Origin of the sequence: Azospirillum brasilense, from assembly GCF_008365405.1 — a bacterium.
GTDB lineage: Bacteria > Pseudomonadota > Alphaproteobacteria > Azospirillales > Azospirillaceae > Azospirillum > Azospirillum brasilense_D.
On record NZ_QOKV01000002.1, the window covers coordinates 461,374 to 519,044 of the forward strand.

Here is a 57,671-nt window from a genome sequence, read left to right on the forward strand (position 1 = left end):
TCATCAACGTGACCCGCGAGGTCGCGTGGCTTCCCTGGGCCGTTCAATATTTCTTCCTGATCGGCCTGTCGGTCGGCGGCCTTCTGCTCAGCCTGCCCGGCTACGCCTTCGCTCGACAGGACTGGCGTGCGCTGGGGCGCACCGCGCTGCTGGTGGCGCTGACCTGCGGGCTGGCCGCCCCGGTGGCGCTGCTGTCGGACCTGCATCAGCCGGGCCGCTTCTGGCACTTCTACGTCGTGCTGCGCCCGACCTCCTGGATGTGGTGGGGCTCCGTCTTCATCCCCCTCTACGTCACCGGCCTGCTGGTCTACGGCTGGGCGTGTTTCCGCGAGGAGTTGCAGGCGCATGGCCGGGTGGACAGCCGCTTGGCCACGCTCTACCGGCTGGCGTCGCTGGGCGGCGGGCGCAACGACGCGCTGATCCGCGCCGCCGGCCTCTTCGCCCTGGCCGGCGCGTTCCTCGTCGCCCTCTACACCGGGGCGGAGGTCGCGGTGGTCAAGGCGCGCCCGTTGTGGCACACGCCCTTCCTGCCCGTACAGTTCCTGATGACCGCGCTGGCCGGCGCCGCCGGTCTGGTGCTGGTGCTGAACCGCTTCGCCGCCGGCAACGACCGCGCGGTGGAGGTGCGGGCCAACCGGCTGCTCGCCGGCGTCCTGGGCGGCGTCATGCTGGTCGGCGGGCTGTGGCTGGCGCTCGGCCTGTTCGGGCTGGACGCCACCCACGCGGAGGCGCTGGGCAGCGTCGCCGGGTCTGAGGCGTGGCGAGTCACCGCCGTCTGGGCCGTCGCCGCCACCGCTCTGCCCTTCGTCATCGCCATCGCCAAGCCCGCCGGGACGGGGCTGCTGACCGGGCTGATCGCCCTGCACGGCGCCTGGATGTTCCGCTGGACCGTGTTCATCGGCGGCCAGACGGTGCCGAAGACCGGCGCCGGCTTCTACGACTACGCGCTGCCCGCCGGTCCGGAGGGGCTGCTGGGGATCGTCGGCACGGCGGGACTCTGGCTGTTCCTGCTGATCGCCCTCACCGCCATCCTGCCTTCCCCGCGCCGCCCGGCGCCCGCTCCGGCCCGCGCCCCCCAGGCGCCCGCCGGAACCGTGGCCGCCGCCGAGTGAACGGAGCAACCATCATGTCGATTTCCCGTCGCCTTCTCCTGAAGACCAGCGCCGCGGGCGGCGCGCTCGCCGCCTTCGCGGGTGGCTTCTCCGACACCGGGCGCAAGCTCGTGAAGGGCGCCTGGGCCGGTGACAAGCCCGACCACGCCATCTCCGGCAATGCCCCGGCCCCGGAATTCCGCGTCGATCCGGCGACCGGCTACCTTACCCCGACGTCGGGCCAGATCGTCGCCAACGTCGCCTGCCTCGGCTGCACCACGCTGTGCGGCGTCCGTGTCCGGGTGGATGTGGAGAAGAACACGGTGCTGCGCGTCGCCGGCAACCCCTACAGCCCGCTGTCCACCGATCCCTTCCTGCCCTATGGCACGCCGATCAGGGAGAGCTTCAAGTCGCTGTCGCGGCTCGACGAGAAGGGGCTGAAGGGCCGCTCGACCGCCTGTGGGCGGGGCAACGCGGCGCTGGAGATGCTGACCTCGCCCTTCCGCGTCGCCACGCCGATGAGGCGGGTCGGCCCGCGCGGCTCCGGCCGGTGGGAACCCATCGCCTTCGACCGTCTGGTCGAGGAGATCGCGGAGGGCGGCGACCTGTTCGGCGAAGGCCCGGTGCCCGGCCTGCGGGCCTTGCGCGACCTGAAGACGCCCATCGACCCGGCCGCACCCGAGTTGGGGCCGAAGGTCAATCAGGTGGCCCTGCTGTCGTCGGTCAACGACGGGCGGGAGCCCTTCGTGCGGCGCTTTTTCAACCAGGCGCTGGGGACCATCAACTTCGTCGGCCACGGCTCCTACTGCGGCGGCGCCTACCGCTCCGGTTCGGGGGCGGTGTTCGGCGACGCCAAGAAGATGCCGCACGCCAAGCCGGACCTGCAGAACGCCGAGTTCGTGCTGTTCATCGGCACCGCCCCGTCGAACGCCGGCAACCCGTTCAAGCGGCAGGCCATGCTGCTCGCCAAGGGGCGGACGGACGGCGTCCTGAACTACGTCGTCGTCGATCCGGTGCTGACCAACGCCGACAACCGCGCGGCGGCGGAGCGGTCCAACTGGATTCCCATCCGGCCCGGCACCGACGGCGCCTTGGTCATGGGCATGATGCGCTGGATGTTCGAGAACGGGCGCATCGACGCCAATTACCTGTCCCAGCCCAACGGCAAGGCGGCGGAGGCGGCGGGCGAGGCCGGCTGGTGCAACGCCACCCATCTGGTGATCCAGCAGGCGGGCCACCCGCGCGACGGGCGGATGCTGCGCGCCTCCGACCTCGGCTGGGTGACGCTGGACGAGACGGAGCGCTACGGCGCCAAGGACGCCTTCGTCGTGCTCGACCCCGCCGGCACGCCGGTGGCCCACGACGCGCTGACGGGACCGGCCGCGCTGTTCCATGGCGGGACGGTGACGACCCCGGCGGGCGACGTCGCGGTGAAGACCGGCCTGACCCTGCTGCGCGAGCAGGCGATGCGGCTCGACCTCGCCGGCTACGCCGACGCCTGCGGCATCCCCGCCGACGTCATCGCCGGTCTGGCGCGGGAGTTCACCAGCCACGGCAAGAAGGCCGCCGCCAACACCCACGGCGGCATGATGGCCGGCAACGGCTTCTACAACGCCTTCGGCGTGGTGACGCTGAACACGCTGATCGGCAACCTCAACTGGAAGGGCGGCACCATCTTCGGCGGCGGGCGCTTCCCGGACGAGCAGGACGGCCCGCGCTACAAGCTGGCGAGCTTCCCTGGGCAGGTGAAGCCCTCCGGCACGCCGATCAGCCGCCCCGTCCCCTACGAGAAATCCAGCGAGTTCAAGGCGAAGAAGGAGGCGGGCAAACCCTATCCGGCCAAGGCGCCCTGGTACCCCAACGCCCCGCAGCTCACCACCGAGTATCTGACCAGCGGCGTGGTGGACGGCTACCCGTACCCGCTGAAGGCCCTGTTCCTGTGGAACAGCAACCCGGTCTACGGCATCCCCGGCGTCCGCGCCCAGGTGGAGGCGAAGCTGCGCGACCCCAAGGCGCTGCCGCTGATCGTCGCCATCGACCCCTTCATCAACGAAACCACGGCCTTCGCCGACTACATCATCCCCGACACCGTGCTGTACGAGACCTGGGGCTGGGCGTCCCCCTGGGCGGGTGTGCCGACCAAGACCTCGACGGCGCGCTGGCCGGTGGTGACGCCGCGCACCGAACCGCTGCCGGAGGGCCGGCACGTCCAGATGGAGACCTTCCTGATCGCCCTCGCGAAGCGGCTGGGCCTGCCCGGCTTCGGCCCCGACGCCATTGCCGACATGGAGGGCAACACCCACCCGCTGGAGCGGCCCGAGGACTGGTACCTGCGCGGCGGCGCCAACATCGCGTGGCTGGGCAAGCAGCCGGTGCCCGACGCCTCGGACGAGGACATCGCCCTGTCCGGCGTCGCCCGCGTCTTGCCGGCGCTCCAGGCGGTGCTGAAGGAGGAGGAGTGGCGCAAGGTCGCCTTCATCCTTGCGCGCGGCGGGCGCTACCAGAACCAGGCGGAGGGGTTCGAGGGCGACAAGGCCACACACCGCTTCAAGAACGGATTGCTGGTCTACAACGAGGCGGTCGGCGCGGCGAAGAGCAGCGTCACCGGCAAGCGCTGGACCGGCACCGCCGCCTGGACGCCCCCGGCCTTCGCCGACGGCACGCCGATGCGGCAGGTCCACACGGTGGAGGACTGGCCCTTCCAGCTCATCAGCTCGAAATCGGTGCTGGTCAGCGCCTACACCATCGCGGCCAGCCGCCTGCGCCACCTGCACCCGGAGAACCCGGTCGGCATCAACGCGGAGGACGCGCGGCGACTGGGCATCGCCACCGGCGACCGCATCCGCATCGCCACACCGGGCGGGGCGGAGCTGGCGACCGCCATCGTCCGGCACGGCGTGATGCCCGGCGTTCTGGCCGTCGAGCACGGCTTCGGCCACAAGGAGTTCGGCGCGCGGGCGCACGTCATCGGCGGCCACAGCCAGCCGGTGGTGCCGGAGATCGGGGCGGGGGTGAACATCAACGACCTCGGCCTGCACGACCCGACCCGTCCGGGCGCCTCAGTCTGGGTCGATCCCATCGCCGGAACGGCGGTGCGCCAGGGCCTTCCCGCCAAGCTGGAGCGGGTGGCCGCGGCGGCGTGAGCCATCGGGGGCTGCGGCCCCCCGATGCTTCAGCCCGTCACGCGTCGAGTTCCGGCATCCGCCAGTTCCCGCCGAGATCGGCGTTGCGCAGCAGCAGGAACAGCTCGTCCTGCGAGCGGGTGACGGCGGTGTAGAGCCAGCGCCACCTGTGCTCGCGGAAGGCGGCGGAATCGTCGAGCACGGTGACCGACGGGAACTCCGATCCCTGGGCGGAATGGCAGGTGATCATCCAGGCCCAATCGAACTGCTGCACGTCGCGCTCCACCCGCGGCGCCTTGGTCTCGCCGCTGTAGTGGGCCTGGAACATCCAGGGATGGACCATCAGCTTGCTGCGGGGCTTCACTTCGTCCTCCATATGGACGCCGAGCGACCACAGCCCGTCCTGGCGCCCCCGCCCCTCCGCCGCCGGGCGGGTCAGCGTGCCGATCATGCCGTTGAACAACCCCTCCTCGCGGTCGTTGCGGCGGCAGATCACCCGCTCGCCGGCCTGGGGCATCACCGTGTCGAAGCCGTGGCGGGTGCGGATGCGGCGGGTGAAGTCGGTGCGCACGCGGTGGGTGCCGCAGATGGTCTGGGTGTCCACCCGCAGGGCCAGCGGCTCGGTCACCCGGTTCAGCGGCAGGACATGGGCGTTCCCGGCGGTGCCGAAGCGGCGCGGCAGCTCCTGCCGGCGCAGCAGATGGGCGAGCCGGATCACCGGGCTCTCCCGCGCCGTTCGGTGCGGCTCGACCAGCCGGAAATCCGGCTCGCCCTTGGTCAGCGTGCCCTGGCCAGTCACCGGGGGAAGCTGGTAGTCGTCGGCGATCATCAGGATCTTCTTGCCGGAGCGCAGCAGGTCGCCCGCCACATCGTCCCCGACCATCGAGCCCTCGTCGCAGACGATCAGGTCGGCCTCGGCGAACTTGCCCTCCGACCGGCGGGCGAAGAACAGTTCGCCGGTATCGTCGTCCTGCCGCGGCGCGTAGATCAGCGAATGCAGCGTCGCCGCCCGGTCGATGCCCTTGCGGCGCAGCACCTGCGCCGCCTTGCCGGTGGGCGCGCCGACCACGAAATTCTCCAGGTTGCGGCGGTCCTGGAGGTGGTCCAGCGCGAAGACGGTGGTCTTGGTCTTGCCGGTCCCGGCCTCGCCGGCCAGCCAGAACATCTGGGGGGCCGCAGGGTCGGCGTACCAGGCGTCGATGGCCTGGATCGCCCGGAACTGCTCGTCGGTCGGGGTGTCGGTGGTGCTGGGCATGGAGCGCGGGGGAGGGGGGCTGCTGGGCGGGACACAGTAGCCTGCCCGGCGGCCCGCGGCCAAGCCTTACGGCTCCGAACGAAAAGGCCCGCTGATGAGGCGCCGCAGGCCGGCGAACAGGGTCAGCCCGCCTGACACCACCCCGACATAGACGAACAGCGCGTCGTGCCCAAACCACTCCATGGCCGCCGTCGCCAGCAGCGGTCCGAGGGCCGCCCCCAATGCCCAGGCGAGCAGCAGCGCGCTGGCCAGCGGCACCGTCTCCTCCGCCGTCACATGGTCGTTGGCGTGGGCCACGCAGATCGCGTAGAGCGACAGGGCGGCGCTGCCCCACAGGGTGAACAGCCCCAACAGCACGGTCTGCGGCGCCGCGCCGCCCGGCGGGTTGGCGAAGGCGGCGATCAGGAAGGCGGCGACCATCGCCACCGCGGACACCGCGAAGATCACCAGCCGCCGATCGTGGCGGTCCGACAGCCGGCCGATCGGCCATTGCAGCACCACGCTGCCGACCTGGATGCCCGACATGATCAGCGCGACCCCGGCGGCGGGCAGGGCCAGCCCGGCGAGCCAGGCCGGGCCGATGCCGGTGACCGCGGTGTTGCACAGGCCCACCATCAGACAGCCGGCGAAGGCCACCGGCGCCCGCCGCACATACTGCCAGGGCGAGGGCGCCGGCCCCTTCGGCGCGGCGCTGGCCGGCGGGCGGATCACCGCCACCGGCACCAGCGACAGGCCGTAGCAGCCCGCCGCCAGCACGGTCAGCCAGAGCGCCGAGAGGTCCGGGCTGGCGAGCAGCATCTGGCCGCCGATCACCGCCACCTTGCAGGCGATCATGTAGAGGGAGAAGACGCTGCCCCGCGATCCCGGCGGCGACAGGGTGGCCAGCCCGCTTTCCGCGACAGTGAGCATCCCGACATAGGACACCCCCATCAGCAGCCGCAGCCCCACCCAGGCCTGGGCGTCGGGCAGCAGGTTCAGCAGCAGCGTGGCGGCGGCGGCGAGCAGGCCGAAGGCGGCGAAGGACCACACCCCGCCCACCCGGCGGATCATCCAGGGCGCCGCCCAGCAGCCCAGCACGAAGCCGACCGAATAGGCCGATGCCACCGCCCCGACCACCAGCGGCGGTGCCGCCGCCTCGGCGAGGCGGAGCGGCAGCAGGATTTGCAGGATGCCGTTGGCGACCTGGATGACGCAGACGCCGAGGATCAGCGCGGCCAGCACCATGAGCGGCGAGGCGGGCGCCCGTTGGGTGTGGGGCAAGATGGACGGGGCGTCAGTGGTTGCCGGGCAGGGTGTCCAGCGGGTCGTCGGCCGCCGGCTGCGGACGGGCGCCGGCCAGATGGCCGTCCACCAGCGCGCGCAGGAAGCCGCGGGTGCGCTCCTGGGTCGGGTTGGTGAAGATCTGCTCCGGCGAGCCGGATTCGACGATGCGCCCGTCGGCCATGACCACCACGGTGTCGGCGACCTCGCGGGCGAAGCCCATCTCGTGGGTCACCACCATCATGGTCATGCCTTCCTCGGCCAGCGTCTTCATGACCTGGAGCACCTCGCCGACCAGCTCGGGGTCGAGGGCGGAGGTCGGCTCGTCGAACAGCATCACCTTCGGCTTCATGGCGAGCGCGCGGGCGATGGCGGCGCGCTGCTTCTGCCCGCCCGACAAGGTGGACGGATAGACGTCGGCCTTGTCGTCCAGCCCCACCTTGCGCAGCAGCCCCATGGCCAGCTCCCGCGCCTCGGCCTTCGCCATGCCGCGCACCACGACGGGGGCGCGCATGACGTTTTCCACCGTGGTCATGTGCGGGAACAGGTTGAAGGACTGGAAGACCATGCCGGTCTCGGCGCGCAGCGCGTTCAGCTCCTTGTCAGGCAGCGGCTTGCCGTCGGCGATGATGGTGCGGTGGTTGATGCGGATCTCGCCGCGGTCGGCGGTCTCCAGGCAGTTGCAGCAGCGCAGCAGCGTGCTCTTGCCCGAGCCGGACGGGCCGATGACCACGGTGGTGCGCGACGGCTGGACGGTCAGGCTGACGTCCTTCAGCACCTCGGTGCTGCCGAAGCTCTTGTAGACGTTGCGGATCTCGATCACCGGCTTACCCTCTTTCCACGGTCATGCGCTTTTCGATCTGGCGCAGGATCCAGGTGGCCGCGTTGGTCAGCACGAAATAGATCAGCGCCACCGCGATGTAGACCTCCAGCGCGCGGAAGCTGGTGGAGATGATGCGCTGCCCCTCGCGCATCACGTCGTCGATGGTCAGCAGCGACACCAGCGCCGAGTTCTTGATCAGCGCGATGGTCTCGTTGCCCAGCGGCGGCAGCATGCGGCGGAAGGCCTGCGGCAGCACCACCTCCCACATCGCCTCGCGGTAGGACATGCCGAGCGAGCGGGCGGCCTCCATCTGGCCGCGGTCGATCGACTGGATGGCGCCGCGCACCACCTCCGACACGTAGGAGCCGCTGTAGATGCCGAGCCCGATCACGCCGCACAGCCACGCCGGCAGCAGGATGCCGAACTGTGGCAGGCCGAAGAACAGCAGGAACAGCTGCACCAGCAGCGGCGTGCCGCGGATGAAGGCGACATAGGCCGACGCGATGCCGTACAGCACGCGCCGCGCCGGGTTGAGGCGGATGATGCCGACGAGCAGGCCAAGCACGGCGCTGAGCAGGAAGGCCGCCGCGGTCACCTCGATGGTGACCACGGTGCCCTTCAGCAGCTCCGGCAACCCTCCCCAGACGGGGGCGAAGTCGAGCGTCACGGGAGGGGTCCTCCGTTCACGAAAAAACGATCACTTCTTGGCTTCGAACCACTTGTCGACGAGCTTCTGGTAGGTGCCGTCGGCCTTCAGCTTGGCGATGGCGGCGTTCACCTTGGTCACCAGCTCGGTGTTGTCCTTGCGCATGGCGAAGCCGTAATCCTCGGTGGTGAGCTGGTCGTCCAGCACCTTCACGGTCGGGTGCGTCTGGGCGTAGAGCTTGGCGGCGGGCTTGCCGGTCACCGCGACGTCGGTGCGGCCGGTCTCGACCTGCCCGAACATCTCGGCGTTGGTCTCGACCTCGACGATCTTGGTCTTCGGGAAATGCTCCTTCAGATGGACGACCGACTTGGTGCCGATCTGCACGGCGGCGGTCTTGCCTTCGAGGTCGGCCGGGCCCTTCACGGCGGCGTTGTTCGCCTTGACCATGATGACGAGGCCGCCCGGATAGTAGGTGTCGGAGAAGGCGACGACCTTGCGGCGCTCCTCCGTGATGTACATGGCCGAGGCGATCATGTCGAAGCGGTTGGCCATCAGGCCGGGAATCAGGCCCTTGAAGTCGATGTCCACCCACTCGACGCCCTTGGTGGCGCCCAGCTCCTTGGCGATGGCCTCGACCAGCTCGATGTCGAAGCCGGTCTTCTTGCCGTCCTGCGAGAATTCGAAGGGCGCGAAGGTGGCGTCCACGCCGACGCGGAAGGTGCCGTTCTGCTTGATCGAGGCGATCACCGCGTCCTCGGCGCGCGCCGGGACGGACCCGGCCCCGACCATGGTGACGACCGCGGCGGCGGCGAAGGAGGCGGCGGCGAGAAACTTACCGAAGGACTTCATGGCTTGGAATTTCCCTGTTCATTGCGCCCGCGTCGCCGGGTCCGAAGGCCGGGGAAAGCCCCCTTGCGCAGCGACCGGCTTGGCAGCGCCGTGTTTTGCCTATAAAATATATGTTGCCCAGGGAAAACAGCTGCGTCAACGCCGTTTGTCATACTGGAGCATGACGGACGCCTTATGGCAACGCCGGTGTTGCGGCAGCGTACCGCGACCCCCGCGAGGGCCGTGGGCGCCACAACAGGGATGCAAGAAGTTTTGCTGACAAAACAGATGTCGCAGGGGAGAGAGGGTATGGAGGTCTTCGGGTTTCGCGCCGCGCGCCGTCCGGTGCTGGTCAGCCTGCCCCATGTCGGCACGGCGCTGCCGGACGGATTCGTCGGCCGGCTGGTGCCGGAGGCGCAGGGCCTGCCCGACACCGACTGGAACCTGCCGCGGCTCTACGATTTCCTGGAGGATCTCGGAGTCGGGGTGATCCAGGCGCGTTTCTCGCGCTACGTCGTCGACCTCAACCGCCCCAGCAACGACACGCCGCTCTACAGCGGCGCCACCACGGGCCTGTGCCCGACCACCCTGTTCGACGGGGCGCCGCTGTACCAGCCAGGCGCCGAACCGGACGCGGCGGAGGTGGCCGAGCGGGTCGCCCGCTACTGGGTGCCCTACCACGACGCCATCACCGCGGAGATGACCCGGCTGCGCGACCGGTTCGGGCGGGCGGTGCTGTTCGACGCCCACTCCATCCGCTCCGTCGTGCCGCGGCTGTTCGAGGGTCGGCTGCCCGACCTGAACATCGGCACCAACGACGGGCGCAGCGCCAATCCCGCGCTGAGCGACCGGCTGGTCGCGGTCGGCACGGATGCCGGGGCCGACGGCTTCACCCATGTCCTCAACGGGCGCTTCAAGGGCGGCCACATCACCCGCCATTTCGGGCGCCCGGCCGAGGGCTGGCACGCCGTGCAACTCGAGATGGCCCAGGTGACCTACATGGAGGAGGAGGCGCCCTTCGCCTTCGACGAGAGGCGCGCCGCGCGGATTCGTCCTCATCTGCGGCGGTTCGTCGGGGCCATGGCGGATTGGGCGGAGGAGCGGGCGTGATGGAGGCGGCAATGGACGCCGTGATGGGGGACGGCATGAACGGACTGTTCTGCGAGCGGGCGCTGCTGCCCGACGGTTGGGCCTCGAACGTGGCGCTGCGCTTCGACGCGCGGGGCACGCTGACGGCGGTGGAACGGGACGCGTCCGCCGAAGGCCTGCCCCAGGCCGCCGGGCCGGTGATTCCCGGCATGCCCAACCTGCACAGCCACGCCTTCCAGCGCGCCATGGCCGGTCTGACCGAGCACGCCGGCCCGTCGGAGGACAGCTTCTGGACGTGGCGCGAGGCCATGTACGGCTTCGTCCGCCGTATGACGCCCGAGGCGGCGGAGGCCGTCGCGGCGCTGCTCTACATGGAGATGGCGAAGCAGGGCTACACGGCGGTGGCGGAGTTCCACTACCTGCATCACGACGCCGACGGGCGCCCCTACGCCGACCGGGCGGAGATGTCGCGCCGCATCCTGGCCGCCGCGGATACGGCGGGGATCGGCCTGACCCACCTGCCGGTGCTCTACGCCCACAGCGGCTTCGGCGGCAAGCCGCCGTCCGACGGCCAGAAACGCTTCATCAACGACGTGGACGGGCTGCTGTCCATCGTCTCCGCCATGCAGAAGGCGATGGGCGCGGAGCGGGCGGGCCGCCGCGCCGGCCTCGCCCTGCATTCGCTGCGCGCGGTGACGCCGGAGGAGATGCGCGATGCGCTGGCCGGCCTCGACTCGCTCGATTCCGGCGCGCCGATCCACATCCACATCGCCGAGCAGACGGCGGAGGTGGACGATTGCGTCGCCTGGAGCGGCAAGCGCCCGGTGGAATGGCTTCTGGAGAACGCTCCGGTCGGGCCGCGCTGGTGCCTCGTCCACGCGACCCATTTGACCCCGGCGGAGGTCGACGGGCTGGCGGCGAGCGGGGCGGTGGCCGGTCTCTGCCCGACGACCGAGGCCAATCTGGGTGATGGGCTGTTCCCGGCCATCCCCTTCCTGGCGCGGGATGGGCGGTTCGGCATCGGGTCGGACAGCCACATCAGCGTCTCGGCGGCGGAGGAGTTGCGCGTCCTGGAATACGGCCAGCGGCTGGTGCAGCGGCGGCGCAACGTGCTGCGCATCGGGGATTGCCCGTCCATCGGCGGCGGCCTCTACCGGGCGGCGGTGGCCGGCGGCGCGCAGGCGCTGGGCCAGCCGGTAACGGGCGGCGGCATCCGGGGCGGTATTCAGGTGGGCCAGCCCGCCGACCTCGTCGTGCTTGACGCCGACAACCCGAAACTGCTTTCTCGGACCGACGACAGCCTTCTGGACGCCTATGTCTTCGCCAGCGACGGGCACGCCGTGCGCGACGTGGTCGCGGCGGGGCGGACCGTGGTGCGCGAGGGCCGCCACGTCCGGGAGGACGCCATCCTGGCCGCCTACCGGCGGGCCATCGAGGGGTTGCGCCGGGACACATGAGCGAGACCGATCCGAACACCTACATCGCCCCGGCGCTGCAGCGCGGGCTGGCCATCCTGGAGCTGTTCACCCCGCAGCGCCGGACGCTGTCCCTGACCGACATCGCCAAGGCGCTGGGGATCGGACGGGCATCGGCCTACCGGCTGGTCTTCACGCTGGAGCATCTCGGCTACATCGGGCGGGCGGGGGACGGCAAGTCCTACCGCCTGGCGCCGCGGTCGATGCAGCTCGGCTACCATTACCTGTCGGGGCTGGACGGGATCGAGGTGGCGATCCCCTACATCGACGGGCTGCGCGACAGCACCCAGATCTCCGCCCACATGGCGGTGCGCGACGGGACGGAGGTGGTCTACGTCTACCGCGCGCACTCGCACATGACGCTGTCCAGCAACATCGCGGTCGGCTACCGCCTGCCGGCCCACGCCACCGCGATGGGGCGGATGCTGCTGAGCGGCCTCACCGACGAGGCCGTCGCGCAGCTCTACACCGGCGTGCGGCTGGACCGCTACAGCGACACCACGGCGGTCACGCTGACCTCGCTGATCCAGGAGGTGGCGGAGGACCGCAAGCGCGGCTGGACGATGAACCGCTCCTCCTTCGTGTCGGGGATCGTCGCCATTGCGGCGGCCATCCGCGACCACCGGGGTGAGGTCATCGCGGCCATCAACCTCTCCGGCCCCAGCGCCGTGATGGACCAGCCCGCCACGCTCGACCATTTGCGGACCAAGGTGGTGGAGACGGCCGACGCGATCTCGCACCAGCTCGGCTATCTGCCGCGCGGCTGAAATGGGGAGGGGCGGTCGCGCTTGGCCGCCATCCCCTCTCCCGCCCCGGGAGAGGGTGCCCGCGAGAGCGGGCGGGTGAGGGTCGTCCGAGGCAAGCACCTGCCCGTTGCCGCCACCCTCACCCTTCCCACGCTCCGCGTGGGCCCCTTCCCTCTCCCGGGACGGGAGAGGGGATGCCTTTCCCCGCGGCGTGGAACGCGGCATGCTGGCCGAGCCCTGAGAAACGGACGGGAGAGGCCCCATGTGCGCGCATCGCAACGCCCTGTGGATCGCCCTTGTGGCGGCGGTTGCATGGGGAGGCACCGCCCTCGCCGCAGAATCCGCCGGCCCCTCCTTCTCCTGCGCCAAGGTGGACACGGGCAGCATCGAGCAGATGGTCTGCACCGACGCCGCTCTGTCGGCGCTCGACCGCAAGCTGGCCGAGGTCTATGGCGAAGCCACCGGCAAGGCGGCGAACGAGCATCCCCCGGCACTGAAGGCGGAGCAGCGCGGCTGGATCAAAGGCCGGGACGACTGCTGGAAGGCCGACGACCGCCGCGCCTGCGTGGAGGAGCAATACCGCCTGCGCATTGCCGAGCTTCAGGCCAAGTACCGGCTGGTGCGCGCCATCGGCCCGGTCCGCTTCGCCTGTGACGGACAGGCGGCCAACGAGCTGACCGCCACCTTCTTCGAAACCGACCCGCCGACGATGATCGCCGAGCGCGGCGACGCCGTGTCGCTGATGGTCGGACAGCCGGCGGCGTCCGGCGCCCGCTACCAGGGCCGCAACGAAAGCTTCTGGGAGCATCAGGGCGAAGCGCGGGTGACCTGGGGCTACGGCGCTCCGGAGATGACCTGCCGGAAGGCGCCGTAACCCCTCATGCGGGGTCCTTTACCCGCGCGCCGCGACGCGGGCGAGGACGGCGCAGGCCCCCGGCCCGGTCTCCAGCGTGGCGGCGGTGCCATCCAGACGGGCCGTCCAGCCCGGCGACACCCGCGCCACGCTGTCGCCGGTGCGCAGGATCACCTCGCCGTCCAGCGCATGGACCAGCGCCATGCCACCGGCCGGGATGTCCGCCGCCTTGTCGGCCGGCAGGATGTCGAGCCGGGCGTCGGCCCGCTCGCGGTCGAAGATCAGGTTGAAGTCGCGGATCGGCCCGTCCAGCAGGGCGCAATCCACCACGGCATCGCCGGAGAAGCGGAAGGGGGCGGCGCGGTTGGTCACGGTCGCCGGGACGCCGTCCACGGTCAGCCGCATGCCGGCCCCCTCGACCACGGCGATCAGCCGCTCGTAGCCGGTGAAGGCCGAAAAGGGGCCGGCCTCCGCCACGTCGGCGATGCTGACCCGCCACAGGAAGCGGCCGGGGGCGCCGGGCAGCTCCTGGAGGGCGATTTCAGTGGTCGTTCCGCCGCCGTTCTTCCAGGGCATGCGGCGGTAACGGGCGGGGTCGAGAAGAGAAACAGCCATAAGAATCCTCGCGGGACGGGGGAGGGCGTCCGGCCCAGCCCCCCGTCCCTTGTCCTCGTGATCGTGTGTGCGTCGCCGATGGGCGGTGCGTCAGGCGTCCCCGAGCGACTGGGTCAGGCCCCGGTGCTTGAGAAGCGCCTCGATGCGCGGCTCGCGTCCGCGGAAGGCGGTGTACAGCTCCATCGGGTCGCGGGTGTCGCCCGACGAATAGATCGTCTTCAGCTTCGCCGCAAGGTCCGGATCGAAGGGGTTGCCCGCCTCCAGGAACGCCTCGAACCCGTCGGCGTCGAGCACCTCGGCCCACAGATAGGCGTAGTAGCCCGCGGCGTAGCCGCTGCCGGCGAACAGATGCTGGAAATGGGTCGGGCGGTGGCGCACGGCGATTTCCGCCGGCATGCCGATCTTGTCCAGCACCGACCGCTCGAAGGCGGCCACGTCCGTGTCGGCGGCGTCGCTCCGGGTGTGGAACTCCAGATCGAGCAGCGCCGCGGCAGTGTATTCCACGGTGCCGAAACCCTGGTTGAAGTTGCGGGCGGCGAGCAGGCGGCGCAGCAGGTCCTGCGGGATCGGCTCCCCGGTCCGGTGATGGCGGGCGTAGGTGGACAGCGTTTCCGGAACCGACAGCCAGTGCTCGTAGATCTGCGACGGCAACTCCACGAAGTCGCGGCGGACCGAGGTGCCGGACTGGCTGGGGTAGCGGACGTCGCTGAGGCAGCCGTGCAGGAAATGGCCGAACTCGTGGAACAGCGTCTCGGCGTCGTCGAAGCTGAGCAGCGTCGGCTCACCCTTCGAGAAATTGTTGTTGTTGACGATGATCGGCGACACCGCCCCGTCGAAACTCTCCTGGTCGCGGTAGCTGCTCATCCAGGCGCCGGACCGCTTGGACGACCGGGCGAAGTTGTCGTGCAGGAAGATGCCGACATGCCGTCCGTCCTTTTCCGTCACCTCGTAGACACGGACGTCGGGGTGGTAGACCGGCAGGTCGGGGCGCTCGGTGAAGGTCAGCCCAAACAGCCGCCCGGCGGTGTCGAAGGCCGCGCGGACCATGTTCTCCAGCACGAAGTAGGGCTTCACCTCCGCTTCGTCGATGTCGTACTTGGCCTGCCGCACCTTCTCCGCGTAATAGCGCCAGTCCCAGGGGGCGATGGGCTCGTTCATGCCCTCCGCCCGCGCGCAGTCCTGAAGCTCCGCGCGCTCGGCGGCGGCCTTCTCCTTGGCCGGTCCCCAGACCTGCAGCAGCAGCCGTTCGACGGCGGAGGTGTCCTTCGCCATGCTGTCGTCCAGCTTGAAGTCGGCGTAGCTGGCGTAGCCCAGCAGCTTCGCCTGCTCGGTGCGCAGCGCGACGATCTCCCGGATCAGCGGGCGGTTGTCGTGCTCGCCCTCATGCTCGCCGCGGCGAATCCAGGCTTCGTAGGCCACCTGACGCAGGTCGCGGCGGGCCGAGAAGGTCAGGAACGGCTCGACCGAGGAGCGGGCCAGCGTGATGACGTATTTACCCTCCTGCCCGCGCTCCTTGGCGGCCTGGGCGGCGGCGTTGCGCGCGAAGTCCGGCAGGCCGGCGAGGTCGCTCTCCTCCAGCACGAGCTGCCAGTCCTTCTCGTCGTGCAGCACGTTCTGGCCAAACAGCGTGTGCAGGGTCGCCAGCCGCTCGGTGATCGCGGTCATCCGCGCCTTGGCGTCCGGCGGCAGCAGCGCGCCGCTGCGCACGAAACCGAGATGCTGGCGCTCCAGCAGGCGCAGCTGGTCGGGGGCGAGGTCCAGCGTATTGCGCCGCTCGTAGAGGTCGGCGACGCGGGCGAACAGCGCCGGGTCCAGCGCGATGCGCATGGAGTGCTGGGCGAATTTCGGCGCGTAGTCGCGGGCGATGGTCTCCAGCGCGTCGGTGGTGTTGCTGGAGTTCAGGTTCCAGAACACGCCGCCGACCCGGTTCAGGAAGCGCCCGCCACGCTCCATCGCCTCGATGGTGTTGGCGAAGGTGGGGGTGTCGGGGTTTCCAGTGATCGCCGCGATCTCCGCGATGCTCTCCGCCATGCCATGGTCGAAGGCGGGCGGAAAATGCTCGGCCTGGATGCGGTCGAAGGGCGGCAGGCCGAAGGGCGTGGTCCAGGTTTCGAAGAACGGGTTGCTCATCAAGGCCCCTTGCTGACCGGAAACGGAAGACATGCCGAACATGGTGCCGCAACCGGCCCTCCGCCACAACACGCCGGTCGCCGCAGGGCGCTTTTGAAAATCCCTCTCCCGCCCCGGGAGAGGGAAGGGTGAGGGTGCCGCCAACGATCGGCGCTTGATCCTCGGACGCCCCTCACCCGCCCGCTTGCGCGGGCACCCTCTCCCGGGGCGGGAGAGGGAAAAAGCCAAAAATTAGGACAATAAGCCTTCAATCTCACGGTTGGACGACATTGATCCGGTGCCATATCCAACCAAGACATAAAAAGGCTTCAAATCTCTCCTAAAGTTTGTTAGCCTCTTGTCAGTGGCGGCCAGGAATTGCTCTCTTGAACGCGCTTCAGGAGCGCCATTCCGTGTGCGCACTTCCCTACAACCCCAGTCTGTTTCAGAGGTGACATCGGTATGCACGCATAGATAAATCTGTTTTCTTGTTCATATAGCCTTCAATTTCATGAGTCTTCGCTGTTTCTGCGTTTTCTCATGTAGTTTTACTTTCCCTGTGGTTGGCGGGAGGCAGTCGCGACGCGGCTGTCAAAATTGCTGGCGTACGGACGAAAGTCCTTGCCTTGCGTGCCTCTCCACCCCCGGCACGCCCCTGCTTCCCCCTGCTTCCAATGAAGGCTGCAAGACGGACCGGTCCCGTTCGGGCTCCGGAACCACACGCATTTTGCCAAGAGCGGAGGCATCAGCGGATGACCGCGAAAATCGCCGTAAACGGCGTCACCCGGATTTTCGGGCGCCACCCCCGTCAGGCGCTCGACCTGCTGAAGGCGGGTCTTTCCAAGGAAGAGATCTTTAAAAGAACCGGACAGACCATTGGCGTCCTCGACGCCACATTCGAGGTCGAGGCCGGTGAAATCTTCGTCATCATGGGCCTGTCGGGCTCCGGCAAATCGACGCTGGTCCGCATGCTCAACCGGCTGATCGACCCGACCGCGGGCGAGATCCGGATCGACGGGCGGGACATCACCAAGCTGTCGCGCGCCGAGCTGACCGAACTGCGGCGGCGCGACCTGGGCATGGTGTTCCAGTCCTTCGCCCTGCTGCCGCACCTGCGGGTGTGGGAGAACGCCGCCTTCGGGCTGGAGATCGCCGGGGAAAGCCTGAAGGCGCGGCGCGACAAGGCGCAGCAGGCGCTGGACGCGGTCGGCCTCGGCGCCTACGCGGAAAGCTTCCCGCGGGAGCTGTCGGGCGGCATGCAGCAGCGCGTCGGCCTGGCCCGCGCGCTCGCCAACGAGCCGTCCGTCCTGCTGATGGACGAAGCCTTCTCGGCCCTCGACCCGCTGATCCGGACGGAGATGCAGGACGAGCTGCTGCGCCTTCAGGCCGAACGGCAGCGCACCATCGTCTTCATCAGCCACGATCTGGACGAGGCGATCCGCATCGGCGACCGGCTGGCGATCATGGAAGGCGGCCAGATCATCCAGGTCGGGCGCCCGGACGAAATTCTGAAACAGCCGGCCAACGATTACGTCCGCTCCTTCTTCCGCAACATCGACGTCACCAAGATCCTGACGGCGGGCGACATCGCCCGGCGCGATCAGGTGACGCTGATCCGCCACACCGGCGAGGGCCCGCGCGCCGCCGTCCGCCAGCTGCGCGAGCGCGACCGCGAGTTCGGCTATGTGCAGGACGGGCGCCGCCGCTTCCACGGCGTGGTGTCGGTGGAGACCCTGGTCTCCGCCATCGAGCGGCACAACGGCTCCGCCACGCTGGACGAGGCGCTGCTGCCGGGCATCGAGCCGCTTCCCGTCGACCTGCCCATGGACGAGGTGCTGCCGCGCATCGCGTCGGCCCCGTGCCCGCTGCCGGTGGTGGACGGGCAGGGCGCCTATGTCGGGGCGATCTCCAAGACCGCCTATCTGGAAACCCTTGGACGGACGCGCTGACCATGGAATTCAAGCTTCCCATCGGCGATTGGGCCGACGCCGCCGTGATGTTCCTGCTGGACCACGCGCAATGGCTGTTCGACGGCATCGACCTCGTGGTCGGCGCGGTCGCCGACGGCGTGCAGGCCGCCCTGACCTCGCTGCCCGGCGTGGGGCTGGCCGCCATCGTGGTGCTGATCGGGCTGTGGCGGAACGGCTGGCGCTTCGCGCTGTTCGCCGCGGCCGCCCTGTTCGTCGTCGCCGGGCTGGGCATGTGGCACCAGACGGTGGACACGCTGGCGCTGGTGCTGACGGCGACCGCCATCGCCCTGACCATCGGCGTTCCGCTGGGCATCGTCGCCGCGCGCAACGACCGGGTGGAAACGGTGGTGCGCCCGGCGCTCGACCTGATGCAGACCATGCCGGCCTTCGTCTATCTGATCCCGGCGGCCATGCTGTTCGGGCTGGGCCGCGTGCCGGGGATCATCGCGACGATCATCTTCGCCATGCCGCCGGTCGTCCGCCTGACCAGCCTGGGCATCCGGCAGGTCCCGCACGAGCTGGTCGAGGCCGGCCTCGCCTTCGGCTGCACGCCGCGCCAGCTCCTGTTCAAGGTGCAGATGCCGACCGCGCTGCCGTCGATCATGGCGGGCATCAACCAGACCATCATGCTGTCGCTGTCGATGGTCGTCATCGCCTCGATGATCGGGGCGGGCGGCGTCGGCAACGAGGTGCTGCGCGGCATCCAGCGGCTGGACATCGGCCTCGGCGTCGAGGGCGGGCTGGCCGTGGTGATCCTGGCGATCCTGCTCGACCGCATCACCCAGAGTTTCGGAACCCCGGACGCGGGGGGACGCTCCCCCCGGTCCGCCTTGCGCTCCCTGCTGAGCCGCCGCCGCGCGGCGCAGCCGAAGGACGACGCACACCTGTCTCCCACGCACGGAGTCACGGAAGCGGGATGAACCGCCATCCCCAAGACCATACAAAACAAAGGATTTTTTGCATGAGACGCACGTTTCTGAAGATGATGGCCCTCGGCGTCGCCGCCGTGATCGGCAGCACCGCCCTGTCCTCCGCCGGTTTCGCCGCGGAGGATAAGAAGCCGGTCCGCATCGGCTGGACCGCCTGGTCCGACGCCGAGGCGGTGACCAAGCTCGCGCAGCGCCTCATCCAGGAACGGCTGGATCAGCCGGTCGAGCTGGTGCTGGCCGACATCGGCCTGCAGTATCAGGGGCTGGCCAAGGGCGACCTCGACTTCATGATGATGTCCTGGCTGCCGACCACCCACGCCTCCTACCTGGACAAGGTGGGCAAGGACATCGTGCCGCTGGGCATGCTCTACACCCGCGCCCGCCTGGGCTGGGCCGTGCCGGACTATGTGCCGGAGGATCAGGTGAAGACCATCGCCGACCTCGCCAAGCCGGAAATCCGGGAAAAGCTGAAGGGCAAGATCCAGGGCATCGACCCCGGTTCGGGCCTGATGCAGGCGTCGGAGAAGGCGCTGAAGGACTACGGTCTGAACGACTACGAGCTGGTGTCGGCCAGCGGCGCCGCGATGACCGCCGCCCTCGGCCGCGCCGTGAAGCGTGACGAGTGGGTCGCCGTCACCGCCTGGAGCCCGCATTGGATGTTCGCGAAGTGGAAGCTGCGCTACCTGGAGGACCCGAAGGGCTCGCTGGGCGGGCTGGAGCGGGTCCACGTCATGGCCCGCAAGAGCTTCTACCAGGATCACCCCAAGGTCGCCGAGTTCCTGACTCGCATGTATCTGCCGCTGGAGGATCTGGAGGCGATCATGCTGGAGGCCGACGGCACCTCCTATGAGAAGGCGATCGACACCTACATCGCCAACAACAAGCAGCGCGTGGACTATTGGGTGACCGGCGAGATGCCCGCCTCCTGACGAGGCCGGGACAGGCCCGAGGCACTGCCCTTACCCTCACAAGGGTCCGGACAATGCCTCGACGCTGTCCTTCAGCACGCCTTCCAGGCTTCCGGCCAGGGCCAGGGCCTCGTCTGGTGGCGCCCTTTCCAGCGCCAGCGCGAGGTCGCCCAGCCGCTTCGCCCCCATGTTCCAGGACAGCCCCTTGAGCGTGTGGGCGGCGCGGCGGTGCTCGTCACCGGCGGCCAGGGCGGTGCTGATCTGCGCCACCTGCTCCCGCGCGGTGCGGGAAAAGCCCTCCAAGGCCTCGGACCAGAACTCCGGACCGAGCGCGTCGGCCACGCTGTCCACCTGTTCACGGTCCAGCAACTCCGCCACCGGAGCGCTTTCCCGAACCGCCTCGTCAACCGGCTCGTCAACCGCCTTGTCAGCCGAACTGTCGATGACCGCGCGGATCGCCGCGTCGAGCGCCGCCGGACGCAAGGGCTTCGGCACGAACCCGTTCATGCCCGACGCCATGCATTCCGGAAGCGAACTGCCCGAGGCGTGGGCGGTCAGCGCGATCACCGGCACCCCGTTGCGCGGCGCCGGCAAGGCGCGGATCAGGCGGGTGGCGGTCAGCCCGTCCATGCCCGGCATCTGAACATCCATCAGGACAACGTCGAAGGGCTCCTCCGACCGCTCCACGGTCCGCACCGCCTCGTCCCCGTCCGCGGCGGTGACCACGCTGTGCCCGCCGCGCACCAGCAGGCCGCGCACGATGTCCCGGTTCACCGCGTTGTCGTCCACCGCCAGAACCCGCAAAGGGGGCAGGGGGGCGGATGGCGGTGGCTCCGCGGCGTGGCGCAGCGTCGCCGGATCGCCCGGCGCACAGGCGACCGAGAATTGGAACAGGCTTCCCATGCCCGGCGCGCTGGAGACGGAAATCGTCCCGCCGAGCAGCCCGCACAGTTCCTTGCAGATCGCCAGCCCCAGACCGGTGCCGCCGTAGCGGCGGGTGATGGAGCTGTCGGCCTGGGTGAAGCGGTCGAACAGCGACGGGATGGATTCGGCGGCGATGCCGATGCCGCTGTCCTCCACCTCGAATTCCAGAAGGAAGCGCCCGTCCGGCAGGTCGGTGCCGCGGCGGGCGCGCACGGCCACATGGCCGCTACCGGTGAACTTCACCGCGTTGCCGACCAGATTGAACAGGATCTGCCGCAGGCGGGCCGGATCGGTGACCACCGCCTCCGGCACGCCGGGCAGCATGTGGCAGGACAGGGTCAGCCCCTTGTCCGTCGCCGACGGATTGAACACCGCCATCACCGCCTCCGCGAGGTCGGCGGGCGCGCAGGTCTCCTCCTCGATGGCGATCCGCCCGGCCTCCAGCTTTGAGAAGTCCAGGATGTCGTCGAGCAGCCGCAGCAGGCTTTCCGCCGAACGGCGGGCGACGCCGGCCAGACGCCGCTCCTCCGGTTTCAGCCCGTCGTCGTCCAGCAGGGTCAGCGTGCCCAGGACGCCGTTCATCGGCGTGCGGATCTCGTGGCTGATGGTCGCCAGAAACTCGCTCTTCATCCGGTTGGCGTGTTCGGCGCTGTCGCGGGCGCGGCGCAGGTCGGCCTCGATCTGCTTGGCCTTGGACAGGTCGTGGAAGACGCCGATGAAATGCTCCCGCCCACCGGCCCGCCAGCTCGACAGGGCGATCTCGGTGGGCACCAGCGTGCCGTCGGCGCGCCGGACCGGGACCTCGCGGATCATGCCGCTCGGGCTGTCCCGGCCACTGGACTGGTAATCCCGGAACAGGCGGTCATGGTTGCCGGCCTGCCCGTCCGGCATCAGGGCGGTGACGCTCCGCCCGATCATCTCCGCCTCGTGGAAACCGAAGAGGGCCTCCGCCGCCGGGTTGAAGCCGGTGATCACGGCGTTCTGGTCGGTGACGACGATGGGCTGCCCGACCGCGGCGAACATGGCGCGGTAGCGCCGCTCGCTGTCGCTCAGCGACCGTTCCGCCCGCCGGCGTTCCGTCACGTCGGAGCCGGAGCCGCGGTAACCGGCGAAGGCGCCCTGGTCGTCGAAGACGGGCTTGCCGCTGAGCGACCAGATGCGGGTGTCGCCGTCCGGTCCGCGGACCGCGAATTCGAAATCGCGGAAGGGCTGCCGGTCCTCCACGGTGCGGCGGTGTTCCTCCCAATGGACACCGTCGCCGGCTTCGCGCTGGGCGATGTCCTCGCAGCGCCGACCGTGGTACAGCTCCGGATCGCGGATTGAGCCGGCGTAGGCGCCGGACACGCCGGCAAAGCACAGATCGGCGTCCATCTCCCAGAACCAGTCGGACGCCGTCTCCGCGATGTCGCGCAGCTTCGTCTTGCTGGCGCGCAGATGCCGCGCCGCCTCGTCCAGTGTGGCATGGGATCGCTCCTGGGCGCGGCTCTGCCACGTCACCAGGGCGGCCAGGACGAGCAGTAGCGCGGTGGTCAGGCCGGCCCCGACGGAGTAGGCGCGCTGCCGCGCCCAGGTTTCGGCCATGAACTCCGCCTCGCCGAAGCCCGCGCTGACGATCAGCGGGTAGTGCGGAAGGCTGCGGAAGCTGGTCAGGCGGGCCACCCCGTCGACGGGACTGACCGAACGGAGGAAGCCTTGCGTTTTTTCCTGCGCCTGCCGGAGGATCGGCGACATGCCGAGAGCCAATCCGATGATGCGGTCGTCCATGACGCTGCGTGCGCGCAGAACGCCGTCGCGGCCGATGATCGAGATGACGCCGTCATGGCCGACATCCAGATTGTCGAAGGTACGCCCGAAATAGAAGGGGTCGAGCGAGGCGACGATCATCCCGCCGAACCCGCCGTCCGGGGCGTCGACCTTGCGGCTGAGCTGGATCGACCATTTGCCCGACGCCCGCCCGAAGACGGGCCGGCTGATGAATAGCCCCTGGACCGTTCCTTCCTTGTGCACGCGGAAATGCTCGCGGTCGGCAAGATTCACCTTGGCCGGGGCGTTGTCCACGCTGGTCTGGATCAGGTCGCCCTTGCCGTCCGCATAGGCGAGTTGGAGCAGCAGGTCGGAATCCAGCGTCGCGTTCCGCATCACGTCGCGCAGCAGCGGGCTCTGGCTGCCCAGCCGGTACAGATCGTAGCCGATGAAGGACAGGATGCGGTCGGTCCCGGCGATGGCCCGCGTGGTCTGTTCCGCGATGATGTGCGCCAGATTCCCGGTGTCGCGCTCGGCCCGCTGCAGCGCGTCACGCTGGTCGCGCTCCGTCAGGTAAAGGGCCGCGGTCCAGGCCGCCGCGGTCAGCAGGAGCGTGGCCATCCACACCCCGGAAACCAGCGCCCTGGATCGGAACGCGTAGGCCCGGTGGCCGTGCTCGGGCAAGGAAAGGGAAGTGGGCGTGTCCGGCATCGCGTCCTTCCGTCTAGCGGAACGCGGCGCCGTCCGCCCCGGTGAAATCCGGGTCGGGATGGGCGTCGTGAATGGCGAGGATCGACGTCCAGGCGCGCAGGAAGGCGTCGACGCAGACCGGGTCGAAATGGCTGCCGCTGCGCTCGACGATGTAGGCCTTCGCGGTGTCGAGCGGCCAGGGCCGCTTGTAGGGGCGGGCGGTGGTCAGCGCGTCGAAGACGTCGGCGATGGAGACGATGCGGCAGGCCAGCGGAATCTCCTCCCCCCGCAGGCCCTTGGGATAACCGGTGCCGTCGTACTTCTCGTGATGGCCCAGCGCGATTTCCGCGGCCTCGCAAATGAGCGGGTGCTCGCTTCCCTGCAGCACGGCGTGGCCGATCGCCGGATGCTCGCGCATCACCCGCATTTCAACGTCGGTCAGGCGGCCGGGCTTCAACAGGATGGCGTCGGGAATGCCGATCTTGCCGATGTCGTGCATCGGCGCGGCCTCGGCCAGCCGGGCGCAATCGTCGGGATCCAGCCCGAGGCTTCCGGCGATGACGCGCGAGTAGTTCGCCATCCGCTCGATGTGCAGGCCGGTCTCCGGGTCGCGGTACTCGGCGGCCCGGGCGAGGCGGGCCACCAGCTCCTGCGCCTGCCGGCGGAGCTGGAAGGTCGCCTCCTCCACCCGGCTGCGCAGCACGGTGGCCTGATCGCGCATCATCCGCTGGCCCAGCCGCAGGCGCAGCAGGTTCTGCGCCCGGGCGAGCAGCTCCGGCACGACGATGGGCTTGGTCAGGAAATCGGTACAGCCGCTTTCGAGGGCGGCCACCCGCAGCTTCACCGACGTGTCGGCGGTGATCATCACCACTGGAACGTCGGCGAGATGCCTCTGGGCGCGGATGCGCTCCAGCACGACCATGCCGTCGAGATCCGGCATGACATGGTCGATCAGGATCAGGTCGGGCGTGTTGACGGCCAGCCAGTCCAGAGCCTCCAGCGGGCTGCCCATGCCGATGGGCTCCGCGTCGTCGATCCGCCGGATGACTGCGCTGGTGATGAACAGCGTGGACGGATCGTCATCGACGATTACAACCTGCATTTTTACGCCCGCCCCAGACCACCACTTCGTGTATCATTCGGAAATGATACACGGCAAAATCTTAAAGATTCTTGCTAAAATTGGCGATATGCGGGCGAGAAGGTCGCGGCTGGACTGTCCGGCCGCGTGCAGGGAGCCTACCGCGTCGGACGCGCCTCAGCGGGCGGCGGTCAGACCGCCGTTGGCCGCAGCGCCCGGACGGTTGAAGGCCGCGGCCAAACGGCGGAACAGGCTGCGCAGATAGGCGGCCCGCAGGGCTTCCGCCTGGCGGCGGATGTTGCGCAGTTCCGTGGACGACAAGGGGTTCGCAAAGCTGTCGGCGTTCATGGCTGTCCTCATGGCGGCCTCGAAGGCCGCGGTTCGATGGGAATGTCTCTGGCGGTGCCGCTCGGGCGCCGGGGTCGGCGGCTGGCCGTGGAAGGGGCCTGCGCGATGCCGGCGGAGGGGCGGTGCTGCCTGCCTGGATATAATGGCACCGCCGTCGCGAAAGCCAACGCGCCGATAACGCATGGCTTCCATTACTATGATGCAGCGCACAACATGGAAGAAAACGGCGCATCATCTTTCAGCAACACAAGTCTTCGCAGCGCTGTTAAAAGAGTTCATCGCAGCGCTATGACGATGGGGACTTCCGCAGCGCTGCGAAGCGTGGATCTTCTGCCTTTCCAGCGTGCCGGGAAGACACCAGGCCGGAGGCGTCCCTCGGAGGGCGGCTTGACCACACTCCGCCACCACGGCAGAGTTAAAGCCCGACCGTGGAAGGGGATTCCGCATGCTCCGCCCAGCGCTGCTCACCCTTGGCCTTCTTGCACTGCCGATCGCCGCCACTGCGGCGAGCTTTCCGTGCTCCAAGGCCACCACCCCGACGGAAAAGGCGATCTGCGCCGATCCGGCGCTCTCCGCGTTGGACGAAAAGCTGGCCGCAACCTACCGCGCGGCCCTGGAGCGCCTGTCGGGCGCCAGCCCGGAGGAGGGCGCCGCCGGAGCCGCGGTGAAAGCCGACCAGCGGGCATGGCTGCGCGACCGCGACTCCTGCCGTGCCGACGCGGCTTGCCTGCGCCGCGCCTATGATGGACGTTTGGCCGTCCTGTCCTTCCGCAGCGATCCGGCCACCCCGTCGCCCGCTGGACGCTATGTGGGCCGCTTCGACCATGAGGGCTTCATCAGCGTTGCCGCCATCGCCCTGCGCAACGGGACGGTCGCCGTCAGCGTCAGCGGCGCCGAGCCCACGGCCGGACGCTGGGTGTGCGACTTTTCCGGCATCGGGCGGCTGGACGACCAAGAACGGCTGATCGTCGGCACCCCCGACGCGGAGGGCGGCGGCCTGATTCTGGTCGCCGCCAAGGACGGCGGGGTCGTCATCCCCGACCTGGAGCCCAACCGGGCCGCCAGCGGCTACTGGTGCGGCCACAACGGCAGCTTCATCTGGACCTACCGGCGCGCTCCCTGATCCGCGCCGCCTTGCGAAGCGCGTGCCTCGGCACCATTCCGAAGATGCATTGCGCACAATTCAATAACGCATAATCAAATGCATTGTGCGCAATTCGATTTTGCGCGATGGTTCTCCTCGACAACAAGCGGCAACCCGCTTCCCCGATCGAAACGATCCATCTGTTCAAAGGAGTTCACGCAATGAAGATCCTCTACACGACCAAGGCGACGGCCACCGGCGGGCGTGACGGCAAGGCGGAGACCGACGACGGCCTGCTGTCGGTGGCGCTGGCCGCTCCGAAGGAACTGGGCGGCAAGGGCGGCGCCACCAACCCCGAGCAGCTGTTCGCCGCCGGCTATTCCGCCTGCTTCCTCGGCGCCATGAAGTTCGTGGGCAACCGCGACAAGATCACCGTTCCGGCGGACGTGACGGTGAGCGCCCAGGTCGGCATCGGCCCGCGCGACGACGGCGAGGGATTCGGCATCGCGGTGGACCTCACCGTGTCGCTGCCCGGCCTGGACAAGGCGGCGGCCGAGGATCTGGTGGCCCGCGCCCACAAGGTCTGCCCCTACAGCCACGCGACCAAGGGCAACATCGCGGTGAACACCGCCATCGCGTAACGGGCGTATAACAGGGTTTCATGCTTGCGGGCGTGTTGCGTGCCATATCCCCATGCGCTATGGGGTCGCGCGCAACAGGCCCGCGACGTGTCCCTGGCTGGGAACCCCCGAACGATGAGCACCGAGAACGACAACCCGCTGCTTCTGGCCAATCAGGCCTGCTTCGCCCTCTATTCGGCGAATCTGGCGATGACGCGGGTGTACCGCCCGCTGCTGGAAGCGCTGGAGCTGACCTACCCGCAGTATCTGGTCATGCTCCTCCTCTGGGAACAGGACGGCCAGACCATGAAGGCGCTGGGGGAGCGGCTGCTGCTCGACAGCGGCACGCTGACCCCGCTGCTGAAGCGGCTGGAAGGGCAGGGGCTGGTCACCCGCGGGCGCGACCCGGCGGACGAGCGGCTGGTGCGCATCCACCTGACACCCCAAGGGACCGCTCTGCGGGAGCGTGCGACGGCGCTGCCGGAGCGCATCGCGGCGGCGGCCAACTGCCCGCTCCCCGACCTAGCCGGCCTGCGCGACGCGCTCCTGAGCTTGCGCGACTCGCTGAACGACGCCGCCGACCGGGACTGAGGCCGGCGGCGGGGGATCGGTCAGCCGGCCTCGGCCATCGGCAGACGCGGCGTTTCCTCGGTCAGCCGCTTGGCGCGGCGGGCGCGGGTCTCCACGGTCGCCGCAGGGGTGACCGGCACGAAGTCCGTGGGCCGGCGGTCGTCGCCGGTGATCGCCCGCATGGCCGCCACGTTGGCGCTCTCCACCGCCTGCGCTTTGCGCACCTGGGCCAGGAACTTGGCGCTGGGCAGCATTACGTAGGTGATCCCCTCGATGCGGGCGCCCACCTTGTCGTAGAGCTTCTCCGCGCTGGTCAGGATTCCTTCCTCGACCAGCGCGTCCACCGCGGCGGTCACCGCGCGCAGCGTGTCGCGGCGGCGGCTCCACACATTCATGCCGCTGTTCTTGATGATCTCGTCCGCCGACAGGGTCATCGCCTTGGCGCCCAGATCACCCGGCACCTCCGCCCCCGAATAGTCGTACTCGGCGCTGAGACGGTTGTAGAGCCAGCGGGAAACCGGGCTTTTCAGCCGCATCAGCCATTGGTAGCTGACCGGTTTGAACTCCAGGTTCCGGATGGCCGAGGAAACCAGCGGGTTGAACTGCAGGTGGGTTTCCTCGTCGCCCCCCTCGTCGCCGATCAGGTCGGGACGGGAGCGGATGGCCAGCACCGGGAAGGCCGTGGACTCCAGCAGGTTGGCCCCGCGGCCCTTCTTCACCCCCTCCGCCGGCTTGCCGATGATGATGCGCGAGCGCGCCAGGATGGTCAGCGCTTCGCGAATGTCGCGGATCGACAGGGTGTGGCCGACCGCCTTCAGCTCGCGCTGGATCTCGTAGAGGGTGAAGCGCATCTGGACCTTGTCGCGGTTCTCGCCGCCCAGCGACAGGCGCGAGCGGTCCATGGCGAGGCGGCGCACCACATGCTCCACCACCTGCTCGCGCTCGGCGGGAAAGACCTCGTATTCGATCTCGGTCTGGCCGTCGGCTTGGGCGGGCCCGTCGTCGCGGTTGGTCATGTCGCGGCTGACTTGGTCGCGGTTGACCATCTTGGTCAGACGGGCGGGCTGGATGGTCAGATGGAAGGTGCTGCCGTGATAGGTGAACTCGCGCTTGATCGACGCGACGAAATTGCCCTTCGCCGGCGCGGTCTCCGCGGACCGTCCGCCGTCGCGCGAGGCGAAGACGTAGCGCGGCGCCAGATCGTACAGCGCGATCAGGTGCGACTGGGAGCGGTCCTCCAGCTCGAACAGAACCAGTTGCAGCGCGCCGGGTGTCGCGATCTTGCTCATCCAATCCCTCCTTGCCCGGCTATGACCATGCGGCGGCGGGCGGGCGCTGACAACCGCTTCGTGACGGGCGACCTCCTTCGGTATGGAGCCTTTGCCCGCGTCTATGGAGCGATAACCCGCAGGTATGGAGCAACAGCCCGCGCTTTTCCGGCACGGCGCTGAGATCCTTCGACTCTGCGGGCGACTCCACCATCCGATGCGAATCGCTTCGCATCGGCGGGGGCGAGGGTGCGGGCTATCACTCCATGACCGCGAGTCTGCCCGCGAGTCGGAACTCCAAGGGTCGGACCGGCAAAGCGCGAGCAAAAGCTCCATACGGTGCTCGCCGCCGGATGACCAGCCAGGACGGGTGAACACGGCAGAGCGCGAGCTATCGCTCCATGTCCGCGGGTAATCACTCCATGGTGAAGAGTGTGGAGGGGGATGTGCCTCCGCCGAAACGCGGGCTGTTGCTCCATACTCCAGCGTCAGCCGCGGCCTATGGCTCCAATAGCTGGGCCTCCAGAGGCGCGGGCTATCGCTCCAAGGGCGCGGGCTTCCACTCCAGGATTCCGATTCGGTGATGAAGCGCGGGCAATCGCTCCATGACGGCGGGCAATGGCTCCAGGAGCGCGGGCCAGGGCTTCAATGGCGCGGGTTACCGCTCCATGCCCGGCTATAGAGTGATTGCCCGCGGTTTGAAGAACCGTGCGCCGCTGGGAATCCTGATCCGCAAAGCCACCGGCCCGCCTTCCGTGCGGAGCCGGTCCCGACAGCCTTGCGGAGACCGCAGCATGACACCCCGCGACGACACACCGATGGACGCCCCACCAGATGACGGCCCGCCCGCCGACACCGGGCGATGGGGCCGGATTCCGGCTTGGTGGCTCGGCCACCCCGCCATCGACGCCGACGGTTTGGCCGTTTTGGCGGCGCTGGCGACCTACGCCAACGCCCGCGGCGAGTGCTGGCCGTCCCAGGCGACTCTCGCCACCGCGCTGAAGCGCAGCCGCAGCACGGTGAACCGCATCCTCGGCCATCTCGCCGAATCCGGGGTGATCGGGAGGGAGTCCCGCCGCTCCGCCTCGGGCGGACGCTTGTCCTGCCTGTACCGGCTGCGGCTGGTCCCCGGCGAAGGAGCGATACCCGCAGCCGATGCGGAGACTGGACGGACCGGAAAGCCCCCTGTGCAGACGCCGGTCAAGGATGTCGCTCCCGCCGACTCCCCTTGTGCGCCGGTGCGACAGAAACAGCCGGAATCTGAACAGACTCTGGACTCACACGCTTCGCGCGGGCTCGCGCAGGCCGTGCCGGACGGTTGGATGCCCGACGCCGAGGAGCGCGCCTGGGCGGAAAGCCGCTTCGCCGAGGTCGATCTGAACCGACACGCCGAAGGATTCCGGCTGCGCTGCCAAGCCCACGGCTACCGCTATCGCGATGCTGGGGCCGCCTGGAAAGCTTGGCTGGCGCAGGACGCCGCCGCCGGCAAGGCGCCGCTGCTCCGATCGCCAAGCCGCTCGGCCACCGCAAGGGCGGCAACCGCCACGCCGGTTCCCGAACAGAAGCTCGGCGCCTGGATGGCCGCCGCGGCGAAGCTCAACGCCACTCATGGCGCTGTTCATGGCGCCACCCCGCAAGCCCACCCGAACGTCTGGAGGTGAGGAAACACCATGACCGCACAACCGCGATCCGTCCCGCCCGGGGGGGTGAACCCTTCGGTCGTGACCCATTTGCCGTCCCGTCCGCCGCTTCCCTTCGATCCCGCCGCCCCTGCCCATGAGCGCGGTCTGGCGCTGGCGTCGGCGCTGCCGGTGCCGCTCCGGACCATCCTCGCCTCCGGACGGGTGGAGCGCCGGCCGCGCTTCGGCGACCGCGGTTTCGACGGGGTGACGGAGGACTGGAGCCCGCCCGACGGAGTGACCGGCCAACAGGCCCTGATGGCGCGGCGCGCGCTCGACGAGCTGACCGGCTCCATCCTGGCTCCGGCGACGCCGGACCATCTGCTGGCCCGCATCCTGGCCCTGCTCAGCCACTATCCGGCCAAGGGAACCGCGCCGGAGGTGGAGCATCTGGTCGCGCTCGACTGGGCGGAGGATCTCGGCGAGTTCCCGGCCTGGGCGGTCGACGCGGCGGCGCGGACCTGGCGTCGGACGCAGAAATGGCGCCCGTCCATCGCGGAGATGCGGGCGCTGTGCGAGGAGGCCTGCGCGCCGGAATGGGCGCTGGCGCGACGCCTGTCGGTGATCGCGGCGGCGGGAAGCGCGCCCGGAGACGGGGCGGGCGAGGGGACGGGCCACGGCCGCGCCGGACGGCTGCGCGCGCTGGCCGGGGGAGCGGTCCGGCGGATGGGATGAGCCGACCGCCCGGCTGCACCGCCTACGGCGTCCGCTCCTCGCGGATCGCCCGTTCGAAGGCGGCCAGCATCTCCACCCCCTCGGCACCGAACCGCCGCTCGATGGCCTCCCGCACTGCGGGTTGGGAGACCTTGCGAAACGCCTCCGCCTCGCGCGGGGTCAGCGTGTGGACCTCCATGCGCTGCGCCAGCGGCGGCAGGCCGCGATCCGAGGATTCGATCAGGCGGCTGAGGCCGCGGCTGGCGACGACGCCCAATCGGGCGCCGTTCATCACGGCCGCGCGGTCGCTGGGGGCGAGGTCGTCCAGGAACTTGGCGTTCATCACCCAGACATAGGGGAGGAACAGGTGGTTGCTCAGCGTCAGATGGCGCTGCACCTCGTCGAAGCGGGCGAAGCGGACGATCGGCACCGGATTCATCTGGCCGTCCACCGCGCCGGTGCCCAGCGCGTTGTAGAGGTCCGACCAGGCGACGTTGACCGGCGTGCCGCCCAGGCTGCCGATCATGGTGCGGTGCGTCTCCAGATCCATGGTGCGGATCTTCAGCCCCTTCATGTCCTCCGGCAGACGGATCGGACGCTTGGAGTTGGTGATGGTGAACAGCCCGCCCGGATCGCCGAAGCCCAGCACGGCGAGGCCCGCCTTGCGCCGGATCTCCTCGGCCAGCCGGTGGCCGAAGGGGCCGTCGAAGACGTCGTAGGCGTTGGCGACCGAGGAATAGGCGAAGGGCAGGTCGATGACCGCCAGCATCGGGTAGAGCGGCGCCACCCCGCCGACCGAGGAGATGGCCGACTGGATGGTCCCCTGGCGGACCAGCTTCACCGCGTCGCCGTCGCGGCCCATCTGGCCTTCGGGAAAGATCTCCACGCGCACGCGCTTCTCGGTCGCCACTTCCACATGGTTCTTGAAGACGATCGCCATCGCCCCGGCGGTGTTGTCGAAGGCGTCGTTGCGGTTGGGGTGGGCCAGCTTGATGACCGTCTCGGCGGACACTCCGGCGGCGGCGAGCGCCAGCGCCAGTACCGTGCAGGCGGCCAACAGCCGCGCCGTCCATCTGCGTTTCATCGCGTCCTCTTCTGGCTACTTGGTCTTGAAATGCTCGGCGGGGTCCCAGCCGTCGCCGGGCGGGTCGGCGATCAGCCGCTCGCAGCGCGCGACGTAGAGCCGGGCCAGCGCCGCCACCTCCGGCTCGTCGGCCAGGGGCCGCAGCAGGTCGAGCGCGGCCGACCAGCGCCGGCCGCGGTAGAGCGAGACGGCGACGTGCCACTGGCGGCACAGGTCGTGGGTCTCCGGCGAACGGGCGAAGGCCGAATGCGGGTCGAGCGCGCCGACCAGCTCGAACAGCTCGATCGGCGCCGACAGGCCCGAGGGCACGGCCAGATCGACGGGCCGGAACAGGAAGCGCCCGCGCACCGCGTGCTCGACCGCCCCGGTGACCAGGATGCTGGTGCCGTAGACCTTGTTCAGCCCCTCGATCCGCGAGGCGAGGTTCACATGGGAGCCGAGCGCGGTGTACTGCATGCGGTCGGAGGAGCCGACGTTGCCCACCACCACCTCGCCCAGATGCAGGCCGAAGCGGGTCGGCATCGGCGGCATGCCGGCGGCGAGGCAGGCGTCGTTGATGGCGCGGTTGACCGACAGGCAGCCGAGTGCCGCGAGGCAGGCGTGCTCCGCATGGTCCGGGTCGGGTCGCGGCGCGTTCCAGAAGGCCATGATGGCGTCGCCGATGAACTTGTCCACGGTGCCGCCATGGCCGTGGATGCAGGCGGTCATCCGCTCGAAATAGGTGGTCAGCCGGTCCAGCACCTGCTGCGGCGGCATGGCTTCGCTGGTCGCGGTGAAGCCGGCGATGTCGCTGAACAGGATGCTGAGGGGGCGCGTCTCGCCGCCCAGCTCGCCGCCGTCGCCGGTCACGATGATGTCGCGCACCAGCGCCTTGGGGACATAGGCGCCGAAGCGGCGCAGGCCGCCCTTCATGGCCTCCACGGCGCCGGCCAGCTCCGCCAGCTCCTGCACGCGGGTGCGGACGGCGAAGCGGCCGTTGAGGTCGAAATGGCGGATGCGCTTGGTCTCCGACACGATGTCCTGCATCGGGCGGGTCAGCCGGTGCGACAGCCAGAGCAGCAGCAGGACCGACACCGCCAGCAGCCCGGCGCCGATCACGACGATGCGGTAGGTGGCGCGGCGCAGCGAGCCGACGAACTCGTCCACCTCCACCGCCACGCCGACGGTCCAGCCGCCGCCGATCCCGTCGGTCAGGGTCGCGAACTCGACGATGTAGTCGCGGCCCATCGGCCCCAACGGTGCGATGAAGCGGTCGCCGGCGCCGTCGCGGCGGCGCTCCACCGCTTCGGCCACCACCGGGTCGGGGAAGGATGCGGTGGTGTGGAGCGCCGCCGCAGCACCGTCGCCGCCGACCAGCAGGTCGGCCCGGTTGTGGCAGATCACCCGCCCGTCGCCGTCGATCACGAACACCGCCCCGGACGGTCCGATGCGCAGGGCGTCCAGCCGGGCCGCCAGCCGGTCCAGCGAGACGTCGGCCCCGATGGTGCCGATGGGCACCCCGTCGTCGGTGGCCATCCGGTAGGAGACGGTGACCACCGGGCGCCGGGTCGCCGGCAGGACGAAGGCGTCGGACATCACCGCCGACCCGGCCTTCTGCGCCGCCACGTACCACGGGGCGACGCGCGGATCCTCCGTCGCCTCCACCCGCTCCACGCCGGTGACCTGCCCCCAGGAGCGCAGATAGAAGTAGGAGTCGGTGAACCGGCCCGAACTGGAATCCTGCATGCGCAGGGCGAGCGCGCTGCCCGGCGGCGGTGCGGCGGGGCCGAAACGCCCGCCGTCGGGGGCCAGCCGGGCCATCTGGAAGAAGGCGCCGTCCCCGGCGAATCCGACATAGAGCGAGGCGAGCTGCGGCAGGCTGGCCAAGGCGTCGGAGAAGTAGCGCAGCGATTCGATGCGGCGCAGCCCGTTCCGGTCGATCCGCCCGAACCCGGCCATCGCCTCGGCGACGCGGGCCACCGGGCTGACCAGCCCGTTCAGGTCGTTGGTGACCGTCTGGGTGGTGCGCGCGATGGACTGCGACGCCACCTCCAGCGCGCTGCGGGAGTTCTCGTGGTAGAGGTAGCTGAGCATCACCGCGATCAGCGGCACCGTCGTCAGCAGGAAGGCCAGCGCGATTCCCGCGCGCAGGCGTATCCGGTACGGCGTTTGGAACATCGGGCGGTCTCCGGTGGGCCAAAGGGGCGGGGCAACGGTGACAAGAGGGCCTCAGCCGCCGGCCGGGGCGGACAGGTCGCGCACGAAGAGGAGGCGGTCGTGCCCGTCGTGCTTGGGCTTGCGCGCGAAGACGCGCATGCCGACCGACAGCATTCCGCACACGCTGGCCGTGTTCTCGGGCCGCACGGTGGCGAACCAGTAGCGGTGCCGCTCCGGCGGCAGGACCTCCTGGGCGGCGGTTTCGATCAGGCGCCGGTGCAGGCCCTGCCCGCGCCGGTCGGGATGAACCAGGATTCCGGTGAAGTGCAGCGCGCGGTCGAGGTCACCCTCCGGAAGGCCGTAGTCGCGGCCGAGATTGTGGGCGGCCCGGCCGGGAAACTGGACGGCCAGGAAGGCGGCGAGCGCGCGGTCGGTCAGCGCGCCGAGCACCGCCCCATGGCCCCTTTGCGGCCCGGCCAGCATCTCCGACAGCTCGGCCTTGCCGAGCGGGTGCATCAGCGGGCCGCAGGCCTCCCGCTGCAACTCCAGGACGGCGTCCAGCGCGTCCGGCGCCAGCAGGGCGAAGCGCAGCCCGGTCATTGCCGGCCCCTCGTCCGCTGGCGCGCCGTGCGGTGCGGGACGGTCCGCCGCCAGGTCAGCAGGGCGAAGAGCAGCAAGCTGCCGGCCAGCAGCGCGCCGATCATTCCCACCCCCTCCGGTCCGGCGCCCAGCGGGACGGCGGCGGCCAGCGTGCCGAACAGCAGCGGCCCGGCGGCCTGTCCCAGCTTGCGGGTGTTGACGTGCAGGGCCAGAACGGAATCGCGCCGCCGCGCCTCGCGCGCCGCCAGAAGCTCGGCGTGGCGGATTTGGGCGGACAGGCCGAAGCTCTCGGCGAGGCCGATCAGGAACACCGTGGCGATGGCCGTCCACAGCGACGCCTGGAGGCCGAACAGGGCCAGCGCCCCGGCGATCATCGCCGCGGACAGCAGAGTCACCCCCGGAATCGGCAGGTGCCGCGCCGCCATGCGGGTCAGCAGCGGCCCGGCCAGCACGACGCACAGGCCGTGCAGCAGGTAGGCGCGGCCCACCGTCGCCGACGACAGGCCGAGATCCGCGATGAACAGCGGCAGATAGAAGGGCAGGAACATCGCCGCCACCGCGGTGGGCAGGGAGACCAGCGCCAGGAACAGCGGCACCCTGATGCGCCGGTGCTGTGGGTGAACCGTCCCGCACGGCGTGGGAACCGCCGCGGGCGCGCAATGCGCGCCCGGCGGGACGGTTCCGGGCAGGCGGGGAACGCCGAACGCGGTGTAGAGCAGCCCGGCGACCGGGATCACCGCCCCCCCGGCGAACACCGTCACCGGCCCGTAGGTGGTGGAGAGCAGGGCGCCCGATACGGCCCCGCAATTCACCCCGGCGTACATACCGGCGAACAGCCCGGATTGCAGAGCGGAGCTGTCGGACACCCCCCGCAGCCGCCCGATCAGGGCGTTCGCGGCGACCAGACCGGCCATGCCGCCCGCCCCGCTCAGCCCGCGGGCCAGGACGAACAGCAGCGGGTCGGCGGCCAGCGCCGCCAGCGCGGCCAGCGCCATTCCCACCGCGGCCATCACGAAGCCGGCCAGCGAAACCGCCCGCCAGCCGAATCGCCCGGTCAGCCGTCCGGCGGCCAGCGCCGCGGCGACCCCGCAGAGCATTTCCGCGGTCAGGGGCGCCGCGGCCATCTGGGATGGCGACAGCAGGGGAAAGGGGTCCCCGCCGAAGCTGGTCATCAGCAGCGGGACGAAGGACACCGGCAGGAAGGCGCCGAAATACATCAGGAAGGCCGAGAAGCGGATGGAGCCGGCGAAGTCGCCGGTCTCACCCACCACAGAGCGCCCTTCTTCCGAACGATGGACCATCCGCGTCCGCCCACCGAGCACGCGGTCCATCTCGAACATGAACAGCAGCGAGGTGACGAGGATGGTCGCCATGTCCAGCCCGAACTCGGTCAGTTGCGCGGCCACCCGGTCGCCGTCGACCACGGCCACCAGCTCGCGCGCCTCGCCGCCGCGGTCCTGGGCGAGCGGCCATCGCAGCGTCACGTCCGGCATGTCCGACAGGAAGGGAGCGCCGCTCACCATGTGGCGGTCGTCGTGCGCCGGCGGGTTTGCGTCGGGCATGGCCAGTTCGATGGATTGCAGGGTGGGCATGCTGGCGCGGATGCGTTCGAAATAGCCGTCGACCCCGGCCAGCGACCCGTAGTCGAGCCCGCGGCGGACCACCGATTCGACGTCGTTGCGGATCATCCGCGCGACGATCTGGGTCGCCTGTTCGGCGGCCTCCAGATGGGCGGTGGAGATCAGCGTGTAGCATTCCGCCGCCGCCGCGGTCTGGGCGGCCAGCATCGCGCCGAGCGCCAGCAGCCGGCGCAGGCGTTCCAGCCGGACCCGGCGCCCTTCCGACGCGCGGCGCAGCCCGAAGGCCATGGCAAGGCCGGTCAGGCCGAGGAAGCCGACCGTCCCCAGCCCCGTCCACAGGAGCTGCGGCAGGGTACGGTCGCGGAATTCCTCGACGCGGTCGTCCACTCTCGCGCTGTCGGATTGCACGATGAGAAAGCCGGCGGGGGCGTCGGGCTTCCGGCCGTCCCGCTCGGCCTCGCCGGGATTGCGGATCGGCAGATAGAGGGTGTAGGTCCCGTTGTCGGCATCGTGCCGGAACCAATGGGGACGCCGCGCCAGCTCAGCACGGGCGCGGCGCAGGGCGGCCTCCGCCATCGGCTCCACGGGCCGCCCCCTGGCGATGGCGACGACGCGCCCGTCCGCCACCGCCACCCCGATTCCCCGCGCCCAGGGCAGATTGGCGGCGAGTTGGTCGAGGATCGCCTCCAGCCCATAGAAGTCGTCCAATGGCTTGCCGTAGCCCAGCGCGTCCTGGACGTTCTCGACGGTCTTGCCGCCGACCACCGCGAAGGCGGCCATCAGCGTGCCCGCGTGGTTCTGACGGAAGGAACCGAGATTGATGCTCAGGCTGAAGGCCAGCGTCACCCCCACCAGCAGAACGGACACAAGGAAGGCGCGGAGGGGGCCGGAGCGGCCGGACGGGGCGCCGGGTGAGGCCATGGCTAGAGCACTCCGTGCAGTGAATCCGCCGCCAGAAGCGCCGGGAAGGGGATGCGGTAGCCGATGGCCGCCGCGGTCGCCGCGTTCCAGGCGATGGACGGGGTGTCGAAATAGACCTGCGGCAGGTGGCGCAGCGGCTCGCCGGCCATGACGCGGGCGAGGGTGGCGGCGCCGAAATGGCCGATGCCCGCCATGTCGGCGCGGGCGATGCTCATCAGCGCGCCGCGCTCCACCTCCTCGGGGCCGAGCTGCGAGAAGGTCGGGATGCGCCGTTTCAGAAAGGGCCGGGCCAGCGAGGTGAAACGGTCCAGCGGCCAGCGCCCGTAGGTGATGTAGACGGCTTCCGCCTCGCGCGACAGCGCGTCCCAGGCGGCGGTCAGATCGATCTCGTAGCGGTACTGGTCGAGATGGTCGATGGGTGCGCGGACGTGCCGCTCCACCAGCTCGAATCCGATCCGTCCGGCGGCGGCCTCGATGTCGGGCAGCGAGGCGATGGCGCGGCCGGTGGGGCTGTCGTCGTAGGCGATGCCCAGCCGCCGGAACTGGAAAGTCTTGTGAAAGATGGACAGCTGGCGCTGGAACCGTCGCGGGTCGAGATGCGCCCACACATGGTCGCGCCCCGTGTCGGCCTCCGACTCGACGATTCCGGCGGCGATCGGGTTGGTGCAGGAGAAGGCAAGGACCGGCGCACAATGCGCGTCGGTCGCCAGGGCGACGCCGGCGACCGTCCCCATGACGATCATCAGGTCGATGTCGCGCGTCTGGTGCAGACGCGTCACCAGCGCGGCGGCGCCGTCGGGCGTCAGGTTGGTGGCGTGGGCGTCGGCGACGAAGTCCAGGACCGGGCTGCCGGCGCGCGCGGCCAGCCAGGACCACAGGGCGGCGGTGTCGGTCTGGCCCGGACGGTAGGGCATGCCGGTCAGCGCGCCGGTCCAGCCCATCCTTTCCAGCTCGCCCAGGATGGCGGCGAGCGTCGCGGCGTAATTGCCGTAGGGCATGGATTCGGCGTAGCCGACGCGCCAGCGCCGCGGCACGTCCCGGACCGACGGGAGCGGGCGGGGGGCGGCTGGGACCGCCGGCGACGGGCAGAGGGCGCCAAGTCCGGCGGCCGCCGCACCGGCCATCCAGCCGCGGCGGGTCATCGCCGCGGCTGGATGGCCGGCGGTGGATCGGCCGGCGGTGGATGGGACATGTGGGCTCATTCCGTCTGGTCCTCCCTCCCGGCGCTCGACCGGTAGCGGCGGACGACCCGCGGCCCCAGAAGGGGGACCGCGCTGGGGCGCAGCCCGGACCGCGCCGCGATGTCCTCCGCGGTGATCCGGTGATCGCCCTGCCGCCCGATCAGCACCGCCTCGTCCCCCGCCTGGACACCGGGAATATCCGTCAGGTCGGCCAGCAGGCTGCTCATGAAGGGGCGGCCCAGGACCGGCGCCGGGCGGCCCCGGATCAGCAGGAGGCCGCCGACCAGCCGGTGCAGGTGGTGGCCGTCGGCGAAGCCGAAGGGCAGCACCGCCACCGGCGTGCGCCGGGGGGCGGCGCTGGCGGCGGCGTAATCGGCGACGTCGCCCGGTTCCAGCGCCGTGACGCGGGTGACGCGGGCCTTGACGCTCATCACCGGGGCCAGGGGGAGGGGCGGGTTTCCGTCGGCCATGCGGATGCCGAACAGGGCGGCGCCGCACCGCACCGCCGTGCAGCCGATGCGCGCCGCGGCCCCGGTCAGCAGGGGTCGACCGAGAGCCACGCTGCTGAGCGCGTGGACCAGCGGCGGCAGCAGCCCGGCGGCCCGCGCCGTCTCGACCGCCTCGCCGAACCGCTCCAACTCCGCCAGGCCGCCGTCCTCGTAAGGCCCATAGGCGCCGGACAGGTGGGTGTAGAGCCCTTCCAGCCGCAGCGTCGGCGCGGCGGAAACCGCGGCCAGCAGGTCGGTCAGGTCCGCCCGCGGCGCCCCGAATCCGGCGAATCCGGTGTTCACCCGGACATGCACGTCAACCGTCCGGCCGGCGCGGTTGGCGGCGGTGGCGAGCGCCCGCGCCTCCGCCGTGCTGGTGACGGTGGCGCCCAGCCGGTGCAGGGCGGGCAACCGGAGCTGGCTTTGCAACGGCGGGTCGATCACCAGGATGGGGGCCGTAACTCCGGCCCGCCGCAGCGTGATGCCCTCGCCCATGTCGGCGACCACCAGCCCGTCGATCCCGAACCGCTGGAGCGCCCGTCCGACCGGCCCGGCGCCGTGGCCGTAGGCGTCCGCCTTCACCACCCCGAAGACGGCCTGACCGGGTGGAAGGCCGCGGCGCAGCCGTTCCAGGTTTCGGCCGAGGGCGTGCAGATCGATGTCCGCCCAGGCGGTGGTGCTGCCCCGCCGGCCCGTCCGCGTTCCCGTCATGCAAGGAACTTCGCTCTGATGTCGGTCGAGGATTCCCTGCCGATCTTGTCGAAGTGCTGATCGAGAAACTCGTCGGCCTTATGGCGGCCCGTTTCGAACATGTACATCAGGAAGTCCCAGTCGGCGTTCAGCTTGCTGGTGACGCCCAGCTTCTCCACGACCTCTTCGGCGTCGACGGTGTGGATGTGCATCTTCTTGTGCTTCTCGGGGCTGAGTTCCCCGGAGTCGATCAGCTTGGAGACGAAGTCGACGACGCGCAGCTCGCGCATCATGCTGGAGTTGAAGCTGAGCGTGTTGACGCGGTCCATGATCTCGCGGGCGGTGCGCGGCGGCACCGGCACGCGGACCGGGTTGATCTGGATGATCAGGATGTCGCGGCTGTCGCACTGCTCGATCAGCGGGAACAGCGGCGGATTGCCGGAATAGCCGCCGTCCCAGTAAAAGGCGTTGCCGACCTGGACCGCCTGGAACAGGAAGGGCAGGCAAGCCGAGGCGAGCACCGCGTCCACCGAGATGTCCTTGGGACCGAACACCTTCAGCCGGCCGGCGCAGACGTCGGTCGCCGCGATGAAGGTCTTGCAGGCCGGCGCCTTGCGCAGCCGCTTGAAGTCCACCACGTCCGACAGCACGTCGCGCAGCGGATTCTGGTTCATCGGGTTCAGCTCGTACGGCGACATCATGCGCGACAGCGCGTCGAACATCTGCCAGAGCGGGGAGAAGTCCATGTTCCCCTTGCTGAACATCTTGTCGAGCGGGGTCGGCTGGAGCGGCCCCTTCTTGGCTTCGTCGGAGATGCGGCGCCAAAATTCGCGCAGCTTGCTCCGCGCGCCCTCGGGACCGCCGATGGTCAGGCCATAGGCGGTGACGGCGCAGTTCATGGCGCCGGCGCTGGTGCCGACGATGCCGTCGATGGTCAGGCGCCCGTCCTCCAGGATGCGGTCGATCACGCCCCAGGTGAAGGAGCCGTGGGCGCCGCCCCCCTGGAGCGCCAAGTTGATCGGTTTGGCGCTCTTCCGGTTGGCGGGTTGGACGGCGGGGGCGGGCATGGTCTGGTCGGGCATGAATGGCTCCGGTCGTTGGCGTCCTGGTGAGGACGGCGGAATGGGACGGGTCGTGCTCGGGTGTGCGGCGCTGGTCAAAGCGCCGGTTTCATCGCCTTGGAAGGGGCCTTGGGCGGGCGTGTTCTGGTCAGCACGCCGTGTTTGGTGGCGCGCCGCGCCTGGGGGGTGTCGGGCGGCGGTTTCGCCAGCAGGTCGCGGTGATCGGGAACGGCGCTGCGCAGATAGCTGCGGATCTGCTGAATCCATTTGCGCGCCAGCTCTTCGGAAATGGACAGCTCCGCCGCGATGTCCGCGTAGGGCTGTTCCTCGATGAAGCGCATGCGGGCGGCCTGGCGCATTCGCTCGTCCCGGATGCCGTCGAGCGATTCCAGGACCTTGACGAGCAGAGCGCGGTCGGCGTTGGTGCGTTCCGGGTCCATGGCGTCCCGTCCGCTGGAAACGTCGGCGATGGAGGCAATCTCGACGAGGGAGCCGACCAGGACGGGATGGCGCTGGTGGGCGCGATGCCGGTCGATGAAATGGTTGATGGCGGTGCGTCGCAACCAAGTGCGCGTTTTGATGATGGAGCGTGCGTAGAGGGGCAGGACGTCCGACAGATTGATGCAGAGCCCGCTCAGGCAGTCGTGAATTTCCTGCCTGTTTCCTTTGCACAACCGGTGGTATGTCCAAAACAGGTCGGTGTAATGGCGGCACCAGAAGACCCAGAAGGCGGTCTGGTCTCCGGTCGCGATGCGTTCCAGAAGGCCGGAATCCTCCAACTGGTGGAGATCTTCCCCGGTGCGGGAGAGGAGCCGCGGCGATCCGGCCATGGACAGCGAGGGCCAGGGGCGCTTCGCTTCCCGCCGCCGATCCAACGCTGTTCCGGTGGGGATGTCCCCTAAAGGTTGCGCTCTTTGCTGCATATGACGTCCCTTGCGCGTTTTGCTCAAGGGACGCTCGCCAAGTTCTATGCGTGAACGAACTGGATATACTTTTTTTCGAAATACCTATGTATTTCGCACGAGCTCATCTAAAAAAAAACCTATCCGACCACAACCGCACTATGTCCTGATAATCAAGCCATGGCTATGCACGCGCAGGCGGGTGCGTCGATTCTATGGGTACGCAGCGAAGGATCGGTGTGGGGATAGTAACGCCGTGCGGCACCGGGCCGCTCAAGGCTTTAAGGATAAAGATGGATTAACCAACGGGATCGAATTCTTGATCGCCGTTCCGGTAATGTTTCCAGATTTCTATATTTCAGAAGATGGGTGCCGCTGCGTGCGGGGCCGTCCGAAACTTCTGCCGGATGGCAGGAGTGGAGGGGCTCGAACCCCCAACCCCCGGTTTTGGAGACCGGTGCTCTACCAATTGAGCTACACTCCTGTCGCCGCTTTGCAGCGGGAAGCCGCTTTTAGGCGATTTCAGGGCGCCGCACCAGCGGAAAATTGCTGCAATCGGGTTTGAAGCGCTCTTTCACCGGGAGCATGACGGAGAATGGGGCAGGGGGCGGCACCGTGAACGTGGCCGGGCCGTTGTCAGCCTCGGCCCACACGATATGGAAAGAAAAAATTTACCAAACAAAGCCACTTCTTGCCACGCCGCGTATACTTCTGCTCACCAAGCTGCAGAATTGAACCATCTTTAAAAGTATCGATTTCAATTTTTTAAAAGATGACTTCACAGAAGACATCGTTGATGCGTGAAGAGCGGCGGTTTGTAACGGCTTCGCATCATGGGCCGGCAAAGCCGTAGCCCTGCAGAATTGCTTGGCCGGCCGGGGACAGAATGCTTTGGACGAACGCTTCCGCCCGTGCGCGGTCCGTGCCGTTCAGCACGGCCAGCCCATAGTCTGCGCCCACCGCCATCGCCGCAGGCAGGGCGACGATCCTCAACGCTGGATTTTCCAGCGCCGCGAGCCGTGCGTTGGTGCGGTAGGTCAGGAACAGGTCGGCCTTGCGCCGTTTCATCAGCCATGCGTAGGGGTTGCGGCCTTCCGGCGGTTTCTCGCTGTTCGGCCCGCCGGTGAGTCGCAGCGCCTTCGCATCCAGCGCCGCGAAGCTGCCGGGGCGCAGGGCCTCGGCCTTGCGGAAGACGTCCCAGACATAATCGCCGGCGGGATCCGCCTGCGGCGTCGAGGTGCCCAGCCGGATGCCCGGGTCGAGCAGCCGGTCGAGCAGCGTGTCCTCCGAAACCTCCACCTCCGGCTGGGCAATGGCGCAGAGTTGGTTGCGCGCGAAGGGGTGGACGGTCGTCGCTCGTCCGGCGTCGGCCAGCGCGCGGGGATGCGCCATGTTGGCGGAGGCGAACAGGCCGCTTTCCCCACTCTGCAACAGCCGCGCCTTCAGCAGACCGGAAGGGGCAAAGACGGTGGCGACCCGGATGCCCACCCGCGTTTCGAACGCCTGCGCCAGTTCGCTCAGCGCGGCCTTCAGACTGCCGGCGGCAAACAGATGCACCGCACCGTCCAACCGCGCCACCGACTTGTCCATGAAGGTCATTGTCCGCACCGCTTGTGTCCAAACGCCTTTTTCTTATGCATAGAGCACGGAACATACTTGGAAACGTGTGAGGAACAACGCACGCCGCCACCGCGGGCCCAGCAGCCGGAATGAACTGCGTGTGGCGTGTTCCTCCGCTCGCCACAATCTAAGATGTATAATGGCCAAGCGCCATGCAGCGGCCTCCCCAGCGAACCATCCAAAATCGATAACCGTGTCGGCCATGAGCCGTCCGGGATTGCGCGCATTCCCGTGAAGGAGCGTGCGCAAACGCCACGGTCGGCGCGGTGTCCCGGTATGCGCACCGCTCCGGCACCGCTCATGACGGAGATATGAATGTTACAAATTCCGACAAACTAGGACTAACACCATCTCCAAAATCGTATGATAGAAATAGCTACCTCAGATGGAGATCCGACGGGGTCTTCGTTAATCAAAAGTTAGCAACGACCATCGCGCGAAGGTATCGGTCCTATGAACTCGTCCACCAAAGCCGCCTCTTCCATCTCCGTCCTTAGTAAAGATGTGGATAAGAGAAAAGCGTCATGGTGGGCTTGCTTCGTGGCAAGCGCCATTCTCGCGGGTGTGGCTGCTCCCGCGCTCGCGCAACAGCTGCCGGCGCAGCTCCCCTCGGGCGCGGAACCGCGTCCGGAGGCGCCACGCCCGGTGATGCCGCTGCCCTCGGTGCCGGGCGGGGCGGTGACCGTGCCGAAGGCGCCCGCGGCGGAGGCGCCGGCGGGGGCCGAGAGTTACCGCCTGACGTTGCGGGATGTCACGATCGAAGGCGCCACCGCCTACAGCCAGGACAGCCTCAGGACCACCTACCAGGACCTGCTGGGCCGCGAGGTGTCGGTGGCGGACCTGTTCAAGATCGCCAACGACATCGAGTTCCGCTACCGCAACGACGGCTTCATCACCAGCCGGGTCATCGTTCCGGCCCAGACGATCGAGGACGGCACCTTCCGCCTCCAGGTGGTCGAGGGCTTCGTGTCCGACATCACCTATCCCGACGACATCGGCCCGGCCCTGGCCGCGGTGAAGCGGCTGGTGGAGCCGCTGCGCGGCGTCAAGCCGATCAACGTCGCCGAGGTCGAGCGCCGCCTTCTCCTGGCGAACGACCTCGCCGGCCTGAGCGTGCGCGCCAGCCTGGAGCCGGCCCCGGACACGCTCGGCGCCTCGGTGGTGGTGGTGAAGACGGACCGCAAGGCGATGGACGCCCTGGTGTCGTTCAGCAACCGCAACACGCCCTATCTCGGCACCGCCCAGACCACCGCGACGGCGGCGTTGAACTCCTTCGGGCCGAACGCCGACACGGTGAACCTCAGCGGGCGCGTGTCCTCCCCGGCGTCGCGGGCCTGGTCGGTCGGTGCCGGCTACCAGGCGCTGGTGACCGGCGACGGGCTGACCTTCTCCGCCACCGGCTCCTATTCCAAGTCGCGCCCCGGCCTGACGCTGGACCCGCTGGACGTGGAAAGCTGGGTGGCGGCGGGCGTGGGGACGCTCAGCTACCCGGTGATCCGCTCGCGCCTGGAGAACCTCCGCGCCGTCGGCGAGTTCGAATACCGCGACGTGAACACCGACATTTCCGGCGACCGCTTCAACCGCGACCGTCTGCGCATCCTGCGCGGCGGTTTCAGCTATGACCGGACCGACGGCTGGGACGGCATCACCGCGGTGCGCGGCCTCGTGCACCAGGGGCTGGACATTCTCGACGCGACGAAGCTCGGCTCCGCCTACGCCTCGCGCGAGCGCGGGCGCAGCGACTTCACCAAGCTCACCGCCGACATCACCCGCGTGCAGCAGCTGCCGGCCAACTTCAGCATCCTGGCGACGGCCACCATGCAGGCCGCGGGCACGCCGCTGCTGGCCAGCGAGCAGATCGCGCTGGGCGGCCCGAGCTACGGCCGCGCCTTCGACGAGGGCGAGATCTCCGGCGACAGCGGTTGGGCCGGGTCGCTGGAGCTGCGCTACACGCCGGCGCTGCCGGACAACGCCTTCGCGCAGGCCGTCCAGATCTATGGCTTCGTCGACGGCGGCGAGGTGTGGAACCGCTCCAGCCTGGAGCAGAACAGCCGGAATTCGCTGGTCTCCGTGGGCGGCGGCGTGCGCGCCGGCCTCGTGGAGCGGCTTTTCGCGACGCTTGAGATCGATAAACCGCTGACCCGCCGCGTCGCGACCGAGGGCGACAAGGACATGCGGGTCTTCTTCAACATCACTGCGCAATACTGATAGGGCCGGGGGATACAGGACATGGGCAAGGGCAACGTCACCACCACCTCCGGCTTCACCGAGATTCCCGGCGCGCGCCGTCACCGGCAGACGCTGCGCCAGCGGCTGCTGCTGTCGTCCGCGACGGAGGCGCCCCAGCGCGGCGGCGGCACCCGGCGCCAGCGCCGTGCGGCGAAGGCCAAGGGGGGCATCGACTTCGCCCGGCTGGCGCTGCGCAGCGTGATCGGTGTGGCGCTGTCCACCCTGTTCGCCGGCGCCGCCTACGCCAATCCGCTGGAAGGCACCGTCACCGCGGGTGCCGCCACCATCCAGTCGGCGACCCCCAAGTCGATGGAGATCCTGCAGTCCACCGACAAGGCCATCATCAACTGGAAGTCCTTCAGCATCGACGCCGGTGAGAAGGTCACCTTCCAGCAGCCTTCGGCGTCCAGCGTCACGCTGAACCGGGTCACCGGCGCCGACCCGTCCAAGATCATGGGCAGCCTGTCGGCCAACGGCACGGTCATGCTGGTCAACCCCAACGGCGTGGTGATCGGCGCCGGGGCGAAGGTGGACGTCGGCGGGCTGGTGGCGACCACCGCCAACATCTCCGACGCCAACTTCATGGCGGGCAAGTACCAGTTCGACCAAGCCTCCACCAAGCCGAACGCGATGGTGGTGAACGAGGGCGACATCACCGTCAAGGACAGCGGTCTGGCCGCCCTGGTGGCCCCGCACGTCCGCAACTCCGGCGTCATCCGGGCGAAGCTGGGCAAGGTCGCGCTGGGTGGTGCCGAGACCTTCACGCTCGACTTCCACGGCGACGGCCTGATCAGCTTCGACGCCAGCTCCGCCGTCAAGACGGTGGCGAAGGACGCGGACGGCAAGCCGGTCGCGGCGCTGGTCGTCAATTCCGGCGAGATCGCCGCCGAGGGCGGCAGCGTCACCCTGTCGGCGCGCGCCGTGAAGGGCGTGATCGACAACGTCATCAACACCGACGGCGTCATCAAGGCCACCTCGGTCGGCAGCGCCAACGGCAAGATCGTCCTGTCGGGCGGTGACAACGGCAAGGTCGTCATCGGCGGCACCGTCGACGCCAGCGGGCGCGGCGAGGGGCAGACCGGCGGCACCGTCGTCGCCACCGGCGCCGAGATCGCCGTGAAGAAGAACGCCCGCGTCGACGCCTCCGGCAGCAAGGGCGGCGGCGAGGTCGCCATCGGCAGCCAGAAGGGCCGTTCCGGCACCTGGTCGGACAAGGTGACGGTCGAAGCCGGCGCCACCCTGTCCGCCGACGCCGTGAAGTCCGGCAAGGGCGGCAGCGTGACGGTGCTGTCGCAGAAAAGCACAAAGCACGCCGGTAAGATCTCCGCCCGCGGCGGTGCCGACGGCGGCGACGGCGGCTTCGCCGAGGTGTCCAGCCACAAGGACATCACGCTGACCGGCGGCGTGGACCTGTCCGCGCCGAAGGGGGCGGCGGGCACCTTCCTGCTCGACCCGGAAAGCCTGCGCATCGTCAGCTCCGCCGGAGGCAGCCAGGACGGCGCCGCCGGCGACGGCACGATCGGCGTCAACGATCCCAACCTGGGCAGCGGCGATTCCGTCAACACGGTGTCGAAGCAGGTGCTGGAAGGCATCGCCGGCAACGCGAACATCGTGCTGGAGGCGTCGGGCCTCATCACGGTTGAGACCAGTCTGGATCTCCAGACCATTGCGGGCCACAGCTTCACCCTGCGTTCGCTGACCAGCAACGGCATTGCCTTCACCGACGCCAGCTACGAGATCCGCACCAACGGCGGCGACATCGTGCTGGAAGCCAACGGCATGGCCAGCAGCCTGACCAACATCGGCAAGCTGACGACCCGCGGCGGCGCGGTTCGGCTGACGGCCACCAACAATGTCCAGCTCGCCAACCTGATCGACACCACGCCGGTCTCGGGAAGCGCCGGGGCGGTCTCCGTCAACGCCCAGAGCGGGTCGCTGACCGCGTTGGACGCCGGCCGGATCGTCGGTGGCCCGGTCACCCTGACCGCCGGCAGCGCCATCGGCGCCAGCGGTGCTGCGGTGTCGACCAGCAGCACCCAACTCTCCCTGGTCACCGGCGGCAACCTGTACGTCACCAACGACCAGACGCTGACCGACCTCTCCGTCACCAGCACGCACCGGACGGTCGGGGCCGACAGCCAGTTCTTCCTGGCCTCCAACGGCCTGATCTTCACCGTCACCGATTCGTCCGGCAGCACCGCGCTCGACGCGATCAGCCAGGTCGGCGGCCTGAACAGCTTCGCCTTCCGCGGTGATCGCAACATCCAGGTCGGCACGGTCAACGCCGGAGCGGGGTCGGTCGCGCTGACCAGCACCGCCGGCAACATCACCGGCACCAGCGCGGGCCTGCTGACCGGCGGCGCTCTGACGCTGACGGCCCGCGGCTCCTCGGGCAGCAACGGCGCCATCGGCACGTCGTCGCAGGTGCTGAACACCGCCGGCGCCAGCCTGACCGCGACGGCCGGCAGCGGCGGCATCAACCTGTCGAACACCGGCGCGCTGGCCCTGGCCAACCTGACCAGCGGCGGCGCCACCACCGTCGCGGCCACCGGCAACCTGACGGTCGGCGCGGTGGCCAGCGGCAGCAACACGCTGACCCTGACCAGCAGCGGCGGCAGCATCCTGAACGATGCCGACGCCTCGACCACCATCAGCTCCTACAGCCTGGTCCTGAACGCCGCCGGCAGCATCGGCACCAGCGGCACGGCCCTGACCGCCGGCTCCTACAACATCGACGCCACCTCCGGCGCGGGCGGCGTCTTTCTGACGACGTCGGGCTCGGCGGTGCTGGGCTCCATCGTCTCGACCAACGGCGACGTCGCGATCACCACCGGCGGCACAACCACCATCGGAACGATCACCAGCGCCAACGGGACCAGCAGCATCGCCGTCACGGCGAACGGCGCGGTGTCCGACATCACCGCGACCACGGTCAATGCCGGGGCCAACGGCAACGTCACCCTGACGACCGCCAACGGCAGCATCTCCGACCTGTCCGGCACGATCACCGGCGACAACGTCACCCTCGCCGCCGGAGGCAGCACCTCCACCGTGACGGTGAACACCGCGGCGAAGCGGCTGACGGTCACCAACAACGCGGGCAACATCACGGTCATGCAGACCGGCGCCGTGACGGTGGACAACATCACCTCCACCGGCTCGTCGGTCTCGCTCACCGTCAGCGGCGGCGCCGCCACGCTGGGGACGATCAAGACGACCACCGGCGCGATCTCCGTGACGACGACCGGCGGCGCCATCCTGGGCAAGGACGCCAACAACCGGCTGTCCGCCAACAGCATCACCTTGAGCACGGACGGCGCCATCGGGAGCTTCGGCACCCATCTGCGCACCTCCACGGGGGCGCTGACGCTGAGCAACGTCGGGGATCTGTATCTCGACAACAGCGGCGTGATCCTGACCGGCCTGTCGATCACCAACCGCCATGTCGGCGGAGCGGCCAACGCGCTGCAACTCACCTCAGAGTATTTCAACTTCGCGGTCGGCGACAACGGCACCGCGACCATCCTGGAGGCGGTCGGCAGCCCGAAGCTGAAAACCCTCAGCTTCAACAGCGACATCGACCTGATCGTCGGCGATCTGGCCACGGTGGGGACGGGCGGCACGGTCACGCTGACCTCCACCACCGGCAGCATTCGCGACGACGGCAGCCTGAACACGCGGATCGATGCCGACACCGTGACGCTGAGCGCCGCGACGGGCAACCTGGGCAACGTCTCCGCTCCGCTGGCGCTCAACGCCACGAAGCTGACGCTGACCACCGGCGGCGACCTGCACGTCACCAACCTGTCCGACATGGCGGAGCTGACCCTCACCAGCACCCATGCCGACACGACGGTGGTGAACAGCTACTCGATCACCGCGCCGAACTTCGCCTTCGGCCTGACCGACGACGCCACCAACGGCTACCTGCTGAGCACGCTGGTGGACACTACCGGCCTGCTCTTCTCCTTCAAGGGCGACCGCGACATCCGGCTGGGTCGGGTCGATCTGACCTACAAGAACGGCGTCCTTCCCGACAACGGGACGCCCTCGCCCAGCGAAACCTACAGCATCTTCAACGCCGAGACGACGAACGGCTCCATCCTGGACGACGGGTCGAAGACCACGGTGGTGCTGGCCGGTTCGGTCAACCTGAAGGCCAGCAAGGCGATCGGCAGCGGCTCGGGCACCGAGTATCTGGACATCGTCACCCCGGTCCTCAACGCCAGCGCGGCGGACGGCGGCATCTACATCACCCTGCCGACCTCGACGGGCGTCAACAACCAGAAGAACCAGATCACGCTGGGGGGCAAATTCTTCAGCGCCGCGGACAATCCCATCGTGGTGACGGCGACCTGGGGCGACATCGTCCTGGGCGGCAGCTTCACCTCCAGCAGCAGCACCGACATCACGATCACGGCGACCAACGGGTCGATCCTGAACTCGAACAGCGCCACCTTGCGCGGCGGTTCCTCGGGCACGGTGACCCTGACCGCCGGGAAGAACATCGGCTCGTCGGACAAGGCGGTGAGCGTGAACGCCGGCACGGTCGCGGCCACCGCCGGCGGATCGATGTGGCTCGGCCTGGGCACCGGCCCGACCGAACTGAACAGCCTGACGGCCGGCGGCGACATCACCGTCACGAAGTCCAACGGCGTCATGACCGTCGGGTCGGTCAACGCCAACAACGGCACCGGAACGGTCACGCTGACGAACACCAGCGGCAGCATCCAGGACGATTCGGACAACACGACGCTCATCGCCGCCGGCAAGGTGGTCCTGAGCGCCAATGGAAGCGTCGGCGGCACCAACGCGCTGAATCTGGCGACGGCGAACCTGTCGATCACGACGGGCGGCTCCATCGGCATCACCAACACGATGGCGCTGACCGACCTCACCCTGACGCGCGGCTCCTACTCCGGCGGCACCATCGGGATCACCACGGTCAACGGACAGGTCTTCACCCTGTCGGACGGCTCGTCACAGTCCACGATCCAGACCGTCACCAGCAGCACGGCGCTGAATTTCGCCTTCAATTCGTCGCGCGCGGTCAAGGTCGGCACCGTCAACGTCGGAACGGGCGGCAGCGTCACCATCGTCTCGTCCAACGGCGTCACCAACACCGGCAACGGCAGCAAGATCACCGCCGGCAAGGTATCGATTGAGGCGGGGACCTCCTCCTCCATCGGTGATTCGACCCTCTACGGGGCCATCAGTCTCGACACCGGCGACCTGTCGGTGACCGCCGGGCGCGACATCTACGTCGACAACAACGGGCGCGCCTTCAACAGCCTGGCGATCACCAGCACGAACGCCACCACGGTCACCGCGACCAAAAGCACCTTCTCGATCGGCAGCACCGGGTCCCAGATCTACTCGCTGGCCGACAGCGGCACCACGCATTCGATCGACGTCACCGGGGCGAGCGGCAGCAACTTCAGCTTCACCGGCAAGAAGCACATCTCGGTTTCCGAGATCGTCGCCACCGGCGGATCGGTCAGCCTGACGACCGCGGGCGGCGGGGTGAACTCGACGATCACGCTGTCCGGCGGCGGTTCCATCCTGGCGTCCGCCGTCACCCTGTCGGCCAACGGCACCGGCACCGACGGCGGCTCCATCGGGTCCAGCACGCGGGCGATGAAGGTCGGCGCCTCGTCGCTGACCCTGGTGACGAACGGCAACCTCTACATCAACAACAACAACACCCCGCTGACCGCGCTGGACGTCACGGTCACGCACAAGTCGAACTCCGATACCGGCACCTACCAGTTCAGCAACCTCGGTTCCGGCCGCAGCTTCGCGGTGTCCGAGAGCAGCGGCGTTCAGACCCTGACGCTGGCGACCGGCGCCGGCAGCATGGATCTGCGCTACAGCGCGGACCGCAGCATCGTGGCCGGCACCATGGACGCCGGGACCGACTCGACCGGCTCCGTGACGCTGGTCACCACCGGAGCGAGTTCCGGCGGGCCGTCCATCAACGGATCGGGGACGATCACGGCGGGGAAGGTCGCGCTGGTCGCCACGGGCAGCAACAGCAACGTCGGCGGCACCTCCGCGGTGCAGACCAGCACGAAGAAGCTGGCCGTCACGTCGGGCGGCAATGTTTCGGTCAACAACGGCCAGAACGTCACGCTGTCCGAACTGACGCTGGATTTCCGGCACCAGAAGTCCCCCAACGCCGCGAACACCTACAGCATCATTTCGAAGGACCTGACCGCCAGCTTCAGCGATTCGACGGCGTCATCCGGCCTGACGGTGACGAACGTCACGCAGACCCAGGGCGGGTTGAAGCTGGCGATCACCAACGACAAGGCTATGCAGGTCACCAAGATCGACGTCGGCACCACCGGCACGGTCGATCTGACGGTCACCGGCGGCAACTCCATCAATGCGACGGGCAGCGGCACCGCGGTCACCGCCGGCAGCCTGACGATGAAGGCCTCGTCCGCCGGCAGCAGCACAAAGCTCGAAACCAAGATCGGCACGCTGACGGCCGACCTGACCGGCTCGCTGAGCCTCAGCAATTCGGGCGACCTGACGCTGAAGGGCGTTTCGGCCAGCTCGGCGGACATCACCGTGACCAACAACGGGTCGCTCCTCCAGAGCGGAACCACGCTGCTGCGCGCGGACGATGTGACGCTGAAGGTCGAAGGCGGCTCCATCGGGGCGTCCGGCGCGTCGCTGCTGACCGAGACGCGGACCCTGAAGGTCACCGCCGGGCGCAACGTCCGTCTGACGAACAGCACCGACCTGTATGCCCTCGACCTCGAGGTCAAGCACGCCCTCGCCGGGACGCAGAACGTCTACGACATCCGGGCGGAGGGGCTGACCTTCGCGCTGACCGACACCAACAGCGGCAGCCAGTACACCCTGTCCAGCGTCGTGGACAGCAGCGGCCTCGACTTCTCGTTCAAGAGCGACAACAGCGTCGCCCTGGGGACGATCAACGGCGGCCTGTCCCGCAAGGTGTCCATCGAGACCACCGGCACCGGCAAGGACATCCTCAGCACCGGCAGCTCGATGGTGACCGCCGGCACGGTCACCCTCACCTCGACCGGGACCATCGGTCAGGCGGGGGCGTCGTCCAACCACATCGCGACGATGGCCGACACGCTGGTGCTGAGCACGGCGACCGACGCCTTCGTGGACAACGGCCGGGACCTGACCGCGCTGTCGCTGACCAGCTCGCGGACGACCGGTGCCGGCACCTATCAGATCACCGCGCCGCAGCTCGTCTTCACCATGACGGACGACGGCACCACCACCACGCTGAGCGAACTGACCGACAGCACCGGTCTCGCCTTCAAGCTGGACACCAAGCACGCGCTGTCCATCGGCACGCTGAACGTGCAGAACTGGGGCACGGTCGACCTGACCAGCGCCGGGAACATCCTGGGCGCCGCCTCGGCGAACGTGGGCAACCCGGCCAACCGCATCACCGCGGGCACCGCGACCCTGAGCAGCGGCGGCGGCGCCATCGGCTCCTCCAGCAACAAGATCCACCTGTCGGCGTCGTCCGCGACCTTCAACGTGAAGGGCGATCTCTACGTCGAATCCGACACCCGCATCGGCGCGCTCAAGATCAAGAGCACCTCGTCCAGCATCGACAACCGCACCTACAACCTGACCTCGGTCAGCACGACGGGCACAGCCATCGCGCTGATCGGCGCCGAGAGCAGCACCCAGACGGCGCTGGCCTCGCTGACCGACGCCAGCGGGGTGCGCTTCACCTTCGACAGCCACCGCAAGTTGGTCGTCGGCGGCCTGGACGTCGGCAAGACCGGCACGATCGCCCTGATCGCGGACCCCGGCATCGTCGGGAACGGCCACTCGGTCGTCAAGATCAACGCCGGCGTCGCGACCTTGACGTCCTCCTCCAACGTGGTCGGCGCGAACGGGGGTGAATTCATCAGCATCACCACCGGCAACCTGACGGTGAACGCCAACAATGGCGCCGTGATCAACCTGCAGGGTTCGACGGTCATCGACTCCATGAGCCTGGCCGGTGCGCTGACCCTGAACAACTCCATCGGCGATATCGCGCTCGGCACGATCTCCATGGGCGGCGCCAACGCGGTCATCAACAACCAGGGCGGCTCGATCCTCAGCGGCTCGATCAGCGGCGCCAATCTGGTGAACCTGACGGCGACCGGGTCGATCGGCAGCGACAGCGCCATCTCGACGTCGGCCGGTTCCGGCGGCACCACGACGCTGACCGCCAGCGCCGCCGGCAGCATCGCGGTATCGGAAGGCAGGGCCCTGACCGTCCAGTCGGTGGTGAGCACCGGCGGCGGTGCGATCAAGCTGTCGACCGGTTCCTCGGGGACCGGCCTCCTGACCGTCGGCACCGTCACCACGACCGGGACGGTGACGCTGACCAGCAGCGACGGCAACATCCGCGCCAACAGCGGCAATCTGGTGACCGGCGGCAGCGTCGAGTTGTCCGCGATCAAGGGCGGCATCGCCGACACGGGCTCGACGCTGAACGTCGCGACGACCGATCTGACGATCAAAACGGCCGGCACCTTCAACGTCGCCGACACGCTCGACCTCGCCAAGCTGACCATCGACCGCACGCCGTCCACCGGCACCGCCACGTCCGGCACGATGAGCCTGACGGCCACCAACCTGAACTGGAGCGTCACGGACAGCGGTGGCACCACCACCTTCACCACGCTGACCGACAGCACCGGCCTGGACTTCACCTTCAAGGCGCCGGGGGCGATCGCCATCGGTACGGTGGACACTGGGGCGTCGAGCACGGTCAGCCTGACGGCCACGGGCAACAGCGCGACCGCCGGCAACATCACGGCGGTGAACAACTCATCGACCATCACCGCGGGTTCCCTGAAGCTGGACGCGCAGAAGAAGACCAACGAGCAGGGCAACAGCAGCGCCATCGGCAGCAACGCCACGGCGCTGGGCATGAACGTGTCCAGCCTGACCGCCAGCAGCGGCTCCGGCGGGCTGTTCGTGAAGAACGCGGCGGGGCTGAACCTCAGCTCCATCACCACGGGCGGCGCCCTGACGGTGATCGCGGCGGCCGGCGACCTGACCGTCTCCAACCTCTCCTACGACAGCAGCAAGGCGCTGACCCTGACGGCGACGGCCGGCCGGATCCTCAACGGCGGCTCCAGCCTGAGCCTCGGCACCGGCAGCGCCACGCTGACGGCGGGGGCCGGCATCGGCACGGCGGACGCGGCGTTCAAGGTCACGACGTCCAGCACCGGGGCGCTGACCACCAACGTCACGGGCGCGGGCGGCCTCTATCTCGACATCGCCGGGTCTCTGACGGGCGGGCTGAGCGCCGCCGTCCAGAACGGCCCGGTGGTGGTGTCGGGCAGCGGCAACATCACGCTGACCAACGTCGCCATCGCCACCGACGCGTCGGGCAACAGCATCACCGTGACCTCGACCGGCGGGTCCATCACCGCCGGGACGGTGACGGCGGGCGCCAACAACGGCTCGGTCACGCTGAGCGCCACCAGCGGCGGCGGCAAGATCCTGGCCGCCAACGGCGGTTCCACGGTCACCGCCAAGACCGTCGCGCTGAACGGGGCCGGCGGCATCGGCACCTCCTCCGCCCGCGTCGGCGTGGGCGGCGCCCAACTGCAGGTGAACGGTGGGGCGGGCGACATCTATCTGAGCACGACCGGCGCCTCCTCGCTCGCCTACGCCGCGACGACCGGCGGCAAGATCGACGTGCAGGCGGGCGACCGCCTCCAGGTGGTCAACGCCAGCACCGGCGGCGGGGCGATCACGATCTCCTCCACCGCCGTGGACGCCGACATCATCGCCGGCAGCATCAACGCCGGCACCGGCGCGGTCACCCTCAGCTCCACCGGGGGCGGGGTGTATGACGACGGTCTTGCCGAGACGCGGATCGTCGGCGGTTCGGTCTCGCTGACCGGCGGCAAGGGCGTCGGCACCTCCAGCCGTTCGGTCCAGACCACCACCGGCGGCCTGACCCTGGCGAGCGCCACCGGAAGCATCTATCTGACCGACGCCACCACCAGCGGCGTCACCGTCACCTCGGCCACCGCCTCCGGCGGCTCGGTCACCATCGCGTCCGCCGGCACGATGACGGTTCAGTCGGTGTCGGCCAACACCACCAACGGAGCGGTCGCGCTGACCGCCGCCGGCTCCATCCTGGGCAGCGGCAACGGCACCCATGTGACCGGCCACTCGGCCAGCCTGACCGCCAACGGCGGCAGCATCGGCGCGGTCACCGACGTCGCCACCGGCGCCGGCACGCCGATCAAGATGAACGTGTCGAGCCTGACCGGCCTGACCGCCACCGGCACCACGCCGGTCATCTCGGTCGACAACATCAACAGCGCCGCCCTGACGCTGGGCAACAACCTCGTCACCCTGGGGGCGGGCGGGTCCGCCTACATCCGCACGGCGGGCAACCTGGACGCCAGCGCCGGCCTGTCGATGACCAGCGGCAACCTGCTGCTGCAGTCCGGCGGGGTGCTGACCCTGCCGACCGCGGCGATCAACCTCGGCACGGGCGCGCTGACCCTGAAGGGCGCCACCGACGTGGTGGCCACGGGGGCCTCGCCGCGGTCGCTGTCGATCACCGCGGGCTCGCTGACCTTCGCCAGCGGCTCCAACGGCGGCGACACCACCCTCAACACCACGGTCGGCACCATCGACGCCAGCCTGACCGGCTCCGGCAAGAATCTGACCGTCAACAACACCGGCACGCTGACGGCGGCGACCCTCGGCGCCAACGGCACTGTCACCGCCACCAGCAGCACCGGCATGACCGCGACCTCGGTGACCGGCGTCGGCACGGTCAGCCTGACCGCGACGACGGGCGACCTGACGGTCGGTACGGTCAACGCCGGGGCGAGCGGCGTCATCAACCTGTCGGCGGCGGGCGGCAGCCTGCTGACCGGCAACGGCACCAGCCTGACCGGCGGCACGCTGAACCTGACCTCCAACACCGGGATCGGGACCAGCACCACCGCCTTCACCAGCACCATCGCCAACATCTCGGCGATGGTGACCGGGACGGGCGGAATCTATCTGGCCGGCACCAGCTTCAACCTGGGCAATCTCGCCACCACCGACGGCGACATCTTCGTCACCGCCAGCGGCGCCATCACCGACAGCAACGCCACCACCGGCATCAACGCCGGGAACAGCGGCAACATCTCCCTGATCTCCACGGGGGGTGCGGTGTCCTTGACCAGGGCGGTGTACAGCGTCGGTTCGGACGCCACCCGGGCCAGCGTGACGGTGCAGGGCACCACCATCGGCCTGGGCCTTGTGAGCACCACGGGCACGCAGACCTACACCGGCAACACCACGCTCGGCGGCACGCTGACCGGCAAGTCGGTGACCGTCACCGGGAACTTGGCCCTGTCGGGCGGCAACCGTATGGTGACCACGACCGGCGGAGCCCTGTCGGTGAGCGGCACGCTGAACGGCGGCGGCTACGGGGCGACCCTGCTCGCCGGGCAGGGCGCAGTGACGCTGGGCGGGTCGGCCAGCAATCTGGCCTATCTGACGATCACCGGGGGGACCATCGGCCTGCGCGACGTGACGACGACGGGCGCGCAGGCCTACACCGGCGCGGCCAGCCTCCAGGGCGCCTACGCCACCGGAAACGGCGCCTTCACGGCGACCGGTGCGACGACGCTGGCGGGCGCCACCACGGTGAACTCCGGCAGCGGAAACGTGCTGTTCAGCGGCACGGTGAACGGGGCCAACTCTCTCGTGATCACCAGCAGCGGCGTGACCCAGTTCACCGGCACGGTGGGCGGCACGACGGCGCTGACGAGCCTGACCATCGACGCCGGCGGGACGGCCAGCGTGAAGTCGGTTTCGACCACGGGCGGCCAGACCTACAGCGGCACGGTGACGCTGGATGGCACCTACACCACGGGCGCGGTCTTCTCGGCCATCGGCGCGGTGACGCTGGGCGGCAATACAACGGTGGACGGCACGTCGAGCGTTGTGTTCATGAACACGGTGGACGGCGCCTATACCCTGGCGGTCAACAACAAGGGCATGGCGCAGTTCAACGGCGCCGTGGGTGGCACGACGGCGCTGATGAGCCTGACCACGGACGCCGGCGGCTCCAGCAGCCTGAAGTCGGTGACGACCAACGGTGCCCAGACCTACAACGACGCTGTGACGCTGAACGGCACCTACACCACCGGCAGCGGCGCCTTCACCGCCAACGGTGCGGCGACGCTGGCCGGCGGCACGACGGTCAACGGCGGGTCGAGCGTGCTGTTCGCCGGCACGGTGGACGGTGCCCAGGCCCTGGTCATCAACAGCAAGGCCGCGACGCAGTTCACCGGCACGGTGGGCGGCACGACGGCTCTGGCCAGCCTGACCACCGACGCCGGCGGCACCAGCAGCCTGCGCAACGTCACCACCACGGGCGCCCAGACCTACAACGACGCGGTCACCCTGAACGGCATCTACACCACCGGCAGCGGCGCCTTCACCGCCAACGGTGCGGCGACACTGGCCGGCGACACGACGGTGAACGGCGGGTCGAGCGTGCTGTTCGCCGGCACGGTGGACGGCGCCTACGCCCTGGCGGTCAACAACAAGAGCACGACGCAGTTCACCGGCACGGTGGGCGGCACGACGGCGCTCGCCAGCCTGACCACCGACGCCACCGGCACCAGCAGCCTGCGCAGCGTCACCACCACGGGCGCCCAGACCTACAACGACGCGGTGACCCTGAACGGCACCTACACGGGTGGTACGGTCACCGCCAACGCGGCGACCACGCTGGCCGGCGCGACGACGGTGAACGCCGGGACGGCCACCT

The 57,671-nt window shown here is 69.3% G+C and carries 36 protein-coding genes and 1 tRNA gene (2 of these 37 only partly in view); 16 read left to right on the forward strand and 21 right to left on the reverse strand.

What is annotated here, in order from left to right; translation table 11 throughout:
* Both nrfD and DS837_RS06375 read left to right on the forward strand, forming a co-directional pair.
* Positions 1–1,112, forward strand: partial view of an NrfD/PsrC family molybdoenzyme membrane anchor subunit gene (gene nrfD / locus DS837_RS06370; protein WP_149163950.1) — the 3' portion only. It extends 22 nt beyond the left edge of the window; only the last 1,112 of its 1,134 coding nucleotides appear in the window; its start codon lies off the left edge, out of view; it ends in the stop codon at positions 1,110–1,112.
* 14 nt (positions 1,113–1,126) lie between these two features.
* The gene (locus DS837_RS06375) at positions 1,127–4,234 is read left to right on the forward strand and encodes a molybdopterin dinucleotide binding domain-containing protein (protein ID WP_149163951.1); all 3,108 of its coding nucleotides are present in this window, start codon (positions 1,127–1,129) and stop codon (positions 4,232–4,234) included.
* Between the two features lie 37 nt (positions 4,235–4,271).
* Here the strand turns inward: DS837_RS06375 and DS837_RS06380 are convergent, their stop codons facing one another.
* The 5 genes from DS837_RS06380 to DS837_RS06400 form a co-directional block, all read right to left on the reverse strand.
* On the reverse strand, positions 4,272–5,468 hold the full coding sequence (locus tag DS837_RS06380; protein WP_149163952.1) for an ATP-dependent DNA helicase: 1,197 nt from the start codon (positions 5,466–5,468) through the stop codon (positions 4,272–4,274).
* Positions 5,469–5,534: 66 nt separating this feature from the next.
* Entirely contained in the window at positions 5,535–6,728 is a 1,194-nt protein-coding gene (locus tag DS837_RS06385; RefSeq protein WP_149163953.1) for an MFS transporter, read from the reverse strand.
* Between the two features lie 13 nt (positions 6,729–6,741).
* Complete coding sequence (locus DS837_RS06390; protein ID WP_149163954.1) at positions 6,742–7,551, reverse strand: amino acid ABC transporter ATP-binding protein; 810 nt, start codon at positions 7,549–7,551, stop codon at positions 6,742–6,744.
* 4 nt (positions 7,552–7,555) lie between these two features.
* Entirely contained in the window at positions 7,556–8,218 is a 663-nt protein-coding gene (locus DS837_RS06395; protein WP_035679436.1) for an amino acid ABC transporter permease, read from the reverse strand.
* Between the two features lie 30 nt (positions 8,219–8,248).
* Positions 8,249–9,046 carry a transporter substrate-binding domain-containing protein gene (locus tag DS837_RS06400; RefSeq protein ID WP_149163955.1) on the reverse strand — a complete coding sequence of 266 codons (798 nt, stop codon included), beginning with the start codon at positions 9,044–9,046 and terminating at the stop codon, positions 8,249–8,251.
* A 288-nt stretch (positions 9,047–9,334) separates the two neighbouring features.
* Between DS837_RS06400 and hutG the strand changes: the two genes are divergently transcribed.
* The 4 genes from hutG (at position 9,335) to DS837_RS06425 (ending at position 13,209) form a co-directional block, all read left to right on the forward strand.
* Positions 9,335–10,135 (forward strand): N-formylglutamate deformylase, encoded by an 801-nt coding sequence (gene hutG / locus DS837_RS06410; RefSeq protein WP_149163957.1) that lies wholly within the window; start codon positions 9,335–9,337, stop codon positions 10,133–10,135.
* Complete coding sequence (locus DS837_RS06415; RefSeq protein WP_282187559.1) at positions 10,135–11,571, forward strand: formimidoylglutamate deiminase; 1,437 nt, start codon at positions 10,135–10,137, stop codon at positions 11,569–11,571. The genes hutG and DS837_RS06415 overlap by 1 nt, the downstream gene beginning before the upstream one ends.
* Positions 11,568–12,356, forward strand: coding sequence for an IclR family transcriptional regulator (locus tag DS837_RS06420; protein WP_149163959.1), 789 nt, complete (start codon positions 11,568–11,570; stop codon positions 12,354–12,356). The genes DS837_RS06415 and DS837_RS06420 overlap by 4 nt, the downstream gene beginning before the upstream one ends.
* A 241-nt stretch (positions 12,357–12,597) precedes the next feature.
* On the forward strand, positions 12,598–13,209 hold the full coding sequence (locus DS837_RS06425; protein ID WP_149163960.1) for an MliC family protein: 612 nt from the start codon (positions 12,598–12,600) through the stop codon (positions 13,207–13,209).
* Positions 13,210–13,227: 18 nt separating this feature from the next.
* Here the strand turns inward: DS837_RS06425 and DS837_RS06430 are convergent, their stop codons facing one another.
* Positions 13,228–13,803: a HutD/Ves family protein gene (locus DS837_RS06430; RefSeq protein WP_211102112.1), complete on the reverse strand. Its 576-nt coding sequence runs from the start codon at positions 13,801–13,803 to the stop codon at positions 13,228–13,230.
* 90 nt (positions 13,804–13,893) lie between these two features.
* The gene (locus DS837_RS06435; protein ID WP_149163961.1) at positions 13,894–15,933 is read right to left on the reverse strand and encodes a M3 family metallopeptidase; all 2,040 of its coding nucleotides are present in this window, start codon (positions 15,931–15,933) and stop codon (positions 13,894–13,896) included.
* A gap of 731 nt (positions 15,934–16,664) precedes the next feature.
* Here DS837_RS06435 and proV point away from each other — a divergent pair.
* From proV to DS837_RS06450, 3 genes are read left to right on the forward strand one after another with little or no spacing between them, the layout of a single operon-like run.
* Positions 16,665–17,861, forward strand: a complete 1,197-nt coding sequence (gene proV / locus DS837_RS06440) for a glycine betaine/L-proline ABC transporter ATP-binding protein ProV (RefSeq protein WP_149163962.1) — start codon at positions 16,665–16,667, stop codon at positions 17,859–17,861.
* A 2-nt stretch (positions 17,862–17,863) separates the two neighbouring features.
* Positions 17,864–18,802: an ABC transporter permease gene (locus DS837_RS06445; RefSeq protein ID WP_149163963.1), complete on the forward strand. Its 939-nt coding sequence runs from the start codon at positions 17,864–17,866 to the stop codon at positions 18,800–18,802.
* A 41-nt stretch (positions 18,803–18,843) separates the two neighbouring features.
* Complete coding sequence (locus tag DS837_RS06450) at positions 18,844–19,740, forward strand: glycine betaine ABC transporter substrate-binding protein (protein WP_247889798.1); 897 nt, start codon at positions 18,844–18,846, stop codon at positions 19,738–19,740.
* A gap of 36 nt (positions 19,741–19,776) precedes the next feature.
* Here DS837_RS06450 and DS837_RS06455 read toward each other — a convergent pair whose 3' ends face one another.
* The 3 genes from DS837_RS06455 to DS837_RS06465 all read right to left on the reverse strand — a co-directional run bounded on the left by DS837_RS06455 (position 19,777) and on the right by DS837_RS06465 (position 24,517).
* Positions 19,777–23,007 carry a PAS domain S-box protein gene (locus tag DS837_RS06455; protein WP_247889799.1) on the reverse strand — a complete coding sequence of 1,077 codons (3,231 nt, stop codon included), beginning with the start codon at positions 23,005–23,007 and terminating at the stop codon, positions 19,777–19,779.
* 103 nt (positions 23,008–23,110) lie between these two features.
* Positions 23,111–24,178 (reverse strand): HD domain-containing phosphohydrolase, encoded by a 1,068-nt coding sequence (locus tag DS837_RS06460; protein ID WP_149163965.1) that lies wholly within the window; start codon positions 24,176–24,178, stop codon positions 23,111–23,113.
* 156 nt (positions 24,179–24,334) lie between these two features.
* Positions 24,335–24,517 carry a hypothetical protein gene (locus DS837_RS06465; protein WP_149163966.1) on the reverse strand — a complete coding sequence of 61 codons (183 nt, stop codon included), beginning with the start codon at positions 24,515–24,517 and terminating at the stop codon, positions 24,335–24,337.
* 433 nt (positions 24,518–24,950) lie between these two features.
* Between DS837_RS06465 and DS837_RS06470 the strand changes: the two genes are divergently transcribed.
* The 3 genes from DS837_RS06470 to DS837_RS06480 all read left to right on the forward strand — a co-directional run bounded on the left by DS837_RS06470 (position 24,951) and on the right by DS837_RS06480 (position 26,800).
* The gene (locus DS837_RS06470; protein WP_149163967.1) at positions 24,951–25,628 is read left to right on the forward strand and encodes a lysozyme inhibitor LprI family protein; all 678 of its coding nucleotides are present in this window, start codon (positions 24,951–24,953) and stop codon (positions 25,626–25,628) included.
* A gap of 182 nt (positions 25,629–25,810) precedes the next feature.
* Positions 25,811–26,230: an organic hydroperoxide resistance protein gene (locus tag DS837_RS06475; RefSeq protein ID WP_149163968.1), complete on the forward strand. Its 420-nt coding sequence runs from the start codon at positions 25,811–25,813 to the stop codon at positions 26,228–26,230.
* 114 nt (positions 26,231–26,344) lie between these two features.
* The gene (locus DS837_RS06480) at positions 26,345–26,800 is read left to right on the forward strand and encodes a MarR family winged helix-turn-helix transcriptional regulator (protein WP_149163969.1); all 456 of its coding nucleotides are present in this window, start codon (positions 26,345–26,347) and stop codon (positions 26,798–26,800) included.
* A 20-nt stretch (positions 26,801–26,820) separates the two neighbouring features.
* Here DS837_RS06480 and DS837_RS06485 read toward each other — a convergent pair whose 3' ends face one another.
* Complete coding sequence (locus DS837_RS06485) at positions 26,821–28,068, reverse strand: plasmid replication protein (protein ID WP_149163970.1); 1,248 nt, start codon at positions 28,066–28,068, stop codon at positions 26,821–26,823.
* 773 nt (positions 28,069–28,841) lie between these two features.
* On the opposite strand from DS837_RS06485, the gene DS837_RS06490 reads away from it, so the two are divergent.
* On the forward strand, positions 28,842–29,708 hold the full coding sequence (locus DS837_RS06490) for a helix-turn-helix domain-containing protein (RefSeq protein WP_247889800.1): 867 nt from the start codon (positions 28,842–28,844) through the stop codon (positions 29,706–29,708).
* 60 nt (positions 29,709–29,768) lie between these two features.
* Positions 29,769–30,401, forward strand: a complete 633-nt coding sequence (locus tag DS837_RS06495) for a hypothetical protein (RefSeq protein WP_345772111.1) — start codon at positions 29,769–29,771, stop codon at positions 30,399–30,401.
* 22 nt (positions 30,402–30,423) lie between these two features.
* Here DS837_RS06495 and DS837_RS06500 read toward each other — a convergent pair whose 3' ends face one another.
* The 10 genes from DS837_RS06500 to DS837_RS06545 form a co-directional block, all read right to left on the reverse strand.
* A complete protein-coding gene (locus DS837_RS06500; protein ID WP_149163973.1) occupies positions 30,424–31,464 on the reverse strand; it encodes a TRAP transporter substrate-binding protein in 1,041 nt (346 codons plus the stop codon).
* A gap of 15 nt (positions 31,465–31,479) precedes the next feature.
* Positions 31,480–33,621, reverse strand: coding sequence for an adenylate/guanylate cyclase domain-containing protein (locus tag DS837_RS06505; RefSeq protein WP_149163974.1), 2,142 nt, complete (start codon positions 33,619–33,621; stop codon positions 31,480–31,482).
* A 51-nt stretch (positions 33,622–33,672) separates the two neighbouring features.
* Positions 33,673–34,200, reverse strand: a complete 528-nt coding sequence (locus tag DS837_RS06510; RefSeq protein WP_149163975.1) for a GNAT family N-acetyltransferase — start codon at positions 34,198–34,200, stop codon at positions 33,673–33,675.
* Entirely contained in the window at positions 34,197–36,701 is a 2,505-nt protein-coding gene (locus tag DS837_RS06515; RefSeq protein WP_149163976.1) for an MFS transporter, read from the reverse strand. The genes DS837_RS06510 and DS837_RS06515 overlap by 4 nt, the downstream gene beginning before the upstream one ends.
* 2 nt (positions 36,702–36,703) lie before the next feature.
* Positions 36,704–37,903 carry an ABC transporter substrate binding protein gene (locus DS837_RS06520; RefSeq protein ID WP_149163977.1) on the reverse strand — a complete coding sequence of 400 codons (1,200 nt, stop codon included), beginning with the start codon at positions 37,901–37,903 and terminating at the stop codon, positions 36,704–36,706.
* Positions 37,900–39,081 (reverse strand): alanine racemase, encoded by a 1,182-nt coding sequence (gene alr, locus DS837_RS06525; RefSeq protein ID WP_149163978.1) that lies wholly within the window; start codon positions 39,079–39,081, stop codon positions 37,900–37,902. Before alr ends, DS837_RS06520 begins: the two co-directional genes overlap by 4 nt.
* Positions 39,078–40,142, reverse strand: coding sequence for a patatin-like phospholipase family protein (locus DS837_RS06530; RefSeq protein ID WP_149163979.1), 1,065 nt, complete (start codon positions 40,140–40,142; stop codon positions 39,078–39,080). The genes alr and DS837_RS06530 overlap by 4 nt, the downstream gene beginning before the upstream one ends.
* Positions 40,143–40,216: 74 nt before the next feature.
* Positions 40,217–40,951, reverse strand: coding sequence for an RNA polymerase sigma factor (locus DS837_RS06535; protein WP_149163980.1), 735 nt, complete (start codon positions 40,949–40,951; stop codon positions 40,217–40,219).
* 480 nt (positions 40,952–41,431) lie between these two features.
* A tRNA-Trp gene (locus DS837_RS06540) sits at positions 41,432–41,507 on the reverse strand.
* Positions 41,508–41,854: 347 nt separating this feature from the next.
* Entirely contained in the window at positions 41,855–42,622 is a 768-nt protein-coding gene (locus tag DS837_RS06545; protein WP_149163981.1) for a molybdate ABC transporter substrate-binding protein, read from the reverse strand.
* 669 nt (positions 42,623–43,291) lie between these two features.
* Between DS837_RS06545 and DS837_RS06550 the strand changes: the two genes are divergently transcribed.
* Entirely contained in the window at positions 43,292–44,851 is a 1,560-nt protein-coding gene (locus tag DS837_RS06550; RefSeq protein ID WP_247889805.1) for a ShlB/FhaC/HecB family hemolysin secretion/activation protein, read from the forward strand.
* Between the two features lie 21 nt (positions 44,852–44,872).
* Positions 44,873–57,671, forward strand: the 5' portion of a protein-coding gene (locus DS837_RS06555) for a filamentous hemagglutinin N-terminal domain-containing protein (RefSeq protein WP_149163982.1). The gene runs 3,743 nt beyond the window's last position; the window shows 12,799 of its 16,542 coding nt (coding positions 1–12,799); the start codon lies at positions 44,873–44,875; its stop codon lies beyond the right edge, outside the window.

Excerpts from the sequence above, each read along its gene's own strand:
- DS837_RS06375 (WP_149163951.1), top strand. The coding sequence starts at position 1,127 with ATGTCGATTTCCCGTCGCCTTCTCCTGAAGACCAGCGCCGCGGGCGGC.
- DS837_RS06380 (WP_149163952.1), bottom strand. The coding sequence starts at position 5,468 with ATGCCCAGCACCACCGACACCCCGACCGACGAGCAGTTCCGGGCGATC.
- DS837_RS06400 (WP_149163955.1), bottom strand. The coding sequence starts at position 9,046 with ATGAAGTCCTTCGGTAAGTTTCTCGCCGCCGCCTCCTTCGCCGCCGCC.
- hutG (WP_149163957.1), top strand. The coding sequence starts at position 9,335 with ATGGAGGTCTTCGGGTTTCGCGCCGCGCGCCGTCCGGTGCTGGTCAGC.
- DS837_RS06415 (WP_282187559.1), top strand. The coding sequence starts at position 10,135 with ATGGAGGCGGCAATGGACGCCGTGATGGGGGACGGCATGAACGGACTG.
- DS837_RS06420 (WP_149163959.1), top strand. The coding sequence starts at position 11,568 with ATGAGCGAGACCGATCCGAACACCTACATCGCCCCGGCGCTGCAGCGC.
- DS837_RS06425 (WP_149163960.1), top strand. The coding sequence starts at position 12,598 with ATGTGCGCGCATCGCAACGCCCTGTGGATCGCCCTTGTGGCGGCGGTT.
- DS837_RS06430 (WP_211102112.1), bottom strand. The coding sequence starts at position 13,803 with ATGGCTGTTTCTCTTCTCGACCCCGCCCGTTACCGCCGCATGCCCTGG.
- DS837_RS06435 (WP_149163961.1), bottom strand. The coding sequence starts at position 15,933 with ATGAGCAACCCGTTCTTCGAAACCTGGACCACGCCCTTCGGCCTGCCG.
- proV (WP_149163962.1), top strand. The coding sequence starts at position 16,665 with ATGACCGCGAAAATCGCCGTAAACGGCGTCACCCGGATTTTCGGGCGC.
- DS837_RS06445 (WP_149163963.1), top strand. The coding sequence starts at position 17,864 with ATGGAATTCAAGCTTCCCATCGGCGATTGGGCCGACGCCGCCGTGATG.
- DS837_RS06450 (WP_247889798.1), top strand. The coding sequence starts at position 18,844 with ATGAGACGCACGTTTCTGAAGATGATGGCCCTCGGCGTCGCCGCCGTG.
- DS837_RS06455 (WP_247889799.1), bottom strand. The coding sequence starts at position 23,007 with ATGGCCACGCTCCTGCTGACCGCGGCGGCCTGGACCGCGGCCCTTTAC.
- DS837_RS06460 (WP_149163965.1), bottom strand. The coding sequence starts at position 24,178 with ATGCAGGTTGTAATCGTCGATGACGATCCGTCCACGCTGTTCATCACC.
- DS837_RS06465 (WP_149163966.1), bottom strand. The coding sequence starts at position 24,517 with ATGAGGACAGCCATGAACGCCGACAGCTTTGCGAACCCCTTGTCGTCC.
- DS837_RS06470 (WP_149163967.1), top strand. The coding sequence starts at position 24,951 with ATGCTCCGCCCAGCGCTGCTCACCCTTGGCCTTCTTGCACTGCCGATC.
- DS837_RS06475 (WP_149163968.1), top strand. The coding sequence starts at position 25,811 with ATGAAGATCCTCTACACGACCAAGGCGACGGCCACCGGCGGGCGTGAC.
- DS837_RS06480 (WP_149163969.1), top strand. The coding sequence starts at position 26,345 with ATGAGCACCGAGAACGACAACCCGCTGCTTCTGGCCAATCAGGCCTGC.
- DS837_RS06485 (WP_149163970.1), bottom strand. The coding sequence starts at position 28,068 with ATGAGCAAGATCGCGACACCCGGCGCGCTGCAACTGGTTCTGTTCGAG.
- DS837_RS06490 (WP_247889800.1), top strand. The coding sequence starts at position 28,842 with ATGACACCCCGCGACGACACACCGATGGACGCCCCACCAGATGACGGC.
- DS837_RS06500 (WP_149163973.1), bottom strand. The coding sequence starts at position 31,464 with ATGAAACGCAGATGGACGGCGCGGCTGTTGGCCGCCTGCACGGTACTG.
- DS837_RS06505 (WP_149163974.1), bottom strand. The coding sequence starts at position 33,621 with ATGTTCCAAACGCCGTACCGGATACGCCTGCGCGCGGGAATCGCGCTG.
- DS837_RS06510 (WP_149163975.1), bottom strand. The coding sequence starts at position 34,200 with ATGACCGGGCTGCGCTTCGCCCTGCTGGCGCCGGACGCGCTGGACGCC.
- DS837_RS06515 (WP_149163976.1), bottom strand. The coding sequence starts at position 36,701 with ATGGCCTCACCCGGCGCCCCGTCCGGCCGCTCCGGCCCCCTCCGCGCC.
- DS837_RS06520 (WP_149163977.1), bottom strand. The coding sequence starts at position 37,903 with ATGAGCCCACATGTCCCATCCACCGCCGGCCGATCCACCGCCGGCCAT.
- alr (WP_149163978.1), bottom strand. The coding sequence starts at position 39,081 with ATGACGGGAACGCGGACGGGCCGGCGGGGCAGCACCACCGCCTGGGCG.
- DS837_RS06530 (WP_149163979.1), bottom strand. The coding sequence starts at position 40,142 with ATGCCCGACCAGACCATGCCCGCCCCCGCCGTCCAACCCGCCAACCGG.
- DS837_RS06535 (WP_149163980.1), bottom strand. The coding sequence starts at position 40,951 with ATGGCCGGATCGCCGCGGCTCCTCTCCCGCACCGGGGAAGATCTCCAC.
- DS837_RS06545 (WP_149163981.1), bottom strand. The coding sequence starts at position 42,622 with ATGACCTTCATGGACAAGTCGGTGGCGCGGTTGGACGGTGCGGTGCAT.
- DS837_RS06550 (WP_247889805.1), top strand. The coding sequence starts at position 43,292 with ATGCCGCTGCCCTCGGTGCCGGGCGGGGCGGTGACCGTGCCGAAGGCG.